Source organism: Streptomyces prunicolor NBRC 13075, assembly GCF_000367365.1.
Classification (GTDB): domain Bacteria; phylum Actinomycetota; class Actinomycetes; order Streptomycetales; family Streptomycetaceae; genus Streptomyces; species Streptomyces prunicolor.
Genome location: NZ_BARF01000092.1, coordinates 55810 through 111785 on the forward strand (window position 1 = coordinate 55810; position 55976 = coordinate 111785).

General features: G+C 66.1%; 56 protein-coding genes (2 of these 56 only partly in view). 24 read left to right on the forward strand and 32 right to left on the reverse strand.

What is annotated here, in order from left to right; all coding sequences use genetic code 11:
• From istA to SPR02S_RS39005, 4 genes are all read left to right on the forward strand, one after another.
• On the forward strand, positions 1 to 397 hold the 3' portion of the coding sequence (gene istA, locus SPR02S_RS38990; protein WP_019062451.1) for an IS21 family transposase. It extends 1199 nt beyond the left edge of the window; the window shows 397 of its 1596 coding nt (coding positions 1200–1596); its start codon lies beyond the left edge, outside the window; its stop codon occupies positions 395 to 397.
• A complete protein-coding gene (gene istB / locus SPR02S_RS38995; RefSeq protein WP_019062452.1) occupies positions 397 to 1170 on the forward strand; it encodes an IS21-like element helper ATPase IstB in 774 nt (257 codons plus the stop codon). The genes istA and istB overlap by 1 nt, the downstream gene beginning before the upstream one ends.
• A 76-nt stretch (positions 1171 to 1246) precedes the next feature.
• The gene (locus tag SPR02S_RS39000; RefSeq protein WP_019062453.1) at positions 1247 to 2704 is read left to right on the forward strand and encodes a hypothetical protein; all 1458 of its coding nucleotides are present in this window, start codon (positions 1247 to 1249) and stop codon (positions 2702 to 2704) included.
• A 204-nt stretch (positions 2705 to 2908) separates the two neighbouring features.
• Positions 2909 to 3421, forward strand: a complete 513-nt coding sequence (locus SPR02S_RS39005) for a hypothetical protein (protein WP_019062454.1) — start codon at positions 2909 to 2911, stop codon at positions 3419 to 3421.
• 44 nt (positions 3422 to 3465) lie between these two features.
• Here the strand turns inward: SPR02S_RS39005 and SPR02S_RS57320 are convergent, their stop codons facing one another.
• The 18 genes from SPR02S_RS57320 to SPR02S_RS39095 all read right to left on the reverse strand — a co-directional run bounded on the left by SPR02S_RS57320 (position 3466) and on the right by SPR02S_RS39095 (position 19824).
• Positions 3466 to 4125, reverse strand: coding sequence for a hypothetical protein (locus SPR02S_RS57320; protein ID WP_158697955.1), 660 nt, complete (start codon positions 4123 to 4125; stop codon positions 3466 to 3468).
• 441 nt (positions 4126 to 4566) lie between these two features.
• On the reverse strand, positions 4567 to 5223 hold the full coding sequence (locus SPR02S_RS39015) for a hypothetical protein (protein ID WP_019062456.1): 657 nt from the start codon (positions 5221 to 5223) through the stop codon (positions 4567 to 4569).
• A complete protein-coding gene (locus SPR02S_RS39020; RefSeq protein ID WP_019062457.1) occupies positions 5220 to 5894 on the reverse strand; it encodes a hypothetical protein in 675 nt (224 codons plus the stop codon). Before SPR02S_RS39020 ends, SPR02S_RS39015 begins: the two co-directional genes overlap by 4 nt.
• Positions 5895 to 5902: 8 nt before the next feature.
• The gene (locus tag SPR02S_RS39025; protein WP_019062458.1) at positions 5903 to 6868 is read right to left on the reverse strand and encodes an endonuclease/exonuclease/phosphatase family protein; all 966 of its coding nucleotides are present in this window, start codon (positions 6866 to 6868) and stop codon (positions 5903 to 5905) included.
• 148 nt (positions 6869 to 7016) lie between these two features.
• A complete protein-coding gene (locus SPR02S_RS65850) occupies positions 7017 to 7142 on the reverse strand; it encodes a hypothetical protein (protein ID WP_281169922.1) in 126 nt (41 codons plus the stop codon).
• A gap of 149 nt (positions 7143 to 7291) precedes the next feature.
• Positions 7292 to 8188 carry an endonuclease/exonuclease/phosphatase family protein gene (locus SPR02S_RS39030; RefSeq protein WP_019062459.1) on the reverse strand — a complete coding sequence of 299 codons (897 nt, stop codon included), beginning with the start codon at positions 8186 to 8188 and terminating at the stop codon, positions 7292 to 7294.
• Positions 8189 to 8567: 379 nt separating this feature from the next.
• Complete coding sequence (locus SPR02S_RS39040; protein WP_158697956.1) at positions 8568 to 9041, reverse strand: DUF6082 family protein; 474 nt, start codon at positions 9039 to 9041, stop codon at positions 8568 to 8570.
• A complete protein-coding gene (locus SPR02S_RS39045) occupies positions 9023 to 9673 on the reverse strand; it encodes a Scr1 family TA system antitoxin-like transcriptional regulator (protein ID WP_306305751.1) in 651 nt (216 codons plus the stop codon). The genes SPR02S_RS39040 and SPR02S_RS39045 overlap by 19 nt, the downstream gene beginning before the upstream one ends.
• A 102-nt stretch (positions 9674 to 9775) precedes the next feature.
• On the reverse strand, positions 9776 to 11746 hold the full coding sequence (locus tag SPR02S_RS39050) for an ABC transporter ATP-binding protein (RefSeq protein WP_106437104.1): 1971 nt from the start codon (positions 11744 to 11746) through the stop codon (positions 9776 to 9778).
• Between the two features lie 195 nt (positions 11747 to 11941).
• The gene (locus tag SPR02S_RS39055; protein ID WP_019062464.1) at positions 11942 to 12997 is read right to left on the reverse strand and encodes a phosphotransferase enzyme family protein; all 1056 of its coding nucleotides are present in this window, start codon (positions 12995 to 12997) and stop codon (positions 11942 to 11944) included.
• 127 nt (positions 12998 to 13124) lie between these two features.
• Positions 13125 to 14009 (reverse strand): aminoglycoside phosphotransferase family protein, encoded by an 885-nt coding sequence (locus tag SPR02S_RS39060; RefSeq protein ID WP_106437105.1) that lies wholly within the window; start codon positions 14007 to 14009, stop codon positions 13125 to 13127.
• A gap of 170 nt (positions 14010 to 14179) precedes the next feature.
• Positions 14180 to 15445: a cytochrome P450 family protein gene (locus SPR02S_RS39065; protein WP_019062466.1), complete on the reverse strand. Its 1266-nt coding sequence runs from the start codon at positions 15443 to 15445 to the stop codon at positions 14180 to 14182.
• The gene (locus SPR02S_RS39070) at positions 15442 to 16755 is read right to left on the reverse strand and encodes a cytochrome P450 family protein (protein ID WP_019062467.1); all 1314 of its coding nucleotides are present in this window, start codon (positions 16753 to 16755) and stop codon (positions 15442 to 15444) included. The genes SPR02S_RS39065 and SPR02S_RS39070 overlap by 4 nt, the downstream gene beginning before the upstream one ends.
• Positions 16752 to 17315 (reverse strand): GTP-binding protein, encoded by a 564-nt coding sequence (locus SPR02S_RS39075; protein ID WP_026151251.1) that lies wholly within the window; start codon positions 17313 to 17315, stop codon positions 16752 to 16754. Before SPR02S_RS39075 ends, SPR02S_RS39070 begins: the two co-directional genes overlap by 4 nt.
• 19 nt (positions 17316 to 17334) lie before the next feature.
• Positions 17335 to 17697, reverse strand: a complete 363-nt coding sequence (locus SPR02S_RS39080; protein ID WP_026151252.1) for a DUF742 domain-containing protein — start codon at positions 17695 to 17697, stop codon at positions 17335 to 17337.
• Entirely contained in the window at positions 17694 to 18170 is a 477-nt protein-coding gene (locus SPR02S_RS39085; RefSeq protein ID WP_019062470.1) for a roadblock/LC7 domain-containing protein, read from the reverse strand. Before SPR02S_RS39085 ends, SPR02S_RS39080 begins: the two co-directional genes overlap by 4 nt.
• On the reverse strand, positions 18157 to 19506 hold the full coding sequence (locus tag SPR02S_RS57325) for an ATP-binding protein (protein ID WP_019062471.1): 1350 nt from the start codon (positions 19504 to 19506) through the stop codon (positions 18157 to 18159). The genes SPR02S_RS39085 and SPR02S_RS57325 overlap by 14 nt, the downstream gene beginning before the upstream one ends.
• Positions 19507 to 19629: 123 nt before the next feature.
• A complete protein-coding gene (locus tag SPR02S_RS39095) occupies positions 19630 to 19824 on the reverse strand; it encodes a hypothetical protein (protein WP_019062472.1) in 195 nt (64 codons plus the stop codon).
• 795 nt (positions 19825 to 20619) lie between these two features.
• Here SPR02S_RS39095 and SPR02S_RS39100 point away from each other — a divergent pair.
• The 4 genes from SPR02S_RS39100 (at position 20620) to SPR02S_RS39115 (ending at position 25251) form a co-directional block, all read left to right on the forward strand.
• Positions 20620 to 22077, forward strand: a complete 1458-nt coding sequence (locus SPR02S_RS39100) for a helix-turn-helix domain-containing protein (RefSeq protein WP_078623130.1) — start codon at positions 20620 to 20622, stop codon at positions 22075 to 22077.
• Complete coding sequence (locus SPR02S_RS39105; RefSeq protein ID WP_019062474.1) at positions 22074 to 22802, forward strand: HAD family hydrolase; 729 nt, start codon at positions 22074 to 22076, stop codon at positions 22800 to 22802. Before SPR02S_RS39100 ends, SPR02S_RS39105 begins: the two co-directional genes overlap by 4 nt.
• Before the next feature lie 101 nt (positions 22803 to 22903).
• A complete protein-coding gene (locus tag SPR02S_RS39110; protein ID WP_019062475.1) occupies positions 22904 to 24379 on the forward strand; it encodes a helix-turn-helix domain-containing protein in 1476 nt (491 codons plus the stop codon).
• The gene (locus SPR02S_RS39115; protein WP_019062476.1) at positions 24376 to 25251 is read left to right on the forward strand and encodes a phosphotransferase family protein; all 876 of its coding nucleotides are present in this window, start codon (positions 24376 to 24378) and stop codon (positions 25249 to 25251) included. Before SPR02S_RS39110 ends, SPR02S_RS39115 begins: the two co-directional genes overlap by 4 nt.
• Positions 25252 to 25282: 31 nt before the next feature.
• Here SPR02S_RS39115 and SPR02S_RS39120 read toward each other — a convergent pair whose 3' ends face one another.
• Both SPR02S_RS39120 and SPR02S_RS39125 read right to left on the reverse strand, forming a co-directional pair.
• The gene (locus tag SPR02S_RS39120) at positions 25283 to 26245 is read right to left on the reverse strand and encodes an FAD-dependent oxidoreductase (protein WP_019062477.1); all 963 of its coding nucleotides are present in this window, start codon (positions 26243 to 26245) and stop codon (positions 25283 to 25285) included.
• Complete coding sequence (locus tag SPR02S_RS39125) at positions 26242 to 27702, reverse strand: NsdA family TPR-like regulatory protein (protein ID WP_026151255.1); 1461 nt, start codon at positions 27700 to 27702, stop codon at positions 26242 to 26244. The genes SPR02S_RS39120 and SPR02S_RS39125 overlap by 4 nt, the downstream gene beginning before the upstream one ends.
• Before the next feature lie 248 nt (positions 27703 to 27950).
• Here SPR02S_RS39125 and SPR02S_RS63560 point away from each other — a divergent pair, with 248 nt between their 5' ends.
• From SPR02S_RS63560 to SPR02S_RS39140, 4 genes are all read left to right on the forward strand, one after another.
• Positions 27951 to 28427 (forward strand): helix-turn-helix domain-containing protein, encoded by a 477-nt coding sequence (locus tag SPR02S_RS63560; protein WP_158697958.1) that lies wholly within the window; start codon positions 27951 to 27953, stop codon positions 28425 to 28427.
• A 341-nt stretch (positions 28428 to 28768) separates the two neighbouring features.
• Positions 28769 to 30001 (forward strand): helix-turn-helix domain-containing protein, encoded by a 1233-nt coding sequence (locus SPR02S_RS39135; protein ID WP_019062480.1) that lies wholly within the window; start codon positions 28769 to 28771, stop codon positions 29999 to 30001.
• Between the two features lie 5 nt (positions 30002 to 30006).
• Positions 30007 to 30561, forward strand: a complete 555-nt coding sequence (locus SPR02S_RS60905) for a flavoprotein (RefSeq protein ID WP_174447592.1) — start codon at positions 30007 to 30009, stop codon at positions 30559 to 30561.
• A 503-nt stretch (positions 30562 to 31064) separates the two neighbouring features.
• A complete protein-coding gene (locus tag SPR02S_RS39140) occupies positions 31065 to 31283 on the forward strand; it encodes a helix-turn-helix domain-containing protein (RefSeq protein WP_019062481.1) in 219 nt (72 codons plus the stop codon).
• 187 nt (positions 31284 to 31470) lie between these two features.
• Here the strand turns inward: SPR02S_RS39140 and SPR02S_RS39145 are convergent, their stop codons facing one another.
• A complete protein-coding gene (locus tag SPR02S_RS39145; RefSeq protein WP_019062482.1) occupies positions 31471 to 32136 on the reverse strand; it encodes a YdcF family protein in 666 nt (221 codons plus the stop codon).
• A gap of 229 nt (positions 32137 to 32365) precedes the next feature.
• Between SPR02S_RS39145 and SPR02S_RS39150 the strand changes: the two genes are divergently transcribed.
• On the forward strand, positions 32366 to 33568 hold the full coding sequence (locus SPR02S_RS39150; RefSeq protein WP_019062483.1) for a helix-turn-helix domain-containing protein: 1203 nt from the start codon (positions 32366 to 32368) through the stop codon (positions 33566 to 33568).
• A 560-nt stretch (positions 33569 to 34128) separates the two neighbouring features.
• Positions 34129 to 34716: a helix-turn-helix domain-containing protein gene (locus tag SPR02S_RS65855; RefSeq protein WP_078623131.1), complete on the forward strand. Its 588-nt coding sequence runs from the start codon at positions 34129 to 34131 to the stop codon at positions 34714 to 34716.
• Between the two features lie 190 nt (positions 34717 to 34906).
• Here the strand turns inward: SPR02S_RS65855 and add are convergent, their stop codons facing one another.
• Genes add through SPR02S_RS39190 form a run of 8 tightly spaced genes read right to left on the reverse strand, consistent with a single transcriptional unit; the run spans position 34907 to position 44047 of the window.
• A complete protein-coding gene (add, locus tag SPR02S_RS39155) occupies positions 34907 to 35929 on the reverse strand; it encodes an adenosine deaminase (protein WP_063746294.1) in 1023 nt (340 codons plus the stop codon).
• Positions 35930 to 35965: 36 nt separating this feature from the next.
• Positions 35966 to 37246: a nucleotide sugar dehydrogenase gene (locus tag SPR02S_RS39160; RefSeq protein ID WP_026151258.1), complete on the reverse strand. Its 1281-nt coding sequence runs from the start codon at positions 37244 to 37246 to the stop codon at positions 35966 to 35968.
• Between the two features lie 6 nt (positions 37247 to 37252).
• The gene (locus SPR02S_RS39165) at positions 37253 to 37717 is read right to left on the reverse strand and encodes an NUDIX hydrolase (protein WP_019062486.1); all 465 of its coding nucleotides are present in this window, start codon (positions 37715 to 37717) and stop codon (positions 37253 to 37255) included.
• Between the two features lie 25 nt (positions 37718 to 37742).
• Positions 37743 to 39017 carry a DegT/DnrJ/EryC1/StrS family aminotransferase gene (locus SPR02S_RS57335; RefSeq protein ID WP_019062487.1) on the reverse strand — a complete coding sequence of 425 codons (1275 nt, stop codon included), beginning with the start codon at positions 39015 to 39017 and terminating at the stop codon, positions 37743 to 37745.
• Positions 39014 to 39967, reverse strand: coding sequence for a phosphotransferase (locus tag SPR02S_RS39175; protein ID WP_078623132.1), 954 nt, complete (start codon positions 39965 to 39967; stop codon positions 39014 to 39016). Before SPR02S_RS39175 ends, SPR02S_RS57335 begins: the two co-directional genes overlap by 4 nt.
• 8 nt (positions 39968 to 39975) lie before the next feature.
• Positions 39976 to 41670 (reverse strand): carbamoyltransferase family protein, encoded by a 1695-nt coding sequence (locus tag SPR02S_RS39180; protein WP_019062489.1) that lies wholly within the window; start codon positions 41668 to 41670, stop codon positions 39976 to 39978.
• A gap of 5 nt (positions 41671 to 41675) precedes the next feature.
• A complete protein-coding gene (locus SPR02S_RS39185; RefSeq protein WP_019062490.1) occupies positions 41676 to 42761 on the reverse strand; it encodes a hypothetical protein in 1086 nt (361 codons plus the stop codon).
• Positions 42758 to 44047 (reverse strand): radical SAM/SPASM domain-containing protein, encoded by a 1290-nt coding sequence (locus SPR02S_RS39190; protein WP_078623133.1) that lies wholly within the window; start codon positions 44045 to 44047, stop codon positions 42758 to 42760. The genes SPR02S_RS39185 and SPR02S_RS39190 overlap by 4 nt, the downstream gene beginning before the upstream one ends.
• Before the next feature lie 755 nt (positions 44048 to 44802).
• On the opposite strand from SPR02S_RS39190, the gene SPR02S_RS39195 reads away from it, so the two are divergent.
• The 6 genes from SPR02S_RS39195 to SPR02S_RS59625 all read left to right on the forward strand — a co-directional run bounded on the left by SPR02S_RS39195 (position 44803) and on the right by SPR02S_RS59625 (position 51121).
• Positions 44803 to 44994, forward strand: coding sequence for a hypothetical protein (locus SPR02S_RS39195; protein ID WP_019062492.1), 192 nt, complete (start codon positions 44803 to 44805; stop codon positions 44992 to 44994).
• A gap of 9 nt (positions 44995 to 45003) precedes the next feature.
• Positions 45004 to 46194 carry a JmjC domain-containing protein gene (locus tag SPR02S_RS39200; RefSeq protein WP_019062493.1) on the forward strand — a complete coding sequence of 397 codons (1191 nt, stop codon included), beginning with the start codon at positions 45004 to 45006 and terminating at the stop codon, positions 46192 to 46194.
• Entirely contained in the window at positions 46128 to 46961 is an 834-nt protein-coding gene (locus SPR02S_RS39205) for an aldo/keto reductase (RefSeq protein WP_019062494.1), read from the forward strand. The genes SPR02S_RS39200 and SPR02S_RS39205 overlap by 67 nt, the downstream gene beginning before the upstream one ends.
• The gene (locus SPR02S_RS39210) at positions 46961 to 47794 is read left to right on the forward strand and encodes a protein kinase family protein (protein ID WP_019062495.1); all 834 of its coding nucleotides are present in this window, start codon (positions 46961 to 46963) and stop codon (positions 47792 to 47794) included. Before SPR02S_RS39205 ends, SPR02S_RS39210 begins: the two co-directional genes overlap by 1 nt.
• 522 nt (positions 47795 to 48316) lie before the next feature.
• Positions 48317 to 50443: an RNase A-like domain-containing protein gene (locus SPR02S_RS39215; RefSeq protein ID WP_020684257.1), complete on the forward strand. Its 2127-nt coding sequence runs from the start codon at positions 48317 to 48319 to the stop codon at positions 50441 to 50443.
• Positions 50444 to 50464: 21 nt separating this feature from the next.
• A complete protein-coding gene (locus SPR02S_RS59625; protein ID WP_026151259.1) occupies positions 50465 to 51121 on the forward strand; it encodes a contact-dependent growth inhibition system immunity protein in 657 nt (218 codons plus the stop codon).
• A 125-nt stretch (positions 51122 to 51246) separates the two neighbouring features.
• Here SPR02S_RS59625 and SPR02S_RS60920 read toward each other — a convergent pair whose 3' ends face one another.
• Positions 51247 to 51753 (reverse strand): ATP-binding protein, encoded by a 507-nt coding sequence (locus tag SPR02S_RS60920; protein ID WP_078623134.1) that lies wholly within the window; start codon positions 51751 to 51753, stop codon positions 51247 to 51249.
• A gap of 195 nt (positions 51754 to 51948) precedes the next feature.
• On the reverse strand, positions 51949 to 52542 hold the full coding sequence (locus SPR02S_RS39230; protein ID WP_043258783.1) for a non-canonical purine NTP pyrophosphatase: 594 nt from the start codon (positions 52540 to 52542) through the stop codon (positions 51949 to 51951).
• A 361-nt stretch (positions 52543 to 52903) separates the two neighbouring features.
• On the opposite strand from SPR02S_RS39230, the gene SPR02S_RS39235 reads away from it, so the two are divergent.
• Genes SPR02S_RS39235 through SPR02S_RS39245 form a run of 3 tightly spaced genes read left to right on the forward strand, consistent with a single transcriptional unit; the run spans position 52904 to position 54806 of the window.
• Entirely contained in the window at positions 52904 to 53860 is a 957-nt protein-coding gene (locus SPR02S_RS39235) for a hypothetical protein (protein WP_019062500.1), read from the forward strand.
• A gap of 26 nt (positions 53861 to 53886) precedes the next feature.
• Positions 53887 to 54321, forward strand: coding sequence for a recombinase family protein (locus tag SPR02S_RS59240; protein WP_019062501.1), 435 nt, complete (start codon positions 53887 to 53889; stop codon positions 54319 to 54321).
• Positions 54318 to 54806, forward strand: coding sequence for a GIY-YIG nuclease family protein (locus SPR02S_RS39245; protein WP_019062502.1), 489 nt, complete (start codon positions 54318 to 54320; stop codon positions 54804 to 54806). The genes SPR02S_RS59240 and SPR02S_RS39245 overlap by 4 nt, the downstream gene beginning before the upstream one ends.
• 193 nt (positions 54807 to 54999) lie before the next feature.
• On the opposite strand, the gene SPR02S_RS39250 is transcribed toward SPR02S_RS39245, so the two are convergent.
• Positions 55000 to 55287, reverse strand: a complete 288-nt coding sequence (locus SPR02S_RS39250) for a hypothetical protein (protein ID WP_019062503.1) — start codon at positions 55285 to 55287, stop codon at positions 55000 to 55002.
• A gap of 91 nt (positions 55288 to 55378) precedes the next feature.
• Between SPR02S_RS39250 and SPR02S_RS39255 the strand changes: the two genes are divergently transcribed.
• Positions 55379 to 55976: the 5' portion of a helix-turn-helix domain-containing protein gene (locus SPR02S_RS39255; RefSeq protein WP_019062504.1), read on the forward strand. It continues 62 nt past the right edge of the window; the window shows 598 of its 660 coding nt (coding positions 1–598); it begins with the start codon at positions 55379 to 55381; the stop codon falls past the right edge of the window.

A 55976-nucleotide genomic window follows, 5' to 3' on the forward strand; every position in this document is an offset into this window, starting at 1 on the left:
CGCCTTCCAGATGAAGACGCCGATCTGGTGCCGCACTCAGGCGTCCGAGATCGGCGACGCCTGCCGCGAGGTCATCGACCAGCTGCTGGAAGTCAACGCGCTCTACCGGCTCCGCGCCGCCCAGGGAGTCCTCGGACTGCGGAAGAAGTACGGCGAGACGCGCCTGGAGGCCGCCTGCGCGAGGGCGATCGCGGTCGGCGACCCGTCCTACCGCACTGTCAAGGGCATCCTGATCGCCGGCACCGAGACCGATCCCGAGCCCGAGACCAGCGGAGATGCGGGAGCCGCGGCCTTCCTCCACGGACCGAAGCGGCTGTTCGCCTCCGCGACACCCTCCGACACGGCGGACGAGCTCCGCGACGACCAGGTCCACGGCGAAGCTGAGGGAAGCATCTGATGAGCGTGATGGACACCGCCCTGCGCGAGTCGCTGAAGTCGCTGCGGCTCTCGGGGATGCTGGAAACCCTTGACGCCCGCCTCGCCCAGGCCCACGGCGGCGAGCTCGGCCACCTCGACTTCCTGCAGGTCCTCTGCCAGGACGAGATCACCCGCCGCGAGACCGTCGCCTTCCAACGGCGCCTGCACCGGGCGAAGTTCGAGCAGCAGGTCACCCTAGAGGAGTTCGATTTCACCGCCTCCTCGAAGCTGCCCGCAGCCCAGATCCGCGACCTCGGCGCCCTTCGCTGGCTGCATGCGGGCGAGTCGGTCATTTTGTTCGGTCCCGTCGGGGTCGGCAAGACGCACGTCGCCCAGGCCCTCGGACACCTCGCGGTCCGCCAGGGCGCCCACGTCCGCTTCGCCAAGACCAGCCGGATCCTGGCGGAGTTGGCCGGCGGGCACGCGGACCGCACCTGGGACAAACGCCTGCGTGAGTTGGTACGTCCCGACGTGCTCATCCTCGACGACTTCGCGATGCGCCAGCTCGGCGCGGCCCAAGCCGACGACCTCTACGAACTCGTCTCCGAGCGGCAGGGCCGGTCCCTGATCATCACCAGCAACCGGGCGCCCAGCGACTGGTATCCGCTCTTCCCCAACCCCGTCGTCGCCGAGTCCCTCCTGGACCGGCTGATCAACACCAGCCACCAAGTCATCATGAACGGCCCCAGCTACCGCCCGAACAAGCGGCCCAAGAACCCCACCAGCAAGCCCGGCAAACCCTCAGTCAAATGACACCGACGAGACGAGAGGGTGGGGAATTACGCGAACTTTCCCCTGGGGAAATACGAAAGCGTCCACATACTTCGACATGGACGACGTCCGCCGGGACGGAGCCGGGGACCCCTCCGTGATGCTGGCCTGTCTCCTGCGCGACCTGGGAGTGGTAGAGGAATTCATCCCGCCCCAGTTCGGCGACCGTTTCCGCGCGTTGCAGCAGATCGCCCAGCAGCGCCGGATCGTCATTGTGGTCGACGGGGTGCTGCGTGCGCCCGAAGCCGTCGTCGCGGCGTGCGCGCCGGGCCTGTTGCTGGTGGGCAGCCGCTGGCGGCTGGACGGGCTGAGCCTGCACGCCGACATCGTTCATGTCTTGTTGGAGAGCCCGCCGAGCGCGGACGAGGACATGGACACGCTCGTTCAGCAGCTTTCCGAGCCGGCCCGCGCCTTGTACCGGCTGCTGGGGCACCTGCCCGCGCCCACCATCGGCCCTGCCCTGGCCCGCTTGCTGCTCGGCGTCGGCTCCGAGAAGGCTATGACACAACTGACGGCGGCCGGGCTCCTGGTGCCGGCCGGCTCGCCGGGCCGGTTCCGGCTGCGCGACAGCGCCCGCGCCCACACGAAGGACCGGGCCCGTACCGAAACGCCGGACGAACGGCGGCGAGTGCGACGGCAGCTGACCGATGCCTGCCTGACGATGGTCGAAAAGGCCGCCGCCACTTGCACCTCACCCGATGCCGACGACACGGCACGCCGGGCGTCCCTGGACGTGCTGGACGCCGAGCAGCACACCGTGACCACAATCATGCAGATGATCACCTATGACCAGTGGCACCGGGAGGTGTGGCGGCTGGCCATGGCCCTGGGCCCCCTGTACGACGTCCGAGTGCACGACTCCTACTGGCGCGACAGCCACACCCTCGGGGTCGAGGCGGCCTTGTGGGACGGCGCGATCGACGCGCAGGCCGAACTCCGCACCCGGCTCGCACGTCTGGAGCTCCTGTGCGGCACGGACCATCCCGAGCGGGCCGGCAAAGAGATCAACAGAGCCCAGGAGATGCTGGACCTGGTCAGCAACGACCGGCTGCGCGGGCTGATCTGGCAGACCCGCGCCGAGGTGGAGGAGGACCAGGGCCGAGACCCGATCCCGGCCTGGCAGCAGGCCCTGCACTGCTATACCCAGGCCAGCTACCGCGCCGGCACCGGTATGGTCTCCGCCCGGCTCGGGCACGCCCTAGTCGCGGCCGGGCGGGCCGAGGAGGCGCTGGCCCTGCTGACCCGGAGCCCGGCTCAGTCCGGCGCGGACGCCGACCTGGCCCGCGCTGCGGCCCACCACGCGCTCGGACACGACGGCCCGGCCCTGGCCGCGGCACTCAACGCTGCGCAGTACGCCGCCCGCCACGCCCGCTACCGGCTCTACGGCTCGGCGCTCACCCTGGTCGCTGACGTGGCCGAAGAACTCCGGGACGAGGAGCTGCTCCGGATGTGCCGGTCCAAAGAGAGGGAGCTGGCGCAGGTCCCCTGGCTCGCTCCAAGCTCTGCGGCGAAGTGACCCGACGCTCGCCAGCGTCTCGCAGGACGCGGAGGCCACCGGCTCCCACCGGCCGGTGTGCAGGCACCGCCGTCGGTGCCGACGCCCCGGAGGGCGGGCGGCACCCCGGATTTCTGGTCCGCCGGCGCAAGTAGAACGTCTGGCGCATGCGGGATCTGCTGGTCAACCTGTTGAGGCGGCCGTCGACTCGATACCGTGCTGCCTATGGAACCGAGTCTGCGCACAGCGGTGGAACAGGTCTCTGCCGCCGGTCAGGACGAGCCCGGATGGGATGTCACTGTTGCCCGGGCCGCGCGGCTCGTCGAGCCCGAGTGGGTGAGGATCAAGGGGTGGGAGTACCGACGCGTACACGCCCTTCAGAGCCTGGCACTGCTCTTGTTCGCAGTGGACCGTGATGAGCAGTTGGACGATCCGGCGCTGCTGGCTGTTCTCGCACCGTATGTGCATGTGTACACGCCGGACGTGGGTGGATTCACGCGGGATGGCGAGCTTTTCCACACGAGGAAAGCGGTGGACGCCGCGCTCGCACTGTTCGCCGAGCGCTTCCCCGATGACGGCGGACCACTCAGCCACCTGATCGTCTCCCTGACGTCGCCCAAGGAGAACTGGGTGACGGTGGATCTGCCGTCGATGGACACACCCGACTTCCGCATCGAGCTGGCGCCCGCTCTGGAATGGCTCAACCGCGGGCTCCGGGCAGGGGCGCCGACGCCTTAGAAGAAGAGGAGGACCCCGGTGAACGGGCGTGCAGCGTCAGGGGGTCAGCGCCACTCCGTGGGGTCGTGCGGGTCGGTGTACGTGCTGGAGATGAACGCGTCGGCCGGAGTGATGGTGAGTCGGTAAGTGTCGGAGAGCACGGTGGCGTCGATACGGCCCGGCGGCCGGGGCAGCAGCAGGCCGAAGGGGAAGCCCTCCGGAAAGCCGGTCTGCTGGTCGGCCCACCAGCGGATCCAGCCGTAGATCACCGACGGGTACAGGCCCACCGGCCCTGGTTCGTCGCTGCGGACCGTGACCGTATAGCCGGCCGGTTCCCACACCGCGGGTGGCTGGACACGCACCCACACCAGCGCCGAGCGATTGCTGGTTACCGCGGCCACGACCAGGGCGCCGGGAAGCGACCGCACCCTCGCCCGCAGTTCCTCCTGAGCGGCATCAACACTGCGGTGATGGCGGGCGTCAGCAACGACGACGGAAGCGCTCTGGACGACCGGCTCCGGACCGATCAGTGACCGGCCGGCTGGGGCCAGCAGATGCAAAGTCCCTTCCGTCTTCGGCGGATGTCCTCCTGCCGGCGCGTGCCAGTCCACACGGACCCGTACGACCGAGTCCGCACCGGTCTCCACCTGCGTCTCCACATGACCCGCGGCCACAGCCTCGTCCGTCGGCACGTCGATCACGCCCGGCCCCTCTCCTGCTGCCATGAATCACCCGCCCGGTTCGGCGGATGCACTTCTCCTATCTTCCCCACGCTGCGCAAGTCCAGTGGCCCCACGGCGTTTTGTCCATCCCTGATGCCCAGGGGACGTGGTCGGTGACCATCAGTCCGTCCTCCGTGATGAGCCGCTGCCCGGACACTTCGGCGGAGGTGAGGCCGAACACCGGCGGACTGTGGACAAGTGACCTGCTGGGTCAGCGCTTTGTGCGCTCGGCCGGACTGTGCGCGTCGGGTGCCGGTAGAACCGGGTCATGGGCGGCAAGGCGGAGCACGGCAACAGTGCCGGACCGGTCGCTGGTTCACTCCGATCGCGCGAGTCGGCCAGGCTCATGGGCCCGTCGGCGATGCAGATGCTGAAGTCGCGGAGCCGGCCGGGTCGGGCTTCCGGCCGGGGCAGCCACCTGACGGAGAGTGCGACGCAGGGCGGCTAGGTGCTGGTCTTACCGCCCAGGGGGATGACGGCGACCTCCTCCCATGACATCTCCCACCGGCTGTCGCCGTCCGGTGTGGAGTGGGCGGTCCAGCGCACGTCGAGGACGTAGAGGCGGGAGACCTTCAGGGTGGCGTGGCTGGGCGTGATCGTCCGAAGGGCGCTCTGGAGCGGATCGGAGTCGGCGGCGCGGTGGGCGTAGCCGAGGGCCATGTGGCCTCTTCCGCCCCCGTGAGCGATCGCCGGCGTGTCGTGCACCGTCCACAGCGCGGCCCGGCACAAGTTCCGCACGGCGGTGAGATGGTGGTCGGGGTAGGTGTCGAGGATGGCGCCGGTGCGGTTGGCGAGCGGGGACCCGCATAGCACGGTGAAGGGACTGAAGTCGGCGAACCTGGCCGCCAATTCGGCGATGAGGGCGGAGCGCTGGGCATCGGTGATCTCCTCGCTCGATGCTGCCGCGTTCATCTCGACGGTGATGTGCACGAGGTCGTCCGACGGGCACCAGATCGGATACTCGCCCAGCACCGGCCTGCATGCGGCGATCAGTGCGAAGAGGTCCGTGTCCACGGCCGCGTCTGGCCGGATGTACAGGTGAGGTACGGAGACGCCGGACACCCATGGTTTGCCCCGGTAGACGGGGACGAACGGTTTCACGCCGCGACTCGTTCCGTGCGGCCGAGGTGGATCTCACGCACGCGGCGGAACGTGTACTGGTTGTTGACCACGTCCTGGTGCTCCAGCACGAGCCACACCGACGAGATGGACGCCGACACGCGGCTGCCCGGTCGCAGGCCCCGGCCCAGCTCGGAGGCGAGCCGGTCCGAACGCTCCGCCAGCGTGGGCGTGTTGGTGTCCAGCAGACCGTACCCACCGGAGATGTGACCCCAAAACCACTCGGCGACGGGCGCCATCGTCAAGCCGGCGTCGCTGCATCCGGCGCGCAGGCACAGGTAGAACTCGTGCAGTACAGTCTCCGGCCAGACATCCATGACGGCGGCAGACGCGGAAGCCCGCGGCGGGCCGATCTCGATCCCGAACGGCACCAAGCCCGCGAGGCATTCCTGGATGAACGGCGCGGCCCGCAGTAGGCGTTCCTCGTCGACGCGCCCGCCGTCCCTGTCGTGCGGTGCCAGCTTCTCGGCCGTCATGTGCGCGTCGCATTCGGCGACCGGGGTAATGATGTCCGCGTACGGGGTCAGGATCTCGCGGACACGGGCGAGGTAAGCCAGCACGTCGGGCTGGTCGTGCGGCAGCCACAGTACGTGTGGCCGGACCTGGCCCTCTTCGGAGGCGCCCTCGGGGGCCCACAGCCGCTGCTCGCTCATGAACCGTCTCATCGGCGGGCCTCCGGCGCAGTGATCAGGGCCGGGTCGAGGGTGGTCCAGACGATCCGGTGGTCGGATCCGGCCAGCGCCGCCGCGCTGTCCAGCACGCCGTACGCCGTCAGGGCGGGCGCGACCGGGCGGGATACGAGGATCAGGTCGATCCTGCGCTCGCCCCAGGGATCGGGATCGCCCTGTCCGTCCGCCCAGTGACCGACCGTCGCCTGCCACGGAGCGCCCAGATGGGCAGCCGCGTCGACCATATAGCCATTGCGCAGCAGCATTTCGGTCTGACGCCGGTCCGCGAGCTGGGTGCCACCGATCGTGCCGTCCTGCACCTGGTATTCGAGATCGTCGTGCCTCTGGTCCGCGTAGACCTCGGCGTCGTAGTAGCCCAATGTCCCGTCGGGGCACGGTACTTGGGCGGCGGACAGGGCGTTGAAGTCACCAACGGCGACGGCGGGCTTCACGCCGCCGGTGCGGCGCAGGATCATCTTGATGCGCCGTGCCTCCTCCGTGCGGTAGAGGGGGCTGCCGGGGTGCCCGTGGTACGAGACCGCGGTGAGGGGTTCGGGGGCGCCGATGTCGAAGGCGGCCGTGGTCAGCCCGTGCCAGAAGTCGGGGCTGCCCAAGGGGCGGTAGGTGTCGGGGACGATGGCCGCCGTGTTGGGGTTCCACAGTGCGGCTGTGTACCAGGCCCGGTGGGCGTTGGCGGCCATCGCCATTCCGTGCCACCGGCCGGGGGTGGCGGGGACGGCGGCGGTCAGGCCGCAGTCCTCGGCGAAGGCGGTGATGGTCTGGGCTGCGATGGCATCCCACTGGGAGCAAGGTATTGCGGCCTCGTCGACCACGACCTCCTGGAGGCCGAGGATGTCGGGGGCGAGTTCCTGAACGGCCTTGACACGGGCGAGCCAGGCGGTACTGCCGCGGGCGTCGAGGCAGAGTTTGTAGGCGTTGTAGTTGCCTATCTTCAGCAACGCGAAGTCCTTTCAGAGACGGCGAGTTGACACGGGCAGGCGGTCAGGAAGCAGGTGGTGGATGTGTGATCGGGTAGCCGTCTTCCAGCGCCACTGCGCCGTCGGTGCTCCGGTCCTCGGGGCGTGGGCGAGTCGGGTTCCGGTGGAGTTACTGCCGCAGGATGGTGCCTTTGCGGGCCGCCGCTCTGCGCTCCCTGCGTACGGCCCGCGCCAGCGTCGACTGCAGAGGTATGAACGGCGTTTGCTCGGTTGGGAGTTGACGGGTGTCGGGCACGGACTCGACTGCTCCTTCTGGCGAAGAATGTAGGGAGGGCGGGGCAGTGGATGGTCCTGTGTCAGGCGGCGAAGGCGATCGGGGGCAGCGGGTCGAAGCGCCGCCTCAGGCTCCGTAACCAATGCGAGACGTCAGCGTGCAGGCTCCAGTCAGTTGGGGATGCTCATCAGGCGGTCGACTTGGTCGAGGTCCCAGCGGGTGATGGTGAGAGCATGGTCGGTCCACCGCCGTATGTCGGGGGTGTCGATGACCTCGAAGCCGAGCAGGGCCGACGCCAGGTCAGGGGTGCTGAGTTGCCAGTCGATGCGCTGCGGGGGACCTTGATCGGTTCGCTGGAGGCTGGCGGTCGGGGCCAGGGCCTGGCTCTGGCCCCGGACGGTGGCGGCGTGGCGGGCGAGGTCGGTGAAGACCGGCTGTCGGCCGCCTGTGAGGATCTCGCTCGGTCGCGTGTCCCAGACGCGCAGGCCGAACCGCTCGATGGTGCGGTGCTGATAGTGGATGCGGTCCTTGACCTGTCGCCGTCTAAGCTTCTTGCTGATCTCGGCGCGGCGGCGGACGAAGCTGTTGCCGTCCATTCCGATCAGGACGGTGTGGCCATGGTCGGCGTAGGTGGTGAGCCGGCGGGCCTCGGTGGCCTTCTGGTCGGGGTCGAAGTGGCACAGGTGGGCCGAGCCGAGATGCAGGGTTCTGGGGCGACCTTTGCGGCGGACCTGCACGTGGCAGATTTGTTTCCAGCCCAGATCGTCGTTGGTGTGGGCCACGATGTCGAAGAGGCGTGGGTCGACCATCACCCCGGTGGGGTTTTTACTGCGGCCCTCGCGCTCCTCGCCCATGAATGGGATCAGGCCGCCGAGCGCGTGTGCTTCCGCGTACAGGGCGCGTTTGCCGTCGGCGCCCGCTCCTGACAGTTCCTGGCGGAAGACGATGTGCGGTTTGTACCGCGCGAGGATCTCAACCGGGCTGGGAGAGTGGTTCCTGCCGTCGACCGGAGCGCGGCCGTTCTTCTGGATGTTCCAGGACGCGGCCACGAGCACGTTGGGCGTCATGTGGTCCTCCTCGTTCTAGATCAGCAGCGGCGGGCACGGGACAGGGCGGCAAGGTGGGTGGCACGACAGTCCAGGGGCGGGCCGTGCCAACCGTGTTCGTCAGGCCCAGTAACCGAGGTCAGGGGGGTTCGATGGTCGGCCAACTCGGCTTACTGCAGGTGGTGTTGAACCTCACCGACGCAGGGGCGGACGGTGTCCCGGCCGAAGAAGTAGCCGTGGAAACTGCTGCGGGCGGGCACTCACCGGACGGTTCGAGACCGACCTCGGTGTACAAACACCCGCCCTTCTCTCAACTGGCACACCACGTGAAGGGTTGTCGCGCCGTCCCAGGGGGCGGAGGCTGCCGGGAACGGGACTCGCGCCCAGTGTCACCAACACCTCAGCCAGCGGTACCCGAGCCGGGCTGTGGCAGGACCGCTCCGGTTTCGGCTTGGTAGGCCGCCTCCAGGAGCCGGTGGAAGCGGCGACCGCAGCCGTCACTTGCCGCATGGGCTCGCCTTTCTCGTACGCGGATCCACCACTCCCGGCCCTCGGGCGTGGCGAACAGGGCACCCGCTGCGTCATGTACCCCATCGGCCGACAGGGTGCCGACGCGATGCAGCGCCTCCCACGCCGCGACCCATGCGTTGCGGTGCACGTGAAGGCGGCGCTCGCGGGGGTCGAGCGGCGTCAGGCTGCCCCAGATCTCGCGAAGTCCAGGTCGCTCGACCTGAGTGGCGAGCAGCCGCTGGTGTATCCGTGCGCTCTCCAGGACGGTCCAGTCGCGGTGACGGCGCTCGCTGAGGATGAGGTGGGCAATGCCCGTGCCCGCGATGGTGAACAACGCGGCGGTCATTACACGGTTGCTGCGCATGGGAGATCACTTCCTTCTCTGACGTCGGCCAGGTCTGCAGACGTCGGTGCGAGCACGTTTTGAAGCCCCAACAGGTGCTGGGAAGCTGAGGTCCCGGCGAGGGCGAGCCGATAGAGCCGCGCAAATGCGGCGGTGTAACGGGAGGTCTGCTCACGGTGTTCAAGGACAACCGGCTTCGGGGTGACAGGGAGGACGACCCGGTGGCTGTCGATGATCACAAAGGGCTCCATGGGGAGTTCCTCCGGCCTGCGGCCCGCGTGCAGGGGAATCAGCGACACCGAGAGGTTCGTCGCCGGGCGGAGAAGTCCCAATAGGTGGCCGATCTGGGCGCGCATGACGTCGCGCCCGCCAACCTGGTGGTGAAGCACCGATTCCTCAAGCACGAACGCGACGGGTACGCCGTTCGGAAGAACGGCTTCGTCGTGACCGCATTCCCGGGCAAGCGGATACGAGCGAACGGCCTCCCGATATCCGTAGATCTGCAAGGGTCCCGGCACCAGAGTGGAGGCGTAAATCCGGATACGCCGTGCTCCATGCCATGGCACTCCCCAAATGGTGGGCCTGCCCGGGCCTGACGCGTGCCTCGCCCCGTCCGCGTTCAGTCGTTCGTCACTTCGCATGGTCACTGCCATCGCGACCGTCGTCCGTCAGGGCCAGACCGGTGGGGCTTCCGCTTCTCTCGCGCAACGTCGTCTCTGCTCATCTAGGAAGCCTTCTCGCTGGTGTCGAATCGTTCAGAACAAGGCGGACTGGTTCGGCGACGCGTCCTCGTCGGAGCTAACCTGCGCGGGAACGCGGCCGGTGCGCTCGTTTTGGAGATCCCACAGTTCGCGGAACAACCCGTCCTCCTGGGCCAGCAGTTCGTCGGGGGTGCCGTGTTGGATGACGCGGCCTTTGTCCAGAACGAAAATGCGGTCGGCGACGGTCACGTTGGTGAGCCGATGGGTGACCAGGACGACCGCTCGGTCGGTCGCGAGGCGGCGCAGCCCGGTGAAGATGCGGTGCTCGGCCCGCGGGTCGAGGGCCGCGGTCGGTTCGTCCAGGACGAGCAGTCCGGCCGGCCGGTGGAAGGCTCGGGCGAGCGCGATTCTCTGCCACTGTCCACCGGACAGTTCCTGCCCTCCCCACCATTCCTTGGCGAGCAGGGTGTTCAAGCCGCTGCGCAGCCCGTCGACGACCTCGTCGGCGCCTGCAGCATGCGCTGCCGCGAGCACCGCGGTGTCCCCGTCCTCGGTGGCCTGGCCGAGGGTGATGTTCTCCCTCGCCGACAGAGGCCAGCTCGCGTAGGACTGCGGTACGACGGCAACACGCTCCCAGGTGGCATGCGCGTCCAGGCCCCTGGTATCGGCGCCATCCCAGGTGACGGTTCCCTGATCGGGGAGATACAGCGCCGAAAGGATCTTGCTGAGGGTGGTCTTGCCCGAGCCGTTCTCCCCCACCAGCGCGACGACTTCGCCGCGCCGGACTTCCAAGGAGACGTCGTCGAGGGCGGGATGGTCAGCGCTTGGATACTGGAAGGTGATGTTCTCGGCCCGTACGACCGTGGGCGCGGCCGGCACCCGAGGACCGCGGTCGATGCGGTGTCCGCCGGCTTCGTCGATGAAATCCGCCCAGTCGTCCAAGTACATACCTGTACGGAAGAGTTGGGCTCCGTAGCCGACGATCCCGTCCAGTCCCGCGCTGACGCGGCCCAGAGCGAGAAACGCCGTGCCGAGGGCGGCGACCGAGATCTGCCCGGCGGATACCAGCAGCGCTAGTGCCACCCACACCACCGCGTGGGCAAGACCTCCTGCCACCCCACCCACCAGGGAGATCTTGGCGGAGTGCCAAGTGGCCTGATCGGTCGTCGTGTCGATCCGTGCCCCGGCCGTGCGGTACTTGTCGAGCAGGAAGGGTGCCATGGTGCCGGAGCGGACCTGGTCGGCGGTCTGCTTGTCGACCAGGTACCAGCGCAGCATGCCCAGGAGCCGCCGGTCCTTCGACGTGGCGAGCGAGGCGATGTAGCTGAGGCGTGCTGCTCGCACGCTGGCCAGGCCTTTCGGTAGGGCGGCCAGAACAAGCAGCGGCAGGAGGATGGGATGCACAGCGGTCAAGACGAACGCCGAGGCGACCAGCGATGCCGATGCGGCAAGGATGTACTGGGCTTGAGTGAGAAGGTCCCTGGAGACCTCTACACCCCGGTCGGCAGCGTCCCACCGGTCGTTGTATCCGGGGTTGTCGTACGCGGCAAGTTCCGCCTTGGTCGCCGCGTCGAGGAGTTCGAGTTCGGCCTCGCGGGCAATACGCGGGGCGAGCCGGGCAGACAGCGCCGTGGAGACGATGCCGAGCAGGGCACGCAGACCGATGGCCCCCGACAGGACCATAAGGGACGGTACGGCGGAGCGGATCTGGTCGCCGCTGATGTGCTGGGAGGCGATCAGCGGCTTGATCACGCCGGTGGTGGCCATCAGCCCGAACGCCTCCAACACCCCCGAGAGGAGCTGGACGCCGAGCAGGGCGATGACCGCGGCACGGTCGACCTGCCATCCCAGTGCGAGGGATCGGCGGATCAGTTGGGGCAGGCGTCGGGCCATCGCGCGGGTGGTGATCGCGTTGGCGGCTTCGATGCGGCGGTCGCCGGGGATGACAAACTTCAGTTCCTCGTCCGGCATCTCCGCCTCACCAGTGGGCGGGGTTGTGCCAGAGGGCTTCGGGATGGTTGTCATCAGCTCCAGCCCTCCGCAGATACACGGTTCCCGGCAAAGGTCGTAGGGAAGCCCAGCACTGGCTGTTTGTGGATGATGACCAGGTACAAGCCGATCACTGTTCGATACGCCAAGGTGTCCCCCTGTATGCCGAATACGGTTGACGCCGTTGCTCAACGCCCTTGGAGTGCGGTGCAGTTGATAGCTGCGGGATGGTCATGAGCTGTCTCCGCCCGCTCCGAAGGCGGTGAGTTCGTCTTCGATGCCTTCAAGGTCACCGAGCAGACGGCGGATGGCGGTTTGACGCTCGCTCCAGTGCCGCTGCAGATCGAGCTCAGCGTCTTGGGGCAGGTTGTACTCGGCGGTGGTGGCGCCGTAGAAGCTGAAGAGCATGTAGAGCAGCGCGATCCGGGCGCAGGCTCGGACCTCCTGTATCGGGAGGCTGGGGTGCTCGGAGCAGTAGGCCCTGACCATGGCCAAGGCGCAGGCTTTCCACTCGGTGCTGGTGGCGACGGTGCGCGGGTCGAACGCCGCTCGCCCCAGTTCCCAGGCCGGCAGCGCGCTGGCGCAGCGGAAGTCGATGATGCCGGTGACGGCATTGAAGAGGGTGATCAGGTTGGTGCGGGTGAGATCCGCATGCAGCGCCTGTTCCACCAGCGTCGTGGGCAACTGTCGGCGCAGCACGGCGGCGTGGATGAGCAAGTCCGTACGCCGCTGGTCGAGGTCCGCACGAAGTTGGTCGAGATCGTCGTGGCCGTCGCGCGCGGCCTTGGCCATCACGGTGTCGCACTTCGCTGCGGCACCCTCGACGGGCTCGGTCCTCCAGCGAGCCTGCTGTACGCGGTTGGGTAGCGGGTACGCGGCGAGTACACGGTGCATACGCCCCATGACGACGCCGATGTGCTCGGCCAAGGGGACCGTCATGGCCGACGTGGTCACCCGGCCGGGAGCCTCGTCGACCACGGCCCACGCGCTGCCTTCCGCGATGGTGACCAAGTTGTCGTCGGCGTCGGGCCACACGCGCGGAACGGGGAGATTCGCAGCCCGGCAGTATTCCGACATGTCCCACGCGTTGCGCGCGGCGTCCAGGTCGGCCGTCGACGGGTACTGCTTGACGAACAGCCGTAACCCGTCGTCGGTCAGGACTCGCCGGTTGATCGTGTCCGTGCCCATGTGCACCGGTACGACGACGTCGGCAATGAGCCCGTACCGGTCCTCCAGCACATCCGCGGTCAATGCCGCGTCCCGCCCTGCTTCGTCCATCTGCATCATCGGCCTCCGTGCGCCGAAGGACTGCGTCTCGTAGGGACGGTTAGCGCAGGGTCTTCCGTGCGCGCCCGTTCCTCGGCGATGCCGGGGAGGAAACGGTGGTGGTCCGAGGTGGCTCCGGAGGAGGCGTTCACGAAGCCCACCCGCCCCACAGGCGGTTGCGGCTTTCCAGGCGCAGGTTGTCCAGCATCGTGTGGGCTTCGTCGACCAGGCCGATGTCGTGATGCCGCAGCCCCCAGGCCAGGGCGTCGACAGCGTCCAGGGCCCCGTACGCCCGGCACGCCACCACTTCGTCTTCGGTGAGGGTGCGGCCGTATCCGTTGTGGAACGCGGCGTTGAGTTCTGGGTTGTGATGCAGAATCCGGTAGCGCAGGCGGCTGAGGTCTCGGCGTGGTGCGGGCTGGAGTTCGGCGCGTTCGAAGTCGATGACCCTCAGGAGCTGTTCGGACTCGTCCCACATCCAGTTCTTCGGCATGTAGTCGCCGTGCCCGGCGACTTGCGGTAGCCGTGGCGGCGGCTCGCTCAAGAGGGCTCGGGCTGTCGAGAGTTCGGGCTCGGGCACGTAGGCAGCGGCAGATGCCAGGACCTTCGACACCGTCTGCTCCCACGCGTCCTCGGCCGTGTCTGCGGTGGGCCCGCCGCCGGCCGCCGAGTGATGGCGGGCGAGCAGTTCGCCCGCCTGCTCGTAGGCCTTGCGCTCCTGATCGGCCGGCAGCCGGAGGGAGTTGAGACTGTGGCCGGGCACAGCGGTGACCAGGATCGTCTGTGTGGCGGCCTCGGCGACGACCAGGTCGGGCGTCCGACCTGGGCCGAGAGCGATCGTCCACTTCTGGTAGGCGTCGACCTCACGCCGGTGCAGCCTTGGCCCGGCGTGCTGCTTGACGAACCACCGCTGGCGGCCAGACGCGCAGACCTCCCAAACCGACGGCCTCATGCCGCCGGGTCCGGGGTGCTCGGCGACCACCGCGTAGGTATCGGTCACCGTTCCCACCAGTTGATGAAGTGCACTGGGCATTTCGGTCACGCTGCTACGCCCTCCTTCCGTTGGCCGAGCCACCCAAGCGGCACACTCAGTGATGTGTCGGGTGCTCTGGGTATTCATGTGCGGGTGTGGAGTGTGCCAGGAGCCACTGACAACGCGGCCTGAGCAGCGATGTCAGTACGGTCCTGGGCTACGGCCAGGGTCTAGGCGGGAGCGCCGTCGAGGTAGACGGGGATCTTCTGGTGGCCGTTGGAGATGAACGAAGCGAGCGGGCTCAGGTCCTCGGCCGTCGTTGCGAGGGCGAGGCGGGGGTAGCGGGTGAAGAGGGCGTCCAGTGCGATACGGGCCTCGATGCGGGCCAGGCCGGCGCCGAGGCAGTAGTGGGCCCCTACTCCGAAGGACTGGTGATTCTTGCGGGTGGGCCGGGTGACGTCGAAGCGGTCGGGATCGGGATGGGCTTCGGGGTCGCGGCCGGCGGCAGCGTAGTTGATGACAAGGAGTTCGCCGCGAGCGAAGGTCAGTCCTGTGGCGGGGTCGTGGATGTCTTCGGTGGCGAAGCGAGGAAGGATGTTGGCGATCGGGGCCTGGTGGCGCAGGGTCTCTTCCACGGCGTCGGCCATCGTGACGTCGTCGTCTTCGCTGCGGACGAGGGCGAGTTGGCCGGGGTGGGTCAGGAGGTCGACCACGGCGTGGTCGATAAGGTTGACGGTGGTCTCGTGTCCGGCGCCGATGAGCAGCAGGAGGCTGTCGATCAGCTCCTGGTGGGACAGCCGTGTGCCGGTGTCGGTGTCGTGGGCGTCGATGAGGGCGGTGGTGACGTCGTCGCCGGGCATCTCGCGCTTGGCCGCAACGAGGTCGTTCAGCGCGTTGTAGAGGGCGAGGTTGTTGGCTTCCGCCTGCTCTTCGGTGAAGTCGGTGGCGAAGGCTCCGCCGATCAGTTCGCGGAAGGTGTCGTGCAACTCGTCGGGGACGCCGAGCAGGGTGTTGACGACGCGCAGCGGCAGTATCCACGCGAAGGTCGCCCGCAGGTCTACAGGTGTATCCGTGTCCCGGTGACGTTCGAGGTCGTCGAGGAGGGATCGGGTGATGTCCTCGATCGCCGGGGTGAGCGCGCGGATTCGGCGGATGCTGAAGCTGGAACCGATCAGGCGCTTCAGCCGGGTGTGTTCGGGGCCGTAAGCGGTCAGGGCATTGCGGACCTGGATCCACAGAAGCAGCGGCCACTTCTCCGGGATCTCCTGGTTGATGAAGGCGGGCCAGTGCTTGTGGGCGTCTTTGGAAACCCGTTCGTCCAGGAGCAGCCGCTCGATCAGAGCCGCGTCCGTGACCGACCAGGCGAGGACGCCTCCGGGGAGTTCGATCCGGGTGGCGGGGCCGAGCGCGCGCAGTTGGCGGGCTTCGCGGTGGATGTCCGAGCCTGTCGGGTCGATCGCGAACGGGCATCCAGACTGGGGCAGTTGGGTGGTCATCGTGATCCTCCGATGGGGTATGTGCCGGCTGGCGCGGTACGGGGGAACGTGACGGGGAGATGAGTCCAGCCGCTGTGGAAGGTGCCGGGACGGCGCATCAGCTGGCTGGGTGAGCAGTTGAGAGCGAGGTCGGGCAGCCGGTCCAGGACGCGTTCGATGGCGGTCTCGGAGATGACGCGGGCCAGGTCGGGTGCCGGGCAGGCGCGGATTCCCGCGCTGAACGCGAGGTGCGCCCGGTTGCCCGCACGGCGGTCTGCGCCGGCAGCGAGGGCGGGGTCGCTGTTGGCGGCTGCGAAGGATACGAGGATCGGGACACCGGGGAGCAGGCGGACGCCCTCGTAGATGTGCTCCTCGCGCAGGTACAACGGGCAGTAGTTGGAGATGGGCGGGTCTTCCCACAGGACCTGGTCGAGGGCGTGCGAGACGGGCCGGACGCCGGTGTGGACGTCGCCGCTGAACCGGTCGTCGGTGATCAGCAGGAGCAAGGCGTTGGCGATCAGATTCGTGCACGGGGTGGTGCCGGCCCCGATGACGAGGAGGATCTGCTGGATCATCTCCTCGTCTGTCAGGCGTGCCGGGTGGGCCACCAGCCAGGAGGTGACGTCATAGCCGGGATGGTCTCGTTTGAGGCGGGTCAGGGCCAGGCAGGCCGCTTCCAGGTCGGCGTTCGCCTGGGCCGCATCCTGGGTGGTGTCGAAGAGCTTGGCGATGGCGCCGACGATCGCGTGACCGAGGTCGAGTGGGCAGCCGAACATGTCGATCAGCACCTGCATGGGCAGCGCGTCAGCGAAGTCGGCGACGAGGTCGGGGCGTTCCAGGTTGACGAGGCGGGTGAGGAGATCGTCGGCGATGCGGGCCACGCTGGCGGCCAGGGCGTGGGTGTCGACCCATTCCAGGCTGTCGGTAATGGCGCTGCGCAGCCGACTGTGGGCGCCGCCGTCGAGCCACAGTGCGTTCTGCCGGGGCTGCATCATCATGAGGGCCGGGCTGTCGGCGGGCACCTGCCCTTTCCGCAGGGCCTGCCAGTGGACCGGGTTCTTGAGGAACACCGTGGGGGTGTTGCGCAGCAGGTACAGGGCGGCGCGGTAGGTGGTGGTGATGTAGGCGTAGACGCCGCGGTCGAGTTCGCACGGCGCGATCGGCCCCTGCGCCCGTAGCCGGGCGTACGTCGCGCGAGGGTCCGCGCTGAACTCCGCTCCGTGGATCGGCAGCAGGCGGTTCGAGACCGGCGCGGATGGCGGCGTGCCGTACGGGCAACTGCTGGACGTCGGCGGGCGGTACGAGGTCGGTCCGTGGGGAGGCATGGTCATGGGGTGGACTCCGGCAGCAAAGTGAGGAGGTAGGACACGAGACGGATCAGGGCCTGCTTGGAACTGGGCTGGTCGCGGGCATCGCAGAACACGAGCGGAGCGTCAGCGGGCAGGTCCATCGCGGCCCGCAACTCGTCGGCCGTGTAGGGGGGAGAGTCCGGGAACTGGTTGACCGCAATGGCGTAGGACAGGCCCAGCTGCTCCACCACGCCCATGACGGGATAGCTCTGAGCGAGATGACGTGTGTCCACCAGCACCAGGGCTCCGAGGGCGCCGTGGGCGAGATGGCTGAGGATGGGAAAAAACCGTTCCTGCCCGGGAGCGCCGAACAGGTACAGCACGAGTTTGTCGTTGAGGGAGAGCCGGCCGAAGTCGAGAGCTACCGTGGTTTCGTGCTTGTCCGGGCGCCCTCGCAGGTCATCAACGGCGGTACTGGCAGCGGTCATCACCTCCTCCGTCTTCAGAGGGCGAATCTGTGACATCGTGCCGATGAAGGTGGTCTTACCCACGGAGAAGGGCCCCGCGACCAGGATCTTTACGGTGGTCTCGTCACCACGCAGATAGGTTCCCTCGGCGGGGTTAGAGGTTGTGGAGCCCCTCAAGGACTGCCTCCAAAAGCTGTCGGTCGGCCGTCTGGACGGCGTAGAACTTTCCGTTCGTAGTGATATGGCCGCGTTCCATCAGGTCGGCGAGCAGGATCCGCAGAACGCTGAGCGGTAGTTCGAGATACGCCCCGACCTCCGCCACCGACAGGGCCCCGGGCTGACACAGCTCCAGCACGCGACGCTGCTCGGGAGTCAGGCCCGTGCGCTCCAGGCCAGGGTTGGCGAGGCACACGCTCGTGACGAAGTCGAAGTGGTTGCGGCTCGGTTCGTACCGGCCGCCCGTCACGACGTGCAGACCCACCAGTCCCGGACCCCGGGTGCGCCGGGACGCTGTCATGACGCGGACGGCGCCGACTGCCGTGCGGGAAGGCCGAGTTTCTCGCCGATCCGGTCGACGACCTTCTCCATCGTGTAGGACACGGCCTCAACGTCCGCCTTGTCGTTCATGGCCACCGTCAGGTAGGTGCCGATGTTGGCGGAGATGACCGTGATGTAGGCCTTGTCGAACTGGAGCAGGGTCCTCTGCCAGGGGCCTGCGGAGAAGGGCTCCTCTTTGTTCCGCCTCGGAGTGCTCGCGAACTCGGTGGACTCTTGACTGACGGCCTGGAGCCCGGTCACCGCCGCAGCCATTCGCTCGGCAATGTCGGAGGGCATCTCCTGGTTCCGGTCGATGTCCTTGGAGCAGGTGACCGGCAGCCCGTCGGCCGACAGCACCAAGGCCCGCAAGACTCCCGGCAGAACGAGGAGTTCCTCGTTCAGCATCCAGCCCAGCCCGCGCAGAATGCCGAGCCTGTTGTCAGCGGTCGTCATCGGTCACGTTCCTTTCATCTACAGGGAGTTGGGAATCGGAGCCTGGATCCGGTGTGCTGGCTCGTTGGACGCCTCGGAGGAACGCACCGACGGCACGGCCACCGTCGCTTGGGGGCAGAGCCTCGTGGACCGAGGAAGCGGCGTGCCGTGGACCAGGGGCTTGCCGTGTGCGCTGCGGGAGCCCGCTGTCGGACCGGGCGGGGTACTCCGGGGGAGCGTCGATTGCGGGGGCAGCCTCCGCGGCCGGTGCTGGGGCCAGAGCGTCAACGGGCTGGTGCATCCGCGCCCGCTCGCCGGCCGTCTGCCGGTCCGTGAGGGGAAGTAGCAGTTCCCGAGGGATGAACACCCATGCTCGTACGCCACCTGTGGCGGACTCTTGATCGGCTCCCGCCCGGAATCCGTACCGGGCCGCGTACTGGCCGGCTGTGACCAACCCGAGCCGGGGCGGGTTGCGCATCTGAGTGATCCAGACCTGCTGCTGGCCCGAGAGCAGGCGGGCGGCGGTCGCCCGTTCCTCGGGCGTCATCCCAATGCCCGAGTCGTCGATGAACACGCTCACCCCGTTGGTCCCCGGGACGAACCACACCTGCACCTTGGTGCCGGGCTCCGAGTGGCGGGCGGCATTGTCCAGCAGCTCCGCCAGCGAAAGGACGACGGGCTCCACCGCCCGGCTGGTCACCGCGTACGGAATCTCGCCGGTGATCTCGATACGGTCGTAGTCGCGGATCCGGGAGACACCGCCACGCACGACATCGAGCAGGGACGCGGAATCGCGCTGCCGCCCGGGCCAGGAGCCGATGAGCACGCTGAAGGTCTGCAGACGCCGGGCCAGCTGATTGCCGCCGTGGGAAATCTCGATCGCGTCCTGGAGCACCTTCGGGTCGTGATGGTTCTCAACCATGCCCTCCACCGCACCCTGCAACTCGTTCACGAGCGGCTGGATCGCGCGGATGAAGGTGTTCAGCGTCGTGCGCGTCACGTTCTCCGCCCTGTCGGCGGACTGGACCGTGGTGTCCTGCACCGTGCGGAGGACCTCCGCCAGCGCCTGGCCGAAGACCGTGTCGCTCAACTCCGCGTGGAGGAAGGGAGCGATCGCTGCCTGCTGGCCGCTCAGTACGGCATGGATCAGATTGGGTACCTGCTGGTGCGCCAGATGCCGCACCTCACTGTCACGCGCCTCGACTGCTGCCCGCTCCAGGCGCAGGGAAGCCTCAAGGCTGGTGACGCGTCGCTTGTTTTCGATGGACGTTGCACGAAAGCGCAGGGCTACGGCCAGGGTGGCGACGACCGCCAGGGCCAGGAGCCAGAAGACCGGGTCCGATATGCGCGAGGTCATCAAATCCTCGAAGTCAAAGGGAAGTTGGGTGAGTTGGCAGCACCAGCGGACGGCGCCGTGCGGTTTCGTACGACGCTTGAAGCACCCGTGCGTCCCTGCCTGACTTGCGTGAAGGGGGTGCGACTAGAACTTGATCCCGCCGATCATCCTCACGAGGCTGGTAGTGGCCTGCGAGATCGTCGGCGCGATCGAGGAACTGGCGAGGTAGAAGCCGAGGAGTGTGCAGACGACTGCGTGTCCGGCGTTCAGCCCGCCCTTCTTGATGAGCAGGAACGTGATGATCGCCAACAGGACGACGGCCGAGACGCTAACCGCCATGCGGCGCCTCCCCTGCTCGGATACCTGCCGACCGCGTTAGGGAGAGCCAGTGGAGGAGAGCGGCACTGTGCATGCACGAGTGCTGGCCGTCAGGGGGCAGCAGCCAGACCGTCGAACAGCGCGTGTGCCCGGCGATCTGTCTATCGAGCGTGCACTCCCACAAGCGACCCGAACGGCACACCGTCTGTGGAGCGTGCCACCGGTATGCCGTGCCGGCTTCGACCGGAACGTGGATCCGGGAATGCGCGTGGCAGCAGAGCACCGGCCCCACAGCCAGTCCCCGGATTCGGGCGCCCTCGACCGCACGTAACCCAACGAGCAGTCCCGCCTGCACGACGTCGACGGGGCCGAGCCGCGGCAGCGGGTGGGACGCGAGCTGGATCCTCCAGGGCAGTTCGGTCTGCGCGAGCGGCAACGCCGGCTCCGGTACGACGGGGCGGAGTTGCGACCGCTGCCAGCCGACCAGCGGCACTCGAGGTGGGACTGGGTGCTGGGCGGTGTGCGGATTGAGGGCGGTTTCAACTCGGCCTGGCGAGACAATCACCGGGATCTCCTGTGCGTCCGGACACACTGACGGAGCCGCTTGACCAAGCGACTGCTGTCACAAGGACGTTGGCTGATCCCTAAGACTGTTTACCGAAAGGGGATTACGCACATTCCGAGGGTGATATCACTGAGGTGATTCCGGTTCCGGAAAGGTCGGGAACCACAGGCGCTCGGCCGGGGGAGGAAAGAGTGCCGCAGCAGGTGCAGCGACGCTGTGATCGGTGTGGCTGTCCCCTGAGCCAGTACAACATGGACACACTCTGTGCCGCCTGCGTTCGCTCACGGACTTGGGAGAAGAACACCCCTTCCGTCCCGGAACACATCTGGAACGACCCAGATGTGCGAAACGCGTTCGATGCTTGGGATTTTGGCCGGGCCAGCCGCCTCATCCGACTCCACGGTGGTCTCCGTCAGGACGACATGGCCAACCTCACCGGCCTCAGTCAGGCGTTTCTCTCCATGTTGGAGAAGGGCAATCGCCGCCTCACCAACATCGACAAGATCATCGAGTTCCTCACCGGCCTCGGTGTGCCCCCGGATCTGGTTGCGCTTCCGCTACCGCATACTTCCGCCCCAGCAGCACAGGAGCGGTCAGCCCAGTTCGCCGGCGACGCTGATCCCAGCCTGCCCTGGACCGCGGCCCGTATGGTGGCAGCACTGGATACAGCGGCAGGAGGCAGCGCGATGGACCGTCGACGATTCCTCACCGCAAGCGGCGTCGCCCTCACCGCGTTCGTGAACGCGTGGGACACAGCCGAGGCCGAACCCCTTCATCGAGCTGCGGAGGGAAGTCGCCTCACCAACGACCTTCTTGATGGCCTCCAGCGCACCACCGACAGCCTGCGAACTATGGACGCGAGTGACGGCAGCGGCACTCTAACCAGCCTTGGAGACCGTCACCTCCAGTTCCTCAAACAGCTCGCGGAAGAAACGTCGTACGACGAGGCGACAGGGCGACGGCTCGCGGCGATCATCGCCGACACCGCGGCCCAGACCGGATGGTTCGTCTTCGACTCCGGTGATCGCGACCGCCCACTCAGCTACCTCTACGCCGCTCTCCGCGCCGCGAAAGCCTCACAAGACGTACGGCTCGGGGCCGGCGCCCTGTCCTACATAGCCATCCACGGTTACTCCACCGGAGCGCCGCATCAAGCCGTCACCGCGGCACAGCGAGCCCGCGACAAGATCAGGAACCTCGGCACGCCTGCACTCGAAGCGATGCTCTTGACTCGACAGGCCCGCGGGCACGCCAAGCTCGGCGAACGCCAAGCGGCAATCGCCGCGCTCGGTAAAGCCGCTGAGCTGTGCGCCCAAGGCCGCTCGGAACACGACCCGCACTGGCTCTATTGGGTCAACGAGGGCGAGATCCACGGACAGGCAGGCAGCTGCTACCTCGACCTCGGCGACCCACGCAGCGCCGTCGACAGCTTCTCGAAGGCCCGGGAGGCACTCAACCCAACGGACCACCGCACCAGGGGCCTGTTCCTCTCACGCGCCGCAACCGCCCACATCGAGCAGGGAGACCTCGAAGCCGGGTGCGCCACGGCACACGAAGTCCTTGATCTCGCAGAGAAGCTTCAGTCAGCGCGGTTCGGCAACCACGTCACGAGCATGATCCAGCACCTCCGTCCCGTCGCCCACAGCCAGTACGTTCATGACGTACTGGAGCGACGCGCTGCCGTGACCACAGCAGGGAGCCGAACTTGACCGACGCCGGCCAGATCCTCGTGCTCTGGGATATCGACCGCACTCTGCTGTACGTCGGTGACATCGACCGGCAGGTATATCGGGAGACCTTCGCTGAGGTCGTTGGCCGCCCCGCGGAACGCCTTCCGGCGCGCGGCACCGGCGTCACCATGCCCCTCGCGATTCGATCCCTACTCATGGACAACGGCGTCCCCGAGGACGCCGTCCCCGGCCTAGTGCCGCGCATGGTGGAGCTCCTACCGCAGCGCCTCGCCGCGCACTCCGACGACCTTCGTGAGCAAGGCGTGCTCCTGCCCGGCGCCGTGGACGCACTCAAGGCTGTACGCGCACAACCAGGCTGCGTACCTACGGTCGTCACGGGGAACCTCAAGCCCAACGCGCTGCTGAAGCTCCAAGCGTTCGGCCTCACCGCGTTCCTAGACGTCGAGGTCGGCGGTTACTCCTCGGACAACGATCACCGTCCAGCCCTCGTTGGCGTTGCCCAGGAACGAGCTCAGACCAAGTACGCAACGGCATTCACCCGCTCGAACACCGTCATCATCGGCGACTCCCTTGAGGATGTCCGCACAGGCCTTGAAGGCGGTGCTCCCGTCATTGGAGTCGCCTCCGGCAAGACCTCCGCCGACCAACTGCGCTCGGCAGGAGCCGATGTCGTGCTCGGAAGTCTCGAAGACGTCGCACAGATCTTGGACGCGATCGGAGCAGTGACATTCGAAGGCCCGTGACCGCCGTATAGCAGCCCTCACCTGCATGTATCACCTGCGTGATACAGGATCGCCAGCGCCCGAACGTACGCTGACGTGCGCAGACAAGGAACGGGGGTGCGATGGGGAAGAACGCTCGCACATGCGCCGACTGTGGATGCCGACTGAGCCAGTACAACCTGGAAGACCGGTGCGCGGCATGCTCCCGCGACAGGCGACTGGATGCTGACCTCAGCCCCAGCATCCCAGCAGAGGTCTGGATCGGCCTGGACATCCAAAATGCCATCGCCCACTGGGACTTCGGCCTCGCAAGTCGCCTCATCCGCGAACGAGCGGGGCTCCGGCAGGACGACATGGCGTTCATGACAGGACTCAGCCAGAGCTTTCTGTCGATGCTCGAAGCCGGCAATCGACGCTTGACGAACCTCGACAAGGCCGCACGCTTCCTGCAAGGCATCGGAACCCCGGACGCCTTGCTAGCCCCACCATTCCGCGAACACCAAGACCCCTCTATGCCTGCCCAGATCCAGCACTCCGGGACTGATCGTGATAGCACACGGCCAGCGGCGCGCGACAACCCAGACCTAAGCGATCTGGCAGCGCAGGCCGCGGTGCAGTCGCTGCACTTCACGGACGAGATCGCCAAGACCAACGTGAGCGATGTCGAGCTTGAGGGCCTTGAGTTCACGCTTACACAGATCGCCAGCGACTACGTCCATGCTCCCTTGCGCCGGATCTTCACCGACCTCGTCACGACACGTGACCGTCTCTTCGCGCTGCTGACCGGCCGTCAGCCGGCCGGGCAAACCCGCGAACTTCTCCTCCTCGCCGGCACGAGTTGCCTTCTGCTCGCGCACGCGTCACAGAATCTCGGTGACGAAGACGCCGCAATCGCGCAACTGCAGACGGCTTGGTCGTTCGCGGAACAGGCAGACCACAACGACCTACGGGCCTGGGTCAAAGGCACAGCGGCACTCATCGCGGAATGGTCCACTCGGCGGCAGACGGCTCTCGACTACACGCGTCAGGCGATCCAACTGGCACCAGGTGGGCAGACCCGTATCCGCATCGCGGCAATCGAAGCCAGAGCGGCGGCACGCATCGGGGACCGCACCACGGCCATGGGCGCGCTCGAGAACCTCCACCGTGCCCGGGAGCAGAGTGCGGCTCCCGACGCTCTCACCCGTTTTGGAGGCCTCCTCACGTTTCCCGAGGCGAAGCAGGAGTACTACATCGGGGGAACCTTCGCTCTACTCGGAGAGCACCAGCGGGCCGAACAGCACGCCTCCACGGCCATCGAGTTGTACGAGAACGGCCCCAAGGAGCACCGGTCATACGGTGACGAGGCCCTGGCCCGCCTGGACATCGTCACCGCGCGCATCATGGCAGGAGAAATCGACGGAGCCGGTGAGCAACTCCAGCCCATCCTGGAACTCCCGGCGGACCGGCGGATCCGGCAACTCGGCGACGCCATGCGGGGAGTGACTAGGCTGCTTGAGGAACCGCGGCTCGCACGTAGCCCAGTCGCCCGTGAAATAGCGGACGCAACCCGCGGCTACCAAGCGATCAACACCCGAACGAAGGCCCTCGCCCCATGACCACGACGGTCTCACCCGAGTTCGCGGCCCGCATGGCCTCCCGGGCGGCCGGCCTCGCAGAACAGCCCCTTACCCAGCTCCACCAACACGCCACCTCCGTGTTCCTGCTCACCAAAGAAGACGTGGTCGTACGCGTCAGTCCCGGCTCCCAGCAGAAGCGCCTGGAAACGGCCGTGTCTCTGACCCGGTGGCTCGTCGCCAACGCCTTCCCAGCGACAGAACCCTTGGCTGTCCCACAACCAGTGGCGTACGACCCGTACGTTGTGACCTTCTGGCGCCACTATCCACAGCCTGAGGACGATGCACCGCCCGTCGGACGGCTGGGCAAGCTACTCCGTGACCTCCACGACCTGCCGTCACCTCCGGTGTCCCTGCCCCAGTTTCTGCCGCTCGCCTCGCTCAAGAACACTGTGGACTCCAGCACCTACCTGGATTCAGGTCGCCGAACGTGGCTGACCGAACGGCGAGACGCTCTTCTGGAAGAGTACGAATGCCTGGACTTCCCACTCGGCCATGGACATATCCACGGCGACGCATATCCCGGCAATACCCTTTGGGCACATCGGGACGTCCGGCTCGGCGACTGGGATGAAGCGGCCATTGGGCCACGAGAGGTCGATCTGGCTAACACATTCCAAGGAACTCGTTTCGGGCGTACCGCCGAAGAGCTGGATGCATTCAGCTCTCAGTACGGATACGACATCAGGCACTGGCCCGGACTCCAGATTCTCTGTGAGATCCGGGACCTGCACACGCTCGGCTCGTACATCCGACGCGCCGATCGCGGAGATGCCGCTGCCGCACGGCAGTTGTCGTATCGCATCGAGACCCTGAGAAGCCGCGACGACCAAGCCCAGTGGGCAGTCGGCTGACATACTCGCCGGCTTGGAGGGTGAGCCACTCTCACGGGGCCATCGCCGCGGCTACCAACGCGGCGATCTCGCCCGCGCAGCCCCACGACAAGGTGACGCCACTGCCGCCGTGCCCGTAGTTGTGGAACACCATGGCACCGTTCGCGAGGCCCTCCGCCTCGACCCGAACTTCAACGCGTGTCGGCCGGGCTCCCACTCGATGGGCGATAACCTGCGCCGTCGCCAATGCAGGCTCGATCTCAGCGCACCGGTCGACAATGGCCCGGGCCGTTTCGGGATCATCCCGCAGATCACCTTCACCGTCGATCGCGCTGCCGCCAAGCACGACGGTCCCGCCGTGCGGGTAGATGCACAGAAGATCGGGCGACAGACCTGTGTCCTCGGAGAAGAACTCTGTAATGCCCGGGTTTTTCACGACCACATGCTGACCGCGGATCGGTCGGACACCGGGGTCACCAGCGAGATCTCCGCCTGCCAGGCCGGCGCAGTTGATGATCGCGGATGCGCGTTCGACCGCATCGAGGGATTGGATCGTCGCCCGCTCAACGACTCCCCCCACCTGCTGGAAGCGGTCCAACAGGTACTGCAGGTAGACCGGCATGTCGATGAGCGGCACCGTGAACCGATAGCCACTCGCGAAGCCGACTGGTAGCTCATCCGGCGCGCAGGTGCGGAAATTGGGCAGCAGACCGCTCCATGGGGGTGCTGGCACGTTGGTCCGGGCCGCCTCGATCCCGCTGACCATCCGTACTCCTGTCGCGGGATCGTCGCTCAGAGCCTCGAAGGCGCTCAGAGAAGCGAGACTCCAGTCGCGCACGCGCTCCCAGGGCTCAACCAGATATGGCCCCCACATCGCCCCGGCCGCCAGCGATGTCACACCAGGAACTTCCTCCGCCACGAGACGTACGGGGTGACCCGCTTCGAGGAGCGCGACCCCGGTCGTGAGACCGGAGACGCCGGCGCCGATGATGACGATCGTCCGCTCTGCTGTCATGCCCCGACCGTATCCGTCCGACCTGGCCCCGTTCCGGGATACGTCCGCAGGCTCTCCTCCAACTCGGGCAGGAACGTGCCGACATGCGGATTTCGCTGCCGCCGACGCAACTCGACAGCCAACTGCTGAAGGAGTTCGGTGCTGCGCGGCGAGCGGACCGTCTCCAGGCGCGCCACCGCGGTCCTCGCGATGTCGCAGGAGCGTTCCAGCTCGCCCGAGGTGCTGTAGCCCAGCGCGAGCCAGGCGCCTTCGAACAGGGCTCTTCGCTGGCTCGGATCTCCCTTGCTCACCCTGTGCGCCCCCGTCTCGACGAGTTCCGCGCCGCGCCGTACCAGGCCGCGACCAGCCGACCGGTTCCCCTCCTGCACCGTCGAGCGGCCCAGGTTGATCGTCGAGTAACCAGTCTGACATTCCAGGTGGTTGGGCGTGAGGAAGTACATCCACCGCGGCTCGGTTTCAATCCCCGATCGCGTCTCGATCAGTTCGCGCGCCGTTCCGCTGGCCCGTTCGAAGTCTGCCGTCCGTCCAGCAGCGGCGTACCCGTGCGCGAGTCGGGAGAGAACCGACGCACGTACGCTGGCGGTTCCACCGCTGCTTGCCCGCCACGCAGCCTCGCCCAAGGTGATCGCGTCCGCGGGATGGCGCCGGCTGGACGCCTGAAACGACATGTCGGCCAGGATGTGCGCGCACAGCTGTCTGTCGTTGACCTGGTGCGCTGCTCTGAGTGCGGTGACGAAATACCGTTGAGCGAGACCGTGGTGAGCGGAGTCGAAGGCCATCCAGCCGGCGAGCTGCCCGATCTCGGCGAAGGCGCGGATCAGACGGATGGTCGCGGTCTCGGGAAACCCTCCCTCGTGCAGCAACAGACCGACTGCCCGGAACTGAGCCCCGACGTATGGGAGATGGCGTGCGCCGCCGTTGGCGTCGTCGAGAAGTTGCAGCAACGGCAGGTTGTGCTCGACCTGGGCGACGAGAGGATCGGACGACCCGTCGTCTGTGATCCTCGGAGCGAAGTCGCCATGCCCTGCTGTTCCGTTGAGGTATTGAGAGATCGCCGCGAGCAGCCCTGACCCCGAGATAGCCAGGAAACGACGGCGGTCAACAAGCCCGCCAAGCACCCAGTCCTCCACGATGTGATCAAGCCCCTTGACGGTCCACGGGTGATCCAATCCTGAATCCGCGGCCAGCAGCACGGGAGAGTCCAGCGCCTTGCCCCGCCACAGGTGCCCAACGGAGACGGGGCGACCCAGCTCCTGTGACAGAACGTACGCCGTCATCGCAGGCAAGGGCGAGCGCGGTACACCACCCGCATCTCGCCAGTGGTACGGCGCGGACTCGGCAACCGTCCCTGCTCCGAAGACACGGTTCAGTCTTCGAGCGAGAGCCTTGGGACTCCAGCCGAGCTCATCGAGGCATTCCGACAGCACCACGTTGTGCCTGCTGTTCGCCTCCGACATTCCCACTCCCTCCCTCCGACGATCGCCACGTGCCTCTGCTCGGGCATTCCCACGATTCAGCTCGATCCATCAACGGGGCCCAAAGTTGACCGAGTTGACTGCCTGATGCCCTGCATGGAACCCGCCCCTGTGCGGTGTCCTAGTGCTTCGGGTTACGAACGTCGTCTCTATGCCCAAGGGCGGACAGGGCAGCGGCTCAGAGCCCATGTGGACCTGCGCATCCATCCGGACTCAAGGAGTGACCGTCCGTGCTGGCCGGACAATTCGCCGACGCACGACCTTCAGGTTCCACTCGCCGTTGCGCCAACTGCGCAACCCGCTTGAACAGGTACAACGACGGGCTTCGTTGCTTCGCATGCAGTCGGGGCGTCAGCCTGCCAGAGGCCGCCGTGCCCGCGATTCCGCCGGATGTGTGGAGCGATCGCGAAGTGCAGCAGGCCCTGGTCGAACGCGACTTTGGTGCACTCTGTCTTCGTGTCCGCGGATTGACGTGTATGCGCCAAGAGGACCTGGTACTGATGACAGGGCTGAGTCAGCCGTTCCTGTCGATGCTCGAATCGGGCCGCCGCAAGCTCACCAACATCGACAAGATCGTTGACCTCCTTGCGGGTCTCAAGGTGCCGGAAGAGCTCGCTGGCCTCATGCTTCGCAAGCCCAACTCGTATGGCGCAGGGGGCGTTGGAGTCGACATCCCCAGGGAGAATCCGGCGCCAAATGATCGATGACCCTCAACGTCACCATGGGCACGTCGCTGATCCCTCCGAGTCGACGCTACTGCAGCGGGATATCACTCTCGTGATATCACCGGCGAGATGAAGTACCACCCGCGCCCGCGCACGTGCGCCTCGCTGGTCGAAGCAGTTCGAGCCCGCCGCTGCCAACGGGAACTCCGAAACCTCGGCTTCGACGCCCTGGACTCGTAGGCGTGGCCGGACGAAGTGTCCGGCCAGTTCTAGGCCCGAGAGCGGATGTTGAACATGGCACCGCAGCCCGAATCGCTTCCTGATCTCGCGGACTGCTCGGCCGCTACCTTGAATGACGGAGCAAAGTTGGGGAGGCAGCGTGCATGCGTGGTCTTGGTGATCACCTCAGCATCGGAGAGCGGATCGCGTTCTACCGCGAGCGCCGGGGCTACACGCAGCCCGTTCTTGCTGGCCTCGTCGGGCACAGTACCGACTGGCTGTCGAAGATCGAGCGAGGAGTGCGGAAGCCGCCGCGAATCGACAAGCTCGCTGAACTCGCTCGTGTACTGCGTGTCCCGCTCGGCGACTTGATGGGTCAGCCCGTCCTCCTGGAGGACGAGGAAAAGCAGATGGACGACGTGCCGGCGGTCCGCGATGCGCTGATGAGCCCTCGACGGCTCTCCAAGCTGCTCTTCGGTTCGACGGCGGAACGGCAGCTGCCTCGACCGGATCAGGCGCAGGTCTTCGTCGAGCGCAGTTGGGGCGACTACCAAGCCGGCGTTCTTGGCGACGTCATCGCCGCCCTGCCAGGTCTGCTGAGAACCGCCCAGGAGCTGGAAGACCTTCCGCCCGGTGATCAGCGGCGACGCGGCCTTGCCATCTCAGCCCGTACACATCACCTGGCGGCAACCACCCTCGCCAAGGTCGGCGAGTCCGACTTGTCGTGGCTCGCGGCCGAACGAGCCATGCGGGCCGCCGACGAATCCGAGGACCCGCTATCGCTCGTCTCCGCCGCCCGCTCCGGTACGCACGCGCTGCTGGCCAACGGGCGATATGAGGACGCCCTCGAACTCGGCGATACCGCAGCGGCCTGGCTCGCCAGTCAGGTTCACGACGATGACCCGGCCGCCTTGAGCCTGCTTGGCATGATTCATCTGCGAGCTGCTGTGGCCGCCGCACGTCACCAGGATCGAAACACCGCCAACTCCCTGCTGGAGAAAGCGCAGCGGCTCGCCGACCGGCTCGGTTCCGACGAGAACCACTGGCATACGTGCTTCGGTCCGACGAACGTCGAGCTGCACCGGCTGTCGATCGAGCTTGACCTGGAGAACATCCCGTACGTCGTCGAGCATGGCGGCATTGACGTTTCCTGCATGCCAGCGGAACGTGCCGTGTCTCACCGCATCGACTATGCCCGCGGCCTCTGCCTCAGAGGTCGAGTCGATGAGTCCTTCAGCGAACTGCGGGAAGCCGAACGCGCTTCGCCGCAACTCGTGCGGAACAATCCACGTGTACGCGAGACCCTTCGCGACCTGAGGAAGCAGTCCCCGGTCACGGGTGGCAGCCACTCGTCCGAGCTGCTGGCCATGGCCCAACGATGCAGGGCGGTGCTGTGAGTTCGATGCAGGGCAAGGTGCTGGGCGTCGTCGGCTCGAGCGCCGGCGGTATCGAGGAACTGCGTACAGGGCTCGTGGTCCCGGCACTTGAACGGGGCTGGACGGTTGCGGTTACGCTCACCCCGACCGCAGGTCAGTGGCTCCGTGTGAACGGAGAAAGGGCGGAGCTTGAGGCTCTGACCGGCCTTTCCGTACGGTCCGAATCACGTCTGCCGGGTGACTCTCGGCCGCATCCGCCTGTGGACTGCTATGTCGTAGCACCGGCAAGTGCCAACACGGTCGCCAAGCTCGCCCTGGGGATCTCGGACAACCAGGCGTTGACACAGGTCAACGAAGCAATTGGAGCATTGGACCTCCCGGTAGTCGTCTGGCCTCGTGTGAACGCCGCGCACGCTCGCCACCCGGCATGGGAAGGGCACATCAAGGCCCTTCATGATTCGGGGGTGCGGTTGATCTATGGAGACGAGGTATGGCCGCTGGCCGAGCCGCGGGCTGGGATGCCTGGGCGTCGGTACCCGTGGGAAGCGGTCCTACGCGAGGCCGGCAAGGCAGTCTCCTGACATTCCATCAACAAGCCTTGGAAATAAGATGAATTGGACCCGGACAGTCTGTCCGGGCCCTTCGTCTTGACTGGCGCCAGCCTGAGGGCATCACCGGCTAATGGAGGGGACGGATGCCCGATCAGGGACTGAGTGCGACGCTCCCCGGCGCAACGACTTGGGGCGCCGCATCGAAGAGTAGCTCGAACGCTCATACGGGTGCGATGCGTGGTAAGGACTACTCATCTCGACGCTCGCCTGGTGCCGCCCCAACGCCGTCGGACACGGAGCTCAGCACCGCGAGCGCCGCGAGAAGCACTCCCACGCCGACCGGCCGCACCCGGCTCTGCAGCAACTGCCGATGCCGCCTGAGTCGGTACAACAGGGAAGATGTCTGTTCCGGCTGCGCTCGTCGCGAGACAGCCGTACAGCCTGCGCGCCCTTTCGTTCCGGCCCATGTATGGGCTTGTCAGGACGTCAGAGACGCCCTGTTACACAAGGACTTCGGCAGACTGTGCCAACTCGTGCGAGAGTACGGCCACCTCCGTCAGGAGGACATTGCCCTCATCACGGGGCTGAGTCAGGCCTTTCTGTCGATGCTGGAATCTGGTCAGCGCCGCCTCACCAACATCGACCGGATCGTCGTGCTCTTGGAAGGCCTGAACGCACCCGTCGACATCACGGGGCCGATGCTCCGCCCCATGGCTGCCGCTCCGGGCTCATCTCTGCGGACAGCCTCCTGATACTCCACCTCAGATCGCGATCTTGCCCTAAGACTGCAGTGGCGAGTAATCGCATCGCGTGCTGCGGTCGCGCGCTAGCATGCGGCCCTCATGGATCACGGTTGGGGTGGCAATTTCTCGCCACAGTCGATCAGCAGTGGAGCTTGCGCCTGACCGTCACGCTTGGCTCCACGCGACATCCACCTGATCATGCCCGTTCTGCCTCTTCTGGCACGAGTCGGCTCGTGAAGCCGTCGCGACGCAACCGTTCGAAAGCCGCCGCCACGTCGTTGGGAATCTCTTGCTCGATCATGAACCCTTGCCGTGGGTACACCATGAGCCGCTGCTGGGCCCCCACCAGCATGTCGATGACCAGACGGGCGTCCTGGATCGAATCGACGTAGTCAGAGAGCGCCATGGGCGTGGAGGCGCTCACCCACTCGACGTCCGGCCAGAGCTTTCGCGCTGTCGCATAAGCCCGTCGCTCCTCGTACGGCTTGCTGACCAGCAGGACCGACGAGACGGCAACACGCTGTTCTTCGAGGAGAGAGCGGGAGAAGCGGATGTTGTCGCCCGTGTTCCGGGCCTTCGGCTCGACCATGATGGCACCCTCAGGAACCCCAAGCGCCACCGCCCGATCCCGATAGTGTTCGGCTTCACCGCGGGGCATCCGCTCACGCGTCGTACGGCTGGTTGCTCCGGTGAAGACGATGAGAGGCGCCATGCCACGGTGGTAGAGGTCTGCGGTGGTGTCGGCCACCCCCAGGTCGTGGCTGCCGAGTCCGATCGCCACGGAGCAAGGGCGCGGCTCGTGACCCATCTGCTGGAAGTCCCACAGCCGCCGAGCATCCGCCCATGCCTGCGTTGAGATCACTTGCTCTCGCCCTCCATGTTCGCCGAGGACAGCTCCCCGCCGTTGAAAACGTACAAGACCCTGTCTCCCCCGCGTCACTCGGAACCCGGCCGACGACGAGCACGCCCCCGATGGGATCAGCCTACGTTCCAAAACACAGACGCCCTCAGACGATGGTTCTCCTGTCCCGCGCGCTCACGCCGTGTGAAACTCGATTGAGCAGCCTGAAGGGAGCACGTCAATGCGGGGGATGACCGACCACCTTCCGTTCGGCAAGCGAGTCCGGTTCTACCGGAAACGCCGGGGTCTGAGCCAGCGGCAGCTCGGCGAACTTCTGGGGCGTTCCGAGGACTGGGTGTACCGGGTCGAGTCCGAACGCATACCGGTGAACAACGTGAAGATGCTCGCGGACCTGGCACACGCTCTGCGAGTGCACGTTGAGGACCTTCAGGGCACGCCGACGCTCTTGGACGACCGCGGTCGTCACGCGGCCAGCATCCCGGCGATTCGCACCGCACTCATGCAGTCGCGACGGCTGGCGGGCTCGCTGTACGACGGCCGTGAAACCGTGCGCCTCGAACGTCTCTCCTTCGCAGTCGACGAAGCCTGGCGGCTCTATCAGAATTGCCAGTTCGCGCGCCTGGGAGAGTGCTTGCCCGGGCTACTCGCGGACGCCCGGCTGGCAACACAGGAGCGCACGGCTGGCGCCGAACACGTCGAAGCACTCCGGTTGTTCGCACTGACCTGCCACGTGGCAGCAGTACTTCTACGAAAGTTGGGTGAGACCAACCTGGCCTGGACCGCTGTAGACCAAGGCGACATGGCAGCCGCAGAGTCCGAAGACCCCGCCACAATGCTGGCGCTGCGCCGAGGTGTCGCACATGTTCAACTCGGCGCCGGCATGCCAGCAGAGGCAGTGAACGTCACCCTCGACGCGGCAGACGACCTCGAACCCGGTTGGTGGCGCTCCACGCCGGCTTCTCTCTCCCTGTACGGGACCCTGTTCCTCAACGGAGCCGTCGCAGCGGCCCGGATGCGGAACCGGGCGCTGGCAGATCACATGATGGGTAAGGCCCAAGAAGCAGCGCATCTGCTCGGCGGCGACTCCAACGAGATGTGGACCTCCTTCGGTCCCGGCAACGTAGAGATCCACCGGCTGGCGCTCGCCCTGGAATTCGAGGACGTTCAACTGGCTGTGGACGTAGCGCCGAGAGCCAGAGCGGAAGGACTGCCGGTAGAACGACGGGGGCGGGCGCGACTGGATGTTGCCCGTGCCTATGCCGAGGTAGGTCGGACAGATGAGGCGATAGACCATCTCAAGCGCGCCTACCGAACCGCTCCCGAGCAGATCAAGGCACATGAGTTCGCTCGGGACCTAGCTCGTCGGCTCCACAAGCGATCCCGCCGTCAGGATGTCCAGGACCTGGCCGTGCGGCTCGGCGCTATCAAGTAGAGCCCGCTGTAGGAGAGGTTCGACGGCAGACCCGGAAAATTCTTCCGGGTCCGCCTCCCCATCGGCTTCTACGGTCGTTGCGACCAAGCCACTTGTACGGGGAGGCATCGGAGTGCCTGTGACCCATCGGCCGGATGATGACACCGGTCCCGAGAGCAGCAGTGCGGTGGTCCTCCGCTGGAGTCGCCATCCGCGCTGCGTCGGCCTCGCGCGTCGTGAACTCGGTATCACGCTGGACAGTTGGGGTCTCTCAGGTATTGAAGACTCAGCTGTCCTCGTTCTCTCAGAGCTCTTAACCGACGTGGTACGCCACGGTAATGTGCAGCCGGGAACGGAGATCGAGACTCGGTATATGCGAGTCCGAAGTGGCCTGCGCATCGAGGTGTCCGAAACAGTTCACGAATCCCGTCAGCTGATGGCAAATAGTTCTGAGTCAGATACAGATCCTCGGCGGAGGATTGTGGACACACTGGCCGACCGCTGGGATATGAACGACCCTTTCGGGCTTGGTGCGTCGGCGTGGGCAGAGCTCGATTTCCCGTCACAGGTCGGCGCCCTCGATGTCGACTGATGCCCGCCATCGCTCGCCGCTCGTCTTAGCAGAAGACGAGGAGACCCGCAGGATCCCGACGCTCGCAGGCGAAAAACCGGTTGAGACGGGAATCCGGAAAGGCAGCCCTTCGCCCCCGTCCCCCGAGACGGACGCCGCCGAGCGGCACGGACGCCAGTGTCGATGGTGTCGACGCCCCCTGAGCCGATACAACAATGAACCGTACTGCAGCTCTTGCTCGCGACACGCACCAGCTTCCCCTTCGCCGCAGCTCCAGGTGGCGCCAGAGGTTTGGAAGCGAGTAGACGTCCGGGAAGCTCTCGGGGACCGCGACTTTGGCCGAGTATGCCACCTTGTACGAATCGAAAGCGCGCTGCGCCAGAGCGATATGGCGGAGCTTACGGGGCTCAGTCAAGCTTTCCTGTCCATGTTGGAGTCAGGGGTACGAAGACTCACCAACATCGACAAGATCGTCGAACTACTCGCCGGACTCGATACTCCGGCGGAACTCACCGGACCCATGCTCCAACCGACGGTGGCGGAAGGCAGACCACGTGGCCGGTCACTTACAGAGAGGAAAGAGGAATGGTCGGCGTGACGCCCGGCCATGCAGACCACTCCAGCGATATCCAGAGGGCACTGTTCGCCTGGCAGAGAAGGGGGCGTTAGGGCCAGTTAGGGCACAAAACTTCGGACGACCCGCGCAGTTGGCCGGCGCGCCCGACACCCTGGGATTCGACGAGATCGCCGGAGGTAGCTGATAAGCCCGTCCGCCAGATCTCACTGCCTTACCGTCCGCCGAGCCAGGCATCGATGCCGTGCAAGGCCGGTGTGAGGACGTGGTCGGGTGCCCCGGACGACTGGATCGACGCGCGGGCCAGTGCGGCCAATTGTGAATCCGTCAGCGCCAGTTGTGAACGCGCGAGGCGATACTCCGCGAGCAGGCTGGTCCCAAGGAGCAGTGGATCATCGGATCCCAGGGAGCAGCGCACTCCGGACTCCAGGAGGCGCGGTAGCGGGTGCTCTTTGATGTGCTTCACGACTCCCAGCGCACGATTGGACGTCAGGCATATGTCCAGGGTGATCTGTGCGTCGGCGAGGCGCTTCAGAAGGGCCTGGTCCTCAATGGCCCGGACGCCGTGGGCGATTCTGTCAGGGGCTAGCGCGTCGAGCGTGTTACGCAGTGTCGCTCCGCCCGCGAGTTCTCCTGAGTGGGGCGCGACGATGATGCCTGCCTCCCGGGCGATCGTAAAAGCGTCCTTGAAGGCTTCTGCAGAGCCAGCTCTCTCGTCTCCGGCGAGTCCCAAGGCCACCACCCCGTGGCTGGCGTACTTGACGGCCAGTCGTGCAAGGTTTGTGGCGTGTCGAGGGTCGCGGTTGCGGCTGGCACTGAGAGTGAGTCCGAAGCCGACGCCGAGGGTCTCTCCTGCCGCGTGCCCGGTCTCCAGGACGAGGTCGAGCACTTCGTCGACTGAGCCGAGTGTTGGGGCATAAGTGGTCGGGTTGAAGTGCGGCTCGACCCATACGGCTCCCGAGAGCGCCGCGTCCTCGACGACCTCGCGTACGAGTCGACGAAGGTCGGTTCTGGTACGGATCATCTTGACGACCGCCCGGTAGCAGCACTGGAACTGGTCGAAGGAGCTGTAGTTGCCGAGCTGAGGAGTCGGCTCTCCGTGGGCGTCTGACAGGTCCGCGAGGGTCTCGGGTCGCATGGCGCCCTCAAGATGGAGATGGAGATCAGCCTTGGGTAACCGTGACAGGCAGCGGCCGCCCTCGGGGATATCGCGAGACGCTGAGGGACTCTGGACCATGGGCTTGTCCTCCTCGGGAGCGCGGGCGGTAGCGGGTCAAAGGCGCTCGATGTTCTCGCCGCTCAGGCAGGCCCGACAGTCCAGGGCATAGACCGCGTGCTGCTCGACAAGCCGGAGGTCGAAGGCGTCGTGATTGGTCAGCAGGACCACGGCGTCGGCAGCGGCCACATTGGTCGCTGTGAGATGTGCGTGGTGAGCATGGGCGTCGAGGTCGAAGGGTTCCTCGACATGGGGGTCGACAACCTGGATCTGCGCGCCCTGGGCGATCAAGAGTTGCGCGATAGCAATGGCCGGCGACTGCCGGGTGTCGCCTGTGTTGGCCTTGTAGGCGAGGCCGAGTAGGAGGATGCGGGAGCCCATAACTGGCAGGCCGCGGCGGTTGAGTCCCTCGGTAAGGCGTTGCACGACGTGGGTCGGCATCGACGTGTTGATCTCATCCGCCACTTCCACGAGGCGCAAGGCGCTGCCTGTCTGGCGCCGGACCTGCCAGGACAGGTAGGTGGGGTCGATGGGGAGGCAGTGTCCGCCGACACCGGGGCCCGGTGTGAAGCGCATGAAGCCGAAGGGTTTGGTGGCGGCTGCGTCCAGTGCCGCCCAAATGTCCGTGCCGAGTTGCCTGCAGTGGGTGGCAAGTTCGTTCACAAGGGCGATGTTGACCTGGCGGAATGTGTTCTCCAGGACCTTCGCCAGTTCAGCGTCGCGGACGGCGGCGACTTCGACGACAGTGTCGACCAAGCCACGGTAGAAGTCACCTATGGCTGCCAGGGAGGACGCGTCGATCCCAGAGACGATCTTGGGGGTGTTCTGGAGAGTCCATGTCCGGTTCCCGGGATCGATGCGCTCGGGGCTGTAGCCCAGATGGAAGTCCGCGCCCCCTGCCAGCCCGGATGCGGATTCCAATAGCGGCTGCAGGATGTCCTCGGTGGTTCCGGGATAGGTGGTGGATTCGAGGATGATGACGCAGCCGGGGCGCATGTGCGGTACGAGCATCCGGCCGGCGTCCAGGACCGCGGATAGATCCGGTGCGCCGTCGCGCAGCGGGGTCGGCACCGCGATGACTGCGATGTCGAACCCAGCCAGGTCGTCTGAGCACGCGGTCGGCGTGTAGTTGCCGTTCGTCAGGGCGTCCGCGATCTGGTCCGCCGTCACATCAGGACCCAACGGCTCCGCTGCCTTCAGCCGTTTCACGCGTCCGGCGTCGATATCGAACCCGATGACACGGTGGCCGACCTGTGCCGCCCGGATGGCCAGCGGAAGACCCACATAGCCCTGGCCGAGTATGACCGTGCGGCGACGTCGGGAGCTTGCGTCAACCACCGACGATCACTCGGCTGACAGAGGCAGGTCGCCGGCTTGCAGACGCTCGTGAAGTTCGCCGAGAGCCGTCCGATTGCTGTCGAACCGCAGTGTCTCGAGAGCCCCCTTGTAGTCCAGCCACTGAACATCGGTGTGCTCGTGGGAAATCTTGATCTCCACGTCGGTCAGGTCGGTGGCGAATGAGTGTTCTGGAACGACGTAGGTCCCGGCAGGCCAGCTGTCGCGATCAGCGAAGAACCGCGCCGGGATGCTGGCCCTAGTCTGCAGCGGGTACAGCGGGACCAGTCGGTCGAGGCCGAGTTCTTCACGAGCCTCGCGTACGGCAGCCTGCTGCGGAGTCTCGCCGACCTCGCCGCCACCGGCCACAGCCTGCCAAACGTTCATGTCCTCGCGTCGCAGCACAGCGAATTCGACCTGGTCGCCAACCCGGCGGAAAGGAACGACAAGGACTTGAAAAGGGGCTCGGGGCATCGTGGCTCCTTGACTAGTGATGGGGTCAGACGTGGATCCGGCCGAGTTGACGCTGCTCTCGGCGCAGATGGTGACGATTCTCGTGGATCTTCTCCACGGCACGTACGACATCGGCGAGTTCCGTGGGCTCATCGAGCAACAGCCCTGATCCGGCTGCCTGCCCAAGCAACACCAACCTGGCGCAGGCCGCCCGAGCCTGCGAGGCCGAGGCTGTCCGTGAGCTGGAGTAGTCACAGTTGGTGGCGTCGGCGTAGATCGGTTCATCGGGGCAGGCGACGAGACTGCGGCGTGAGACAGGTATGCCCTCTGCCCGCAGCGCGGCGCGGAAGACGCTGACCGAGGCGCCGCCGATACCCGCGCCGTCGAATGCCTCGCTGTCGAATGTGAAGGCGAAGGAGAGCCGGCCGTGCGCGGTCACCCGCGGGTCGAGATCAGCGGGCATCGGTACAGGTCTCAAGCCGGGCACGCCGGACAACTCCGAAGCGAGGTATGCCGCACCTTTGGCTTTCGCGGCCAGGTGATCCTTCAGACGTGCCAGCTGGACACGCAGGATGGCGGATTGGAATTCACTGAGGCGCAAGTTCCAGCCGAGTTCGGGGTGGTCACCGGTGCCGCCGGGAGGTCGGCCGTGATCGCGTAGAGAGGCGATGCGTGCGGCGAGTTCATCATCGTGGGTGACGACTGCCCCGCCTTCACCGGCGGTGATGTTCTTGGTGCTGGCAAAGCTGAACACCCCGATCGTGCCTAAAGATCCGGTCTGGTGGCCATTCCACGTCGCTCCGAGAGACTGGGCACAGTCCTCAACGATCGGAATGCCGTACGTGTCGGCTACGGTGCCCAGGCTGTCCATGTCGGCCGGGTGCCCGCCCAAGTGAACGGCGATGACTGCCTTCGTCTTCTCGCTGATCGCGGCCTTCACCGATGAGCTGGTGATCGTGTGGGTGGCGAGATCGACGTCGGCGAAGACTGGTATCCCTCCGAGTAGGGAGACCGCTGTTGCCGTCGCCACGTACGTCATAGCGGGGACGACGACTTCGTCACCCGATCTGATACCCAGGGCCCTCAGAGCGATCATCAAACCGGCGGTGCCGCTGGAGACCACGGCCGCATGGGGCACTTGGAGGTACGCGGCAAGCTCGGTTTCGAAGGACTCTCCTTGTGATCCGCTGTGGATGCCGCCCCAACGGCGGCTGTTGAGGACATCGGCTAGCACGTCGACCTCTGCCTGATCGAACTGCGGCCACGTCTGGAAGGGGCGTGTGCGCAGGGGCGGTCCGCCGAGGAGCGCGAGAGTGGTCATGGACGTACCTCCTCCGCGACCCTGCGCAGGAGGTCACGATGCTTGATGATCCAGGTCAACCTCTGGTGGCGGGCTCCGGCGAAGGCGTGCATGCCGCGGATCTCGCCCTCAGGTGTGGTGAAGGTCCGGGTCTCGGCCGCCTGCACAGTGATGTACAGGTCGATCATGAGTGCTCGGTCCGCCGCCGAGATCGGCGTGATGGCGTGATAGGCGCCCAGATAAGACCGGAATGTCCGGTCCAACAGATGGGCAGGCAGCTCCGGATTGACGGAGGCGACGTAGCCCCGAACGACTTCGTACGGTCGCGGGAAACGTGAGACCTGGTCGAAGTCGATGAACAGATGCCGGCCCGCGGTGCGGGCGGTGGTGAGCAGGTTGTCCGGCCGAGCGTCACCGTGGATCCAACTGTGGTGTGTGGTCGCCACTGTCTTTGATTCCAGGCCGTAATCCGCGAGGATCCGCAGGCGCCAGCCAATGACCTCGCGGCAGGCTTTGTCCTGCGTCCGCCGCAGAATCCGCTCCAGGCCCAGGGCAGGAGGAGAGGGCAGCTCAAGGAAGTCCGTGCAGAGGCTGCCGGGACGGAAGCCTTCAAGCCGCACGTGGAGTGCGGCGAGCGCGACAGCGAAGTCGGTAGATTCGGGCGGACATGCTGGATCGATGTAGTCGGTAATCATGTAGGTGGCATCGTTGATCTTGGTGGTCAGCTGGCCGCTCAGCGTCAGCCGTACCGGCGGAGCCAGTCCAGCGATCGCCGCGAACTGGTGGGCCTCTGCCGCGAGCCGAGTGCGCGCCGCGTCAAATCGTCCTCCGAACCGTTTGACGGCCAGTGTCCCTTGACTGGTCGGGACCACGACCGTGCTTCCGACATGCCCACCTGGCAGGGGCCGTGCAGGTCGGCGCGCCTGTAGCCCGAACTGGCGCAAGCACGCGGACAGTTCCTCCGCATCCATAGTCGTAGTCACTTGGTGAGCACTCGATTCCCCAGGACGAGCAGGTCAAGGCCCGAGGAGTAGAAGGTGCGGATGGCGTCTTGAGGTGCGCACACGATCGGTTCCTCGGCGAGGTTGAACGAGGTGTTAAGGACCGCACCGACGCCCGTGAGATCGCGGAACCTACTGATCAGCTGATGGAAAAGCGGGTTGGTGTCCGCACTCACGGTCTGCGGCCGTGCGGTGCCGTCGACATGTACTGCAGCTGGAATGAGGCTCTGTGCTTCGGGCCGCACAGGCAGCGTTCGCTCCATGAACGGCACCGGGGGTTCGGATCCGAAGTAGGCGGCGAAGTCCTCGGCGAGCACGGCCGGTGCGAAAGGCCGCCACGGTTCGCGGAACTTCACCGCGTCGTTCACCTGGTCCCGCATGTGCGCGCTCCGAGGGTCAGCGAGGATCGATCGGTTACCCAGCGCACGTTGGCCGAATTCCATACGGCCCTGGAACCAGCCCACGATCTTCCCCTCGGCCAGCGCATGGGCGGCAGCGGCGGCCGGATCCTCCACGGCCGGCGCCCGCAGCTTGGCGCGCGACAGCACCTCGTCGATTGATGCCTGGTTGAAGGAGGGCCCGTAATAGTTGTGGGTCATCGCCGGACCACGATCTGCACCAAGCAGGACACAGTGCGTGTAGAGCGCCGCTCCGATCGCCGTACCGCTGTCGTCCGGGCAGCTTGAGATGAAGATCTCGTCAAAGGGAGTCGAAGACGTGATCTTCCCGTTGAAGACGGAGTTCATGAAGCTCCCTCCGCCCAAGACGGCTCTCCTCACCCCAGTCTGCCGGTGCAGGTTCATGAGCAGGTACCGCAGTGCGTCCTCGAGCACATGCTGCACAGCCGCCGCCACGTCATGATGCCGACTGGTAATCGCCTCACCCGGCTGCCGTGCCGGACCGAACCGGTCGATGAACGCGTCACTGACCGCGCCACGCGAGGGGCGAAGGTAATAGCCAAAGTAATTGAGGTCGATACGGACGGTGCCGTCCTTGAAGTCGACAAGATCACGGAGCGCCTTGTAGGCGGCTGAGTCGGGATCCCCGTAGGCGGCCAGTCCCATGACCTTCCACTCGTCGCGGTCAATCCGGAAACCCAGGTACTGGGTGACAGCGCCGTACAGCAGCCCCACCGAGTGGGGGTAAGGAATGGTGTCGACCGTGGTGAAGGTGGTCCCGTCCCCGATCGCGCTCAGCGCGGTGCAGTCCTCACCCCGCCCGTCGACTGTCAGGATCGCGGCCGACTCGAAGGGGGAGAGGAAGAAGGCGTTCGCCGCGTGGGCGTCGTGGTGGTAGACGTAGTCGATCTGTAGGGGCTTGTCCGCAGTCTGGAGGATCTGGGTTGCATGCCCCTGGTACGGCCCATCCACCAGGGGGGCGAGATTGTTCGGAATCGAGTAGAGGCCCTCTGGGTGCCATCGGGCACGTCCGGCGTAGCGGCCGTCGGGCACGCTCAGATCGATCGCCGGGTTCGTACTGACCGCGACCCGGTCGACTCCGCGCAGACCATCGGGGACAGATGACAGGCAATAGTCGATGGCGCGGGCGGGGAAGGCCCGAGTGTGCTTGCTCCGGATGAAACGCTCTTCGGCCGCGGCTGCCACGACCTGGCCGTCCTCGATCAGCGCGGCGGAGGAAATGTGCAGATCACTGGCGATACCGAGGATGCGCATCTCTCTCACTCTCCTATCGGTGTGCGGCACATGAGATCTTCGATTAGTCGGACGGTCAGTGGGCCCGCAGCGGGCGGTTGGATCAGGCGGTATGCGGGAACCCGCGGAATCCGCAGCGTGGTCCGGATCGCCGGGTCGGCAACGACGGCCTGTTCGGGGAAGACCGCGGCAGGTTCGCGCAGCAGGTGTCGAGCCCAAAGCGCTCGGCACTCAGCATCGTTGAGCCTCTGCAGGCGCGGTGTGGCCACTTGCGGATCAAGGTGTGGCTCGATGGCCATGCCAAGACGGCAGCGTGGCGTCACCATGCTGTCGACGGCTGCGGCCAGTTCCTGCGGCCGGACCTGGAGACGGGTTTCCTGGTCGCTCCGGACGTCGATGTCACCCAACCGCTGCGACCATCTGCGCTTTAGAAACGCTCGCAGCGGGCCTTCTGCTAGGGCGAGCACACTGCCCGCACGGATCCCGACCTGTATGGGGAAGCCAAGCGCCACGATGGAGTCGGAGTCCGTGCCGGGCGCCAGGGCGATCTTGTCGTTGCTGACCAGTGTCGCCTCTGGGTGGTCCAGGGCATGTAGAAGAGTTGTCGTCTTGCCGGCCGTACGAACTCCGATCAACGCCACGCCTGTTCCCCGCAGAGCGAAGCAAGCCGCATGGAAGAACGAGTAGCGCATGGCTAGCAGTTCACGCAAAACGAGCGCGCGCAGGATCCGTACCACCAGCAGCACGGACTGGTCCGAACCGACCGGCGGGACGAGATGGACTGCTCGGCGCCGGTCATCCACCAGGCAGATCGTTTCCGAAGCCGAGGGGAGAACGACTCGCCGCAGCGTCGGAGCGAGCCGCGCGTGATGGACCGAGCGCCACAGGTTCGGAGGCAGATCATGGACGAAGAGCCGCGCCTGGGCCGGTGACTGAAGACTTCCGAAGTAGCCCTCCGTGTACCAGGTGACGTAGTCGACGATCGGCGAGGGTGCATTGATCTGAACCACGGCCTCCGGAACACCGAGGTGTTCCCGTCGCCACCCTGTGGCGCCATGGTCCGCCCAGGTGTCGAGTTCGTCGCTCGACAAACTGCCCTGCACGGAGGTCACCCCTCGATCGCGTAGGCGCCGCCCTCAACGAGGTCGGCCACGTGTTCCTCCAGCCGATCGATGCCGCTGGCCGCGACGACGCTCTTGGCCTCTGCCAGGAGTCGGTTGGACCGATTCTTGAACGGGTCACATACCTTCGGGCAGATCACAGGAAGCCTGCCGCGGAGCTGCCGACGCAACTCACCCTCCCAGACCTCGGCGAACGGCTGGTCCAGCGCGCTGCCGTAGCTGAATCCACCGGGGCGGGGGTGGTAGTTGCACGGGTACAGACAGCCGTCTGAGCCCACGGCGGCCATCAAGTCGGTGATCGAGCAGGTCGAACACGACCGGGCCATCTCGCCTGTTTGGCCGACCCGGTGAATCTCGAGCAGCCGGAAGCTGTCGGTCTCCAACTCCGCGCGGATCCGCCCGATCAACTGAGCCGCGTGACGTGCCTGGTCGTGGCTCAGAGGGCGCTGCCCGGAATTGTCCTGCTTCAAGCGCAAGCTGTCTGCACCTGCCGCACGGATGAGTTCAGCGGCGGTATAGACCTCGTGGAAGTTCTCCGGATACATGACGAAGGAGGTGTTGATCTCCACGTCCGATCCGGTTTCGGCTCGCCGCTGGACAAGCCGCGCCAGGTTTGCGAGAGCTCGCTTGAACATGGCCTTGCCGGCCGGGCGGCCGCCGTACTTCAGCTGGGCGTAGGTGTCCGGGGTTCCCGCGTCGATACTGATGTGCACGTACCCGGCTGGAAGCAATGCCTCGATGCACGCGTCGTCCATCAGCACGGCGTTGGTGAAGATCCCGTAGCGGATGCCGCGCTCGGCCAGAAGATCGAATGCAGGTATCAAGGCCTTGCGGGCGACGAGTGGTTCGCCAATCAAACCGGAGAACGACACGGCCTCCACCTTGAAGACGCCCGAGCAGTCCTCGCCCTTCTGCCTGTAGGGCGCCTCGACCTCGTAGTCGACAATGTCGCCTACGAGCTTGAGCATGTTTGCTGGCACCGCCAGATGGTCCGGGAGCCGATCGACAGCGTTCTTGGCCGCATCGAGCATGACCAGTTGCTCTTGCTGTTCGTCCCATAGCTCCAGAGGGACATGGTCTCCGATGCACCATGCGCATCGGAGGTTGCACCCACTGGAGGGGTGGATCAGGACTTCGTACGGCGGGACGACCGCGCCCTGCGATACAGCTGCGAAACGCGCCCAGTGCCGTCGGAGCACGTCGAGCTCGTTGAAGCGGCCCGGTAGATCATTACGAACGTGCGCAGCGAGAGGATTCGTCTCCAGAGAACTTGCCATGCGTAAACCCCTGACCGTTGTTGGCTGCTTGCCAGCGGATGGTCGCCGTGGTGTCAGAGCGGGCTGGTGAGCCACGAAAGCTAGCGGTCTGCTGACGGCCACGCATATCACCGGGGAGATACGGCTCGGTGGGGACGGCGCAATCCTGTCGGTGATCCACTCACCGAACCTGTGGTTACCAAGAGGTGTTCCATCGGCGTCGCACCATGGTGATCGTCTGGGCGTTGAGAGCCGACCAAGTCCTACGCTCCAGGCCTACGAGGATCTCCAACCAGCCACCCGAACTCAGGGGCGCCCAAGGCGTCCAAAGTTCGACGGTGTAGTGGTACGCCCTGCCAGCCCGTCTAGGCCCTGTGTCTCCGTGTCCTGATATCGACGCGCCCCGAGTCTTGGGGGCTCTGGCGGCATGACAAATGCATCTCTCTAGATCACGGGAGAGATATCACGACCGTAATGTGCGAACTTCCCCTGTCAGAAGCAGGGTTGAGTCGGGAAGGTAAGCCACCCCCGCAAGCAATCGGCTGTCGCACCGAAGTACGTCGTTCCAACACGACCAGCTGGCTAGTACCGCACAGCAGAGGCGTACTGCGCCGCAGACGAGCACCGCCCTAGGTACCACTCGATGCGCCGTGGAGGCGGGGCGGTTTCTGGCGCCCATCGCGCCAGATTGGACCACCACTCAGCGGCTGCACCCCCGCAGTTGCAGGATCCCCAGGCCACTCGCTTACCGAGAGGTCCGATGAGAGGAGTGTCGAGTGACCACTACCGCGAAGAGTACGAAGGCCAAGAAGGAGGGTGGCGGTAACAGCGTCGGTCTGCTGGTCGCCGTCGAGCAGCTCGCCGTGGCCCACGACCGCAGCGAGGCGGAGCGGTCCGACATCACCAGCTCGCAGAACAGCGCCGGTGATGACGGGGACAACCGCGACCTGAACCTGCCCAAGGAGTAGGGGGAACCCATGGAGCACCGGCTCGTCACAGGTATCGAGAAGGCGTTCGGCTGGGGCGGGCCGGGGCCCGTGGGCACCGCGTTCGCTCGCGGGCACCTCGCCGACCCGGACCTGATCACCCGGCTGATGACCCCGAACCGGCTGCTGGAGACCATCCGGCACCACCACCTCGCCACCCCCCAACTGCGCTGCTACGCCGAGGGAGACGAGCTCCACCCCTCGCTCTTCCTGTCCACCAACGTCAACCGGCGCAGGCAGGCCGTCAGCCAGGCCGACATGGCAGCTCTCGGCCGGATCCTCAACGACGGAGGAACCGTGGTCCTGGACCACGTCGACTCCTTCGATCCGACGCTGGAGGTTGCGTGCCGCGCCCTGGGCTGGTGGTCCGGCGAACTCACCTCCGCCAACGCCTACTTGGCCGTCGGTGACACGGATGGCTTCAACCTGCACTGGGACGACCACGACGTGATCGCGGTCCAACTCTCCGGCGAGAAGTCCTGGGAGGTCCGAGGCCCCTCCCGTCCAGCACCCATGTACCGCGACGCCGAGCGCAACCGCACTCCGTCGGAGGAGGTGCTCTGGAAGGGCACCATGCAGGCCGGCGACGTCATGCACATACCCCGCGGCTTCTGGCACACCGCGACGAGGATCGGCTCCGGGGACGACGGTCACTCCCTCCACGTGACCTTCGGCCTGACGAAGCGTACGGGTGTGACCTGGGCCAACTTCCTGTCCGACGCCGCGCGCGCCGACGAGGACTTCCGTACGGACCTGGAGCGCAGCGACGAATCCGTCGATGGCGACTTGCTCGCCGCGAAGCTGACCGACCTCGCCCGCAAGTACGACCCCGCCCGATATCTCGCGGAACTGCGCGCGAACACCCCGCCCGCTCGGCACCTCCCCTACATCCCGGTGTTCGGCCCGCTCGACTACGCCGTAGCTGTCACCGAGTTCGAACCGGTCATCGCACCCGCCGGCGACACGGTCCAGGTGGTCGGCGGCGGCAAGCGTCTCACCTTCCACGGCCGCGCCGAACCCGCTCTTCGCAGCCTCCTGTCCGGGCACCCGGTGCACCTCACCGACGACGACCAAGACCTCATCACGCTCGCCGAGCACCTGATCCAGGAGGGGCTGTGCGCACCGCTGACCGCCGAATCGCTCTCGGCCTATACCGGACTGGTCCCACCCGACACCTTCTAGAAGGCGCCCTGGAGCAAGGGGTCACCGACCTCGACACCGCCTTCAACTACCACCACTTCGCCTCCCACCGAACCCTCGCGGCGATCGCGGACGACCTCCTCCCCTCGTTCACCATCTCCACGAAGGTCGGCTACTTCCCCGACGGCCACGACCTCGACCCGGCACGGCTTCGCGCGGCGGTCGAGCGATCGGCGGAGGAACTAGGCCGTACCCCGGACACAGTGCTCCTGCACAACCCCGAGTCGTCGGTCGGCGGCTTCGCCGACGCGTGCGTCGTGCTCCGGGAGATGTGCGAGGCAGGATTCTGCAAGACCTGGGGGCTTTCCACTTGGGACCCTCGGTCTCTCCTCGCGGCCGACTGGGAGATTCCGTGCCCAGACGTGGCGATGGTCCGCGCTGGCCTCACCGTCCCGGTGGGGATCCTGGACGCGGTGGACGAACTCGTCGACCGCGCGCAGATCACGGGGCTGTGGGGAATGGCTCCCTTCGCGGGAAATGCGGACGACTCGATCTGGCAGACCGTGGACACCTCCACGTTTCTCGTCTCGGGCCAGCAGTGCAGCGCGCTGCAGGCAGGCGTCGCCGCGGCGTTCGCGATCCCCGAGGTCACCCGTCTCGCGGTCGGCACCACCGACATCGAGCACCTCGCCGAAGCGGTCGGCGGCTCGCGACTTGAGGTCAACACCGAGACGGTTACGGCATATCGGTCGCTACTGCGCGAGCGGGCTACCGTGAGCGCAGGAGCCCCGTCCAGGAAGGACCAATAGTGCACGCCACCTTGGATGACCTCTCGACCGTTCCGCTTGACGACGTCCTCGACGACGTCGAGCGGCGGCTCGGACGTCAACTCAAGCGCGAGGACGGCCACTTCAGCAAGTACAACGGCACCGCCGGCTTCCGAACCGACGCAGCCACCTGGGTCCGGCTCGCCTGGCGACGTACCGAGAAGATCGACACCCAGGCCTGGACCGGCTTCGAGGCCGCAGCCGCCATCGAAGGCGTCCCCCGGCCCGAATGGTCAGCGGCAGCCATCTGGACCGACCAGGGGCGTGGCGTGGTGTGGCGTGCGGACGAGATGACGCTAGTGGAGGACGGCGCCCTGTCCCTCACCAGCGACATCACCACGGATCCTGGACTGCCCGAGCAGTGGTGGATCGACCTGCGGGCCGCCCTCATGAACCTCTCGGTGCACTCCACAGACCGCGTGTCCATGGGCCAGGCCCACCTGACCCGCCGCATCCACGAGGTCTACGGAACCGATATCGACACCACGATCACCGACTGGGCTTGCGCCCACGGTGATCTCGGCTATGCCAACCTCTGCGGCCCCCGCCTGTCGATCATCGACTGGGAGAGCTGGGGCATGGGCCCGGCCGGATGGGACGAGGCATGCCTGTGGTCCGCCTCCCTGACCGTGCCTACGCTCGCCGAACGAGTACAGGCCCTGTTCTCCAACATCCTGTCGACTCGCAGCGGCAAGCTGTCCCGCCTGCTGCTGTGTGCGAACGTCGAGCGCGCCTTTCAACGGACAGGCAAGAAGGCGCCGTTGACCGACACCATGGCCGCCGCCGCTACCTCGCTGCTTCGCGAACTGCGCTAGACAGAGCGCCACGGAGAACCTGATCTCGCCACGACCGCTCTGCCGACAAGCCGCCCTGCCCTTCGGCTCCCCCCGTAGCTGGAGGGCAGGGCTTCGTCACGACGGTTGCTAAGAACGCGTATCCCACCCACCAAAACGACCTCCACGTAGAGCGGGTGCTGACCTGGCGGCTCGCCTTCGGCGGCGGCAAGTTCGGCCACGTCAGCCCACCCTGCGCCGCCACCTGGACTGACATGCCGCCACCATGGCCCGGCCCGGACACGCTGCTGGCAGCGGCCGTCGCCCGTGATCCGGCCCGTACGCCGGTCGGGCCTGACCGGGCGGTCGGCATGTGGAGGGTCGATCAGAGCCGCAGGCTTTGGCCCCACGTCATGTTTCGCCCGGCCCAGCACGATGCTTTGCAGCCTGATTGCGGCCATCGCGCACAATCTCGCAACTCTCTTGCTGTGTTCACAGTTGACTACATAGCATCACGTTCACTATCGCGAATTTATTGTTGTTCCTGTGCATCGGGGGCCTGGCGTGACGTTGGTGATGGCGGTCGCGGCCGTCTGGGGCGTGCTGCAGATGTTCGCCGTTTCCTGGCCTACGCGCTCGGTGCGCTTGTCGACCGTGTTGCTGGCGTTCGCGATGGGGGTGTACGGGTGCGGCGTAGCGACAGCGTTGGTGGAGCTTGCCTACACCCGCCTCTACACGAACCAGTCCGGGCAGTCGCTGGTGACGGTGGTGAACACCACCAGCTACACGGTGGCTCCGTGGGTGGAGGAATTGATCAAGATTTCCCCGCTGTTGCTGGCCGGAGCGAGTGTGAAGGTTCGTCGCCAGTGGGGGCTGACCGACTTCGTGGTGTTGGGCGTGGCACTGGGAGCCGGGTTCGGACTGCTGGAGGCGGTACTGCGGTACGGCCTGGACGCAGACCGGGCGATAGCGCGCGGCGGGGGCTGGATCATCCCGGACAGCTTGTCCCCGCCGTATGTGCCAGGCCTGGGGCAGGTGTTGACGGCCTGGCTTCCGGCGCCGTTCAGTCAGCTGGACATGCTCGGCCCGCCAGCCACGGAAACCTTCTCCCACCTGGTGTTCACGGCCATGGCTGGCTTCGGCGTCGGGCTGTTGTGGCGTACACGGGGTTGGGTGCGCTTGTTCTCGGTGCTCCCGGTCGTGGCCGCTGCCGGGTATCACACGGTGAACAACTACGCGGTCCAGAAACCCACCGGCCAGGCCGCGCACTGGCTCGAATCTCTGAACGGGAAGGCGTGGGCGGCGCCCCTCGTATGCCTGGCCATCGCCGTGCTTTTCGACCTGCGCCAGATCCACCGCGGCAAACGCGCCGTGCCGGCCGTACTGCTTGCTTCTGAACGTGCTGACGGCGACAGCGTGGGAGCCCTGCTGCGTTACGCGACCTGGCGTCTGCCGTGGAGTCTGCTGATCGTCCTGCGCTACGTCAGACTGCGGCGCTCCTTGCTGTACGCCGCGGCGTCGGCGCCACTCGACGACACCGCGGAACTGCACCGGTCGGTCGTCGGGATCACTGCTCGGATGGAGGTATCCGACAACCCGCACGCCTGGCAGACGCTGAACATCCGCGCCCTGCTAAAGGCAGCCCGAACGGCCCGTGGTGTTCGGCGGCGCTGGCTCCTGGTGATCCCGTGCGTCCTCGTGCTCCCCTCGTTACTGTTCCTGGGTGTCGGCTCGTTCACCTCAACTACCGGCCTCCAGAAGTTCTTCAGTACCGGTTCAGGGCCGAAGATCCTCATGGGCTTCGGCATCGCCGCCCTGGCTTGGATCGCCTACCAACTTGCCACCTTGCTTCGCACCTGGCGGACGGCGTCGGCCCAGCCCATGGGCGAACTGTTGGCGGTCCACCGCTTCCGCCTCGGCACCGCCCTGGGGGCGGCCACCACCGGAGCACTCCTGCTGTGGCGCGGGTTCGGGGACGCCGGCCCCGGTGGCAGGGCGATCCACACGTTCCATCTGCTTGATGCGCTGGACACCTTCCTGGTCTACCTCGGCTTTGCCCTCCTCCTGCTCTCCCTGCTCGCCCTGTTCCCGCCGGGCGCTCTCGCCATCGCTGGCGGCGGGGCAATCGGCGCGCTCACAGCCGAAGCCGCAGCCAACGCCGCCCTCCTCGGCACGGCCGGGATCGTCCTCATGGGACTGGGAGCATCAAATGACTCCGGCGGGGACTACAACGCCTGGCCTCGGAGCAAACGCAAGGGGCGGGTCAAGCCCGAGCACCGGGCAGATGTCCGTGGTGATGAGGGCAAGAGCCTTGGAGGCAAGAGCAAGGCTCATACCATCGACGAGCACGTCGACAAGACCATTGACGGCATGCGCAAGCGTCTGCGTGAGAACCCTGACCTTGACGCGGACTCACGCTACGTTGACGTCGATGCGGCACAACGCTTTACCGACAAGACTCTCGCCACCAGAGAGAACCAGCGGAAGATATCTACTTGGCTGGCCAAGGGCGCGAGGCGACCGCTGCGATTGGAAGCCGAGTTTGACGAGAACACAGGACTCCACCTCACTCGCTACGACTTCACCCACGGGCAGCCAACGAATTGGGTGAAAGGGGTTCGCGTCATCCTCAAGGCTGACCCGACAGCGACGTCTGGGTACCGCATCCTCACCTCGTTCCCCCAGCCCTAACGTGCACGCTTGGAGTAACTCATGAGTCAGGCACTTCCACCAGGACAGCGATTCTATGAACTTGGCGACCTACTAAAGGCCTATACGTACACCGGCTTCACATTCTCCGACACTGCAGAGACTCCGGGCCCTGGCCTGGCCTCCTATCTCAGAATTGCCGCACGCGATCCTGTACGCGCCACAACGGCACTCCAGCAAATCGACGACCTACTCTCCGTCGGCCTCTTCTCCGATGAGATCGCAGATGAAGTAGAAGACCTGCCGCACATCCGCCCTCCGATGGGGAAAAACGTGGAGGACTGCCTGCGCATCGTCAGAGGCCACCTTGAGCGGCTCCTACAGGACCCCTCGCAAGTTCCCCAGATGAACCCACAAAACTCTTGGGAATGGAACGAGCGATTCCCTGAGTTGAGCCAGCTGCTCGGGGCCTACTTTCACCGTGATTTCTCAAACATCTACGATTCTCGCGATGAGGCTCTCGACGAGTACGTCAGCGAATCCGCACCGGAAGAACGTACACAAGGAGTGCAGGAGCTCGGCGAACTCCTGACCATGGTGTCCTCGGATCAGGAGCTCCACACTGCGGCTACGGCGCTGGGACTCGACCTTCTGCCACCGCAAGGGATGGCACTACGGCAATGGCTGGAACTGATCCAGCATAGGATCGCTGGGGCGTAGCAATGAGCACTCAATGCACGAGCAGGCCATGGCGTGATAATCTGAACGCACGTGAAGAAGCTGGTCAGGAATGGCGTGAAACAACACAAACCAAGTTATGAGACACTGGGGTGAAAGGGGCCGACTCAGGCTGCTTGGTGCGCGATTCGTATGCGGGCATCGGCGTTTGGTGCAGATTCCTCTATAGTGACATCATTATGAGACAAGGACACGGCTGCGGTACCCCCTGCGGAATCGGGGACCGCCAATTCGAACCATGTTTTCTTGCCTGCCGTACAGGTCTCCGAGCCCCAATCGGTTGCCAATGTGGCGACGAGGAATAGGCCGCGGCCATGCTCGTCCATGGACGGCGCCTGGGACGGAGCCACTGCGGTGGGGTCGACATCGGTGACTTCCACGCGGAGCCGCTCTCCGGTCCACCACACGCACACTACGCACGCGGCCTTGGTGTGCGTGACGGAGTTCGCGACCAGTTCCCCGGTGAGCAGCTTCAAGTCGTAGATCAGTTCCTCGCTCAGGCTCAGCCCAAGTCGCCCAGCTTGGTCCGCGACGCGCTCCCGTGCTGTTGGCACTTTTTTGATTAGAGGTGGGACGGTGAACGCGTGGCGCGATTCTTCGAGCGGGGGCAACATGGCTGGAACCTCTCGATGGGCGGGGGCTAGGGCGTCAACGTGATCCCATAAATGAACGGATCGCTCGCCGACCTCACCGGGCAGCGCCTCAGGGCAACCGGAGATCCGGTTAGAAGTCCAGCAAGTGGCGGGTGACCACCATGGGGCCTGGACCGCCCAACTCCCTATCCCTCGGGTGATATAACCACTGCGATGTCAATGGGACTGCGCCAGCCACTCGCCCAGCGCCGCGACGACCGAAGTCTTTGCCCACCCCGCGAACACACGGTTCTGTTCACCCTGGGGCAACGCGGCGAGCGTCGTGGCTGCGCCGTTCGGCACGAAGATCGACCACAGATCGGACCAGGATCGTGGGCTGTTTCCACGGTCTGGAGCGGCCGCAATCGATCCTGAGCTACGTGTGTCCTCTGCGAAGGTCTTTAACCGACCGTCAGCGTCCGCGTAGACAGCGGCACTCGCGAAACGGCAGGTCCGCTTCTCCGTGAGATCTGCGAGGTGCGTAAATCCGCTGGGTCCGATCGCTTCAAGGGCCTGCTTGACCATGGGCCCCGGCCATCCGCCGAACTCCTCGATGTAGAACCCGGAGTCCTCGACGAACAGCGGTCGCCCGAGGAGCGCGAAGGCCTGCCGGGCCTTGTGCTGCGCGATTTCCGCGACGGACGTTGTCTGGATCTCGTCCAGCTCCAACGCCACCTGCTCCACCTCAATACCCCAAGGTGCGAGATGCTCCTGGGCCGTACGGAACTTCCCTGAATTCCCTGTGCACATTGCCACCTTGATGGCCGGCATGAGCTGTAGCCCCTTCCTCAGAGAGCAACGTCCATGTCCCCTCACGGAACGGTCGCCGCTGCGAAGCTGTCGCGGCGCTGGAGGACGTGACGTGAAAGTGATCATTGTGGACCTGGCTGACGATCCGCCGCAGCGACTTCCTAGCCTTCGGGCCAGCCAACATCGCTGTCGCCTAGCTGGTCCGTATCGCCGGGGCAACCTAGCCGTGCCCGCGCATGGTCTCTCGAACCCGGTCCCGTGCCAGCTGGCGCCGGTGCGGCATGAAGCGCTACGCCGCACACGTTCAGCCACGGCACATCACAACGCAGCGAAACGGCCTGATGCGGCACTAAGATCTCCGAACCGAGTATTAGGGGGCAACGTGGCCATCGACGTATTCGACGCCGTCAGGCTCGCGAAGACGAACCGACGGAGAGACAGACGTCTGCTTGAGTGCCAGGAGGAGCTCGATCAGCGGGCCGTCGATGAGAACGCCGCCCTGCAGAAGGCCCGGCAGACGCTCTTCGACGAGGCCCTCCTCCCCTTCCGTGACGCTTTTCAGCGTCTCAAGCGCGTCGATCTGGTCGAGCTGGCCGCGATCGAAAGGCCAACAGCCGGCGGCGAGGTGGGCATCGGCCCTCGGCAGCCGCGCAAAAGTGCCGTGACGGTCGCTGCCGTCAGCGCACTGGCAGGCGGCGCGCTCCTCGTGGTAGGCGGGCCGCCCCTCGTTGGTTACGTTGCCGAGGCCGGCGCCTATCGCGCGGTGCGAACCTTCGGCTCCGCCTCCACCGGCAGGGCGATAAAGAGGCTGTCCGGGGCTGCGGCCCGCAACGCCACGGAAGCGTGGTTTGGCCGCGGCCCTGTCGCTGCGGGCGGTGGCGGGAGGGCTGCCGGAAAAAGAGTGCTGTCCGAGATCCATGCGACTTCGGCCAACCTCACGCGTAAAACCATCGTGAAGTGGCAGATCCAAACGCTCGGAGACGGCGAACGAGAAAAGGCACGGGACCTGGACCGGCGCGAGACAGCGATGAGCGAGGCACAGGACGCGGCGTCCGCGCTGCACGAGCGCAGCAGGGACATGCAGCGCGTCCTGCAGGACCTCCAGTTCACGCTGGTGAGACGGCTGCCGTCATTCACCACGCTGGTCGAAGCGTGCGACGACTTGGCCCGATACGACTCCCGTCGGCGCGCAGAGGTGGCGACGATGGTGGATCTCGACGGCCTCGCCGTTATGGTCATGAATTGCCCGATCATCGACGCGGAGGAACGGATGACCGAGGGATCGGGGCGGGTCATCGCCGCCGCCGAGGCCCGACTGCGGGCGATGGAAACCGAATAAACGCTCTTTAGCATGACCTGATCACAATGGTCGGCGAACTACGCAAGCGCGAGATCGGATTCACCTCGCTGCACGAGCGGCTCGACACCATCACGTCCGGCGGGGGTGGTGTGTTCCACGTCTTCGCTGCGCTGGCGAAGTCCATCCAGGAGCTGATCGTCTCCGGCACTCGCGAGCGCCTGGACGCCTCCCGCGGACGGATCGACGGGACACCCACCGTCGTCAACGACGACATCCTCCACGCCGCACGCGACCTGCTACCCAAGCACTCGATCACCTCGACCACCAAGCTCCTCGGGCCAGCCCTGGCAGGCTCTACAACCGCATCCCCGAGCCTCCGCGAGCAGCGGGCCGGCCGTTCCGCCCTGGAGGTAGACTCACGATGCCCCCCGAGCCCGAGCCTGTCGAGAACGGCCTCGCTGCGGCCTCAACAGGCCGCCCCACGCCCCTCACGCGCGTGACGCTGGCTGAGCGTGGCTTCGTCGGCTTCGTGCCGTTCGCCGACCTCCCGCACAGCACCATCCCAGCCGGGGAGGGCATCTACGTCGTGCTACGCCCCGCCGTTTCACACCCGGTCTTCCTCGCACGCAGCCCCGCCGGCCACCGCAAGGGCCACTCCCCCACCACGACGACCGCCACCCTTAACAACGCCTGGGTACCCGGCGCCACAGTGGTGTACGTCGGCAAGGCCGCTGGTCGCCAAGGGCTGAGCAAACGGCTGAACGCCTACCGCCGCCAGGGCCAGGGCCGGAACGCTGGCCACAGCGGTGGCAAGTACATCTGGCAACTTGCCGACTCCGACACGCTCCTGGTCGCCTGGCGCACCGTGGCCGATCCGCCCGCTGGCCAGGCTGAGGGGGAGCTGATCGCGGAGTTCACCGCGCTTCACGGAGCGCTCCCCTTCGCCAATCGCAACCGGGGCTCCTCGATCTCGAAGAAACCGTAACCTTGTCGTTTAAAGGTCAGGCCTCGAACGCGACTCGAACTTGGCCAGCGTTTTCACAGTTCAGCGGACGTGAGGGGAGTGCCCACACCCCCAGGCCCCCGCCCCGCCACTCGACTGCCGAAGCAGAGGTCCGCAGGCTCCTGACAACTCGACGCCAGAGGCCCGTTCGGTGCGCTCTCATAGTCGGTCGTCTCTACGCCGCCAGGCTGTGGCACTCGCTTCCACCATCGGTCTGGTACGTATCGCCTTGATGGCGCTCCAGCCCCAGCAGTTTCAGCAGGTCTGCCGTCACCACTCGGTAGGCGTTCCCAAGCCGTAGAACCTTCACCGGGTACTCCCCTTGCTTGGCGAGTCCGTAGCCGGTGGATCGCCCGATCATCAGCGCTCGGTTCGAGGTGTCGAGGTCGATCACGGCGGGGAGGGCAAGCAGTTCGTCTCCCGTCAGCCCTCGCGCCTCACGGGACGATTCAAATGCCTTCATGGCACCCTCCTGGGAATTTTCCGTGTCGCTGTGACGCCATAGATGTATCACGCGGTCGCAGCAGCATCACATGACCCGCTAAGGTGTCACCATGACACCTGATCAATGGCCGACAGCGTTCACTGGTCGGATCGCCCAGCGCTTGCGGGACTCACGCAAAGCCGCCGGCCTCACCATGGCCGAAGTCGCTCAGGGCTGTGCCGACCGCGGCTTGCCGGAGTTCACCGAGCACTCGATGAAGAACCTGGAGTCTGGGCGCAAGACGAGCATCAGCGTGGCGGAGGTCGTCGTGCTGGCTGACGTCCTGGGCGTCCCGCCGGTGACTCTCCTCTTCCCGCTTGGGTCCTCAGCCACGGTGGAGGCCCTCCCCGGCCGGGAAGTCTCCACCTGGGATGCGGTGGCGTGGTTCACGGGCGAGTCGCCCTTGGCCGAACCCACTCCCGAAGGTTCCGCTCGGGACGTCCTCGACCTCTTCCGTCAGCACGGTGATCTGGTGGCTGGCGCGATGTCCTCCTACGCCCTGGCCAGGGAGAGGCGGCGGGTGGCCAGCACCACCCTGGACCGGGCCCGCAGAGCCACCCTCCTGCAGCGCGCCGAGGGCTACGAGGAGCACGCCTTCGAAGACGCCCAAGAGCTACGCGCCTACCGGAAGCGGATGTGCCAGCGCGGTCTCACCCCTCCGCCCCTTC

Bases quoted from the DNA above. Each gene is read 5' to 3' on its own strand.
- istB (WP_019062452.1), top strand. From the start codon at position 397: ATGAGCGTGATGGACACCGCCCTGCGCGAGTCGCTGAAGTCGCTGCGG.
- SPR02S_RS39000 (WP_019062453.1), top strand. From the start codon at position 1,247: ATGGACGACGTCCGCCGGGACGGAGCCGGGGACCCCTCCGTGATGCTG.
- SPR02S_RS39005 (WP_019062454.1), top strand. From the start codon at position 2,909: ATGGAACCGAGTCTGCGCACAGCGGTGGAACAGGTCTCTGCCGCCGGT.
- SPR02S_RS57320 (WP_158697955.1), bottom strand. From the start codon at position 4,125: ATGGCAGCAGGAGAGGGGCCGGGCGTGATCGACGTGCCGACGGACGAG.
- SPR02S_RS39020 (WP_019062457.1), bottom strand. From the start codon at position 5,894: ATGAGCGAGCAGCGGCTGTGGGCCCCCGAGGGCGCCTCCGAAGAGGGC.
- SPR02S_RS39030 (WP_019062459.1), bottom strand. From the start codon at position 8,188: ATGACGCCCAACGTGCTCGTGGCCGCGTCCTGGAACATCCAGAAGAAC.
- SPR02S_RS39040 (WP_158697956.1), bottom strand. From the start codon at position 9,041: ATGCGCAGCAACCGTGTAATGACCGCCGCGTTGTTCACCATCGCGGGC.
- SPR02S_RS39045 (WP_306305751.1), bottom strand. From the start codon at position 9,673: ATGGCAGTGACCATGCGAAGTGACGAACGACTGAACGCGGACGGGGCG.
- SPR02S_RS39050 (WP_106437104.1), bottom strand. From the start codon at position 11,746: ATGACAACCATCCCGAAGCCCTCTGGCACAACCCCGCCCACTGGTGAG.
- SPR02S_RS39055 (WP_019062464.1), bottom strand. From the start codon at position 12,997: ATGATGCAGATGGACGAAGCAGGGCGGGACGCGGCATTGACCGCGGAT.
- SPR02S_RS39060 (WP_106437105.1), bottom strand. From the start codon at position 14,009: ATGCCCAGTGCACTTCATCAACTGGTGGGAACGGTGACCGATACCTAC.
- SPR02S_RS39065 (WP_019062466.1), bottom strand. From the start codon at position 15,445: ATGACCACCCAACTGCCCCAGTCTGGATGCCCGTTCGCGATCGACCCG.
- SPR02S_RS39070 (WP_019062467.1), bottom strand. From the start codon at position 16,755: ATGACCATGCCTCCCCACGGACCGACCTCGTACCGCCCGCCGACGTCC.
- SPR02S_RS39080 (WP_026151252.1), bottom strand. From the start codon at position 17,697: ATGACAGCGTCCCGGCGCACCCGGGGTCCGGGACTGGTGGGTCTGCAC.
- SPR02S_RS39085 (WP_019062470.1), bottom strand. From the start codon at position 18,170: ATGACGACCGCTGACAACAGGCTCGGCATTCTGCGCGGGCTGGGCTGG.
- SPR02S_RS57325 (WP_019062471.1), bottom strand. From the start codon at position 19,506: ATGACCTCGCGCATATCGGACCCGGTCTTCTGGCTCCTGGCCCTGGCG.
- SPR02S_RS39095 (WP_019062472.1), bottom strand. From the start codon at position 19,824: ATGGCGGTTAGCGTCTCGGCCGTCGTCCTGTTGGCGATCATCACGTTC.
- SPR02S_RS39100 (WP_078623130.1), top strand. From the start codon at position 20,620: ATGGACACACTCTGTGCCGCCTGCGTTCGCTCACGGACTTGGGAGAAG.
- SPR02S_RS39110 (WP_019062475.1), top strand. From the start codon at position 22,904: ATGGGGAAGAACGCTCGCACATGCGCCGACTGTGGATGCCGACTGAGC.
- SPR02S_RS39115 (WP_019062476.1), top strand. From the start codon at position 24,376: ATGACCACGACGGTCTCACCCGAGTTCGCGGCCCGCATGGCCTCCCGG.
- SPR02S_RS39120 (WP_019062477.1), bottom strand. From the start codon at position 26,245: ATGACAGCAGAGCGGACGATCGTCATCATCGGCGCCGGCGTCTCCGGT.
- SPR02S_RS39125 (WP_026151255.1), bottom strand. From the start codon at position 27,702: ATGTCGGAGGCGAACAGCAGGCACAACGTGGTGCTGTCGGAATGCCTC.
- SPR02S_RS39135 (WP_019062480.1), top strand. From the start codon at position 28,769: ATGCGTGGTCTTGGTGATCACCTCAGCATCGGAGAGCGGATCGCGTTC.
- SPR02S_RS60905 (WP_174447592.1), top strand. From the start codon at position 30,007: ATGCAGGGCAAGGTGCTGGGCGTCGTCGGCTCGAGCGCCGGCGGTATC.
- SPR02S_RS39150 (WP_019062483.1), top strand. From the start codon at position 32,366: ATGACCGACCACCTTCCGTTCGGCAAGCGAGTCCGGTTCTACCGGAAA.
- SPR02S_RS65855 (WP_078623131.1), top strand. From the start codon at position 34,129: ATGTCGACTGATGCCCGCCATCGCTCGCCGCTCGTCTTAGCAGAAGAC.
- add (WP_063746294.1), bottom strand. From the start codon at position 35,929: ATGGTCCAGAGTCCCTCAGCGTCTCGCGATATCCCCGAGGGCGGCCGC.
- SPR02S_RS39165 (WP_019062486.1), bottom strand. From the start codon at position 37,717: ATGCCCCGAGCCCCTTTTCAAGTCCTTGTCGTTCCTTTCCGCCGGGTT.
- SPR02S_RS57335 (WP_019062487.1), bottom strand. From the start codon at position 39,017: ATGACCACTCTCGCGCTCCTCGGCGGACCGCCCCTGCGCACACGCCCC.
- SPR02S_RS39175 (WP_078623132.1), bottom strand. From the start codon at position 39,967: ATGGATGCGGAGGAACTGTCCGCGTGCTTGCGCCAGTTCGGGCTACAG.
- SPR02S_RS39180 (WP_019062489.1), bottom strand. From the start codon at position 41,670: ATGCGCATCCTCGGTATCGCCAGTGATCTGCACATTTCCTCCGCCGCG.
- SPR02S_RS39190 (WP_078623133.1), bottom strand. From the start codon at position 44,047: ATGGCAAGTTCTCTGGAGACGAATCCTCTCGCTGCGCACGTTCGTAAT.
- SPR02S_RS39200 (WP_019062493.1), top strand. From the start codon at position 45,004: ATGGAGCACCGGCTCGTCACAGGTATCGAGAAGGCGTTCGGCTGGGGC.
- SPR02S_RS59625 (WP_026151259.1), top strand. From the start codon at position 50,465: ATGAGTCAGGCACTTCCACCAGGACAGCGATTCTATGAACTTGGCGAC.
- SPR02S_RS60920 (WP_078623134.1), bottom strand. From the start codon at position 51,753: ATGTTGCCCCCGCTCGAAGAATCGCGCCACGCGTTCACCGTCCCACCT.
- SPR02S_RS39230 (WP_043258783.1), bottom strand. From the start codon at position 52,542: ATGCCGGCCATCAAGGTGGCAATGTGCACAGGGAATTCAGGGAAGTTC.
- SPR02S_RS59240 (WP_019062501.1), top strand. From the start codon at position 53,887: ATGGTCGGCGAACTACGCAAGCGCGAGATCGGATTCACCTCGCTGCAC.
- SPR02S_RS39250 (WP_019062503.1), bottom strand. From the start codon at position 55,287: ATGAAGGCATTTGAATCGTCCCGTGAGGCGCGAGGGCTGACGGGAGAC.